The organism is Streptomyces sp. NBC_00122 (genome assembly GCF_045160845.1).
In the GTDB taxonomy this organism is placed as follows: domain Bacteria; phylum Actinomycetota; class Actinomycetes; order Streptomycetales; family Streptomycetaceae; genus Streptomyces.
In genome coordinates, this window is the sequence record NZ_CP108191.1 from 3959087 (window position 1) to 4014971 (window position 55885).

Here is a 55885-nt window from a genome sequence, read left to right on the forward strand (position 1 = left end):
CGTCGAGGGCATCGTCAACGGCATCTTCTTCAACCAGGGCCAGGTCTGCTGCGCGGGCTCCCGCCTGCTGGTCCAGGAGTCGATCCACGACGAGCTGCTCGACTCGCTCAAGCGCCGCCTGTCCACGCTGCGCCTCGGCGACCCGCTCGACAAGAACACCGACATCGGCGCGATCAACTCCGCCGAGCAGCTCGCCCGGATCACCGCGCTCGCGGACACCGGCGAGGCCGAGGGCGCCGAGCGCTGGTCCCCGGCCTGCGAGCTGCCGTCCGCCGGCTACTGGTTCGCCCCGACGCTCTTCACGAACGTCACCCAGGCGCACACCGTCGCCCGCGACGAGATCTTCGGCCCGGTGCTGTCCGTGCTGACCTTCCGCACGCCCGACGAGGCCGTCGCGAAGGCCAACAACAGCCAGTACGGCCTGTCCGCCGGCATCTGGACGGAGAAGGGCAGCCGCATCCTCGCGGTCGCGAACAAGCTCCGCGCGGGCGTCGTCTGGGCCAATACGTTCAACAAGTTCGACCCGACCTCGCCGTTCGGCGGTTACAAGGAGTCGGGCTTCGGCCGCGAGGGCGGTCGCCACGGCCTGGAGGGTTACCTCGATGTCTGAGTCGTCGACGGCGCGTCTGAGCGTCTTCAAGACCTACAAGCTGTACGTCGGGGGCAAGTTCCCCCGCTCCGAGAGCGGCCGGGTGTACGAGGTGACGGCGAAAACATCGTCGGGTGGCAAGGGCAAGTGGCTGGCCAACGCCCCCCTGTCCTCCCGCAAGGACGCGCGTGACGCGGTCGTCGCCGCCCGCAAGGCCTTCGGCGGCTGGTCGGGCGCGACCGCGTACAACCGGGGCCAGATCCTCTACCGCATCGCCGAGATGCTGGAGGGCCGCCGGGACCAGTTCGTCCGCGAGGTCGGCGAGGCCGAGGGCCTGTCCAAGTCGAAGGCGGCGGCCGTCGTGGACGCGGCCATCGACCGCTGGGTCTGGTACGCGGGCTGGACCGACAAGATCGGCCAGATCGTCGGCGGGGCCAACCCGGTCGCGGGCCCGTTCTTCAACCTCTCCACCCCCGAGCCGACCGGTGTCGTCACGGTCGTCGCCCCGCAGGACTCGTCCTTCCTGGGCCTGGTCTCGGTGCTCGCCCCGGTGATCGCCGGCGGCAACACGGCCGTCGTGATCGCCTCCGAGAAGGCGCCGCTCCCGGCGCTCTCCCTCGGCGAGGTGCTCGCCACCTCCGACCTGCCCGGCGGAGTGGTCAACATCCTGTCCGGCAAGGCCGCCGAGATGGGCCCGCACCTGGCGTCCCACCAGGACGTCAACGCGATCGACCTGGCGGGTGCGGATGTCGCGCTGGCCAAGGAGCTGGAGATCGCGGCGGCCGACAACCTCAAGCGCGTCCTGCGTCCACAGCCTGTGGACGACTGGAGCGCGGACCCGGGTACGCGGCGCATGACCGCGTTCCTGGAGACCAAGACCGTCTGGCACCCCACCGGGTCGCTGGGCGCGGGCGGCTCCTCGTACTAGAGCCCGCCCGGGACAGTCCGGCCCCGGCAGCGTCCGTCCACGCTGCCGGGGCCTTCCCGTGCCCGCCTACGCCTTGGGGAGCACCGGCCCCAGCAGCGAGGTGACGGCGGCCATGGGCAGCTCGCCGACGGAGGGCCCCTGCGTCAGGACGCCGGTGACCATGCCCGTACCGACCGCCGGGAAGTCCGCGACCTTCGTGGCGACGCCGTTGTCCAGCGGGTCCACGCCCGTGTGGGCGAGCGGATTCACCTTGAGGTTCGAGATCGGGTCGGTGACCCCGGCGAGGGCCGCCGGGACATCGAGTTCACCGGCCTGCGCGCCGCCGGCGGCCATCGCGAGGGCCGCGCCGGCCATCGAGACCGCCAGCCCGGCGCTGCGGAGCCGGTGCGGTGCGGAGGGGGCTGCGTGACGTGCCATGGGATTCCCGCCTGTGGTCGTAGTCGCGTGCGCACGCAGCGTAGTTGAGGTGTGATCCTGGATACCAACCGGCCACCGGGAGGATCCCCTACCCGGGGGAATGGTTCAGACTGGTGTCCCGTGAGCTGTTCTTCTCCTTCACCGACCCGCGTCGTCCTTCTGACCGGTCCGTCGGGCTCCGGAAAATCCGTACTGGCCGCCCGGTCCGGGCTGCCCGTGCTGCGCCTCGACGACTTCTACAAGGAGGGCGCCGACCCCACCCTCCCGCTGGTCGAAGGCAGCTCCGACATCGACTGGGACTCCCCGGGATCCTGGGACGCGCAGGCGGCCGTCGCCGCGATCGCGGAACTGTGCGCGGCCGGGCGGACGGAGGTGCCGGTGTACGACATCGCCACGTCCTCGCGGACCGGGACCGAGACCCTGGACATCTCGCGGTCGCCGCGGACCCCGCTGTTCATCGCGGAGGGGATCTTCGCCGCCGACATCGCGGCGCGCTGCCAGGAGCTGGGGCTGCTGGCCGACGCGATCTGCCTGCGGGGGCGGCCCTCGACCACCTTCCGGCGGCGCCTGGCCCGTGACCTGCGGGAGGGGCGCAAGTCCGTCCCCTTCCTGCTGCGCAGGGGTTTTCGCCTGATGCGGGCCGAGCGGGGCATCGTGGCCCGGCACGTCGGGCTCGGCGCGCACGCCTGTGGCCGTGACGAGGCCCTCGGCCGCCTGGCCGCCGCCGCGGCGGGCCGCCACCGCGCCGCCGCTCCGGCGTAGCCGGGGATTTCGCCGCGGCGACATCCCCGGGCACGCCGCGCACGCGAAAAGGCGGGATCACGCGGACCCCCGGCCGCCTGATCCCGCCTTTTCCCCCCGCGGCCCCCGCCCCACCCCCGTAGGACGGGCCCCCTGGCCCGATGGCTCTTTGTCGGTGCCGCGTTACGCGACGAGTTCCTCGAAGGACTCCGCCTCGTCGCGGCCGAAGCTCAGCGCCTCGTCGTCCCGCATGCGCCGCAGCGACCGCCAGATGCTCGACTTCACCGTGCCGACGCTGATCCCGAGGATCTCCGCGATCTCCGGGTCCGTCCGGCCCTCGTAGTACCGCAGCACCAGCATCGTGCGCTGCGGCTCCGGGATCCGGGCCAGCGCCTGCCACAGCACCGCGCGCAGCTCCGTGCCGCCCATCGCGTCCGTGTCCGAGGCCGTCTCCGGCAGCTCTTCCGTCGGGTACTCGTTCAGCTTCCGCCGACGCCACGCGCTGATGTGCAGGTTCGTCATCGTGCGGCGCAGGTACCCGCCCACGGCCGCCTTGTCGCTGATCCGGTCCCAGGCTCGGTACGTGGAGAACAGCGCGCTCTGCAGCAGGTCCTCGGCCTCGTGGCGGTCGCCGGTGAGGTGGAAGGCCGTCGCGTACAGCGCTGCCCGCCGCTCCTGGACGTACGCCGTGAACTCGGCCTCGGACGTGGAGGACGGCGTGCCCTGTGCGGGAACCGCCCGGTACTGGTTTGCGTCAATGGCTACGACGTGTGCCGGCCGGGGACGGGTGACCGCAACCTTACGGACACCCGCCCGGCGGTTCACATCGTGCAGCCGCGTGACAACCGCGCTGGTGGTGGTGCTGTGCAGCGTGTTCATCTCGCGCCCCCCGTCGTGGAGTCTGCTTCGGTCCGTCGTGTTCGGTTGCTGATAGAAGACTGCCCGGCCGACTTAACCGGGGTGTCCGTCGACTGTCACAGGCCTGTCACAGCGATCTCGGCGTCACTCCTGCGAGGGCGAGGCGAGGACGCGACGAGATCCCGTACCCCGGACGGTCGAACTCCCGTCGGTCGATGGGACAGAATGAGCCCGTGCCTTTCCTGTTGCTGATCGAGGACGACGACGCCATCCGCACGGCCCTCGAACTCTCCCTGTCTCGCCAGGGCCACCGTGTGGCCACCGCGGCGACGGGCGAGGACGGCCTGAAGCTGCTGCGCGAGCAGCGGCCGGACCTGATCGTGCTGGACGTGATGCTGCCCGGGATCGACGGTTTCGAGGTGTGCCGGCGCATCCGGCGCACCGACCAGCTGCCGATCATCCTGCTCACCGCGCGCAGTGACGACATCGACGTGGTCGTGGGCCTGGAGTCCGGGGCCGACGACTACGTGGTCAAGCCCGTGCAGGGGCGGGTCCTCGACGCCCGCATCCGCGCCGTGCTGCGCCGCGGTGAGCGCGAGTCCAGCGACTCCGCGAGCTTCGGCTCCCTCGTCATCGACCGCGCCGCGATGACGGTGACGAAGAACGGCGAGGACCTCCAGCTCACCCCGACCGAGCTGCGGCTGCTGCTGGAGCTGAGCCGCCGTCCCGGACAGGCGCTCTCCCGCCAGCAGTTGCTCCGGCTCGTCTGGGAGCACGACTACCTGGGCGACTCGCGGCTCGTCGACGCCTGCGTGCAGCGGCTGCGTGCCAAGGTCGAGGAAGTGCCTTCCTCCCCGACCTTGATCCGTACCGTCCGGGGTGTCGGCTACCGGCTGGACTCCCCGCAGTGATCAGACCTCTGTTCGCGGGCCGGCGCTGGACCAGCCTGCGGCTGCGGCTCCTCGTGGTGTTCGCGCTCGTCGCGCTCACGGCCGCGGTCTCCGCGTCCGGGATCGCGTACTGGCTCAACCGGGAGGCCGTCCTCACCCGTGTCCAGGAGGCCGCACTCGGCGACTTCCGGCAGGAGATGCAGAACCGGGCCGCGGCACTGCCCGCCGACCCGACCCCCGCGGAGATGCAGCGCACCGCCGAGCTGATGGCGGGCAGCAGCCCCGGGTACAGCGTGCTGCTGGTGCAGGAGCTGGGCGACCACCGCCAGGTGGCCGGGGCCGCGGGTCCCGACACCTTCGGGCTGGGCGACGTACCGAAGTCCCTGCAGAACGCTGTCAACGACCGGCAGAAGACGACGGCGGCGAACGACGCCGAGTACCACGTGTACTGGCAGCGGACGAAGCCGCACGGCAATCCGTACCTGGTCGGCGGCACCCGGATCGTGGGCGGCGGGCCGACCGGCTACATGTACAAGTCGCTCGCGCAGGAGCGGGACGACCTGAACGCGCTCGGCTGGTCGCTGACCATCGCCACCGGTCTCGCGCTGCTCGGCTCCGCTCTGCTGGCGCAGGCCGCGGCCCGTACCGTGCTCAAGCCCGTGCAACGGCTCGGGGACGCGGCGCGGCGGCTCGGCGAGGGCGAGCTGGACCACCGCCTCGACGTGTCGGGTACGGACGAACTCGCCGACCTGTCGCACACCTTCAACAAGACGGCCGAGGCGCTGGAGAAGAAGGTCGCCGACATGAGCGCGCGGGAGGAGTCGAGCCGGCGCTTCGTCGCGGACATGTCGCACGAACTGCGCACGCCGCTGACGGCGTTGACGGCGGTCGCCGAGGTGCTGGAGGAAGAGGTCGACGACCTCGATCCGATGATCGCACCGGCGGTGGCGCTGGTCGTCAGCGAGACGCGCCGCCTGAACGACCTCGTGGAGAACCTGATGGAGGTCACCCGCTTCGACGCGGGTACGGCCAGGCTGGTGCTGGACGACGTGAACGTCGCCGACCAGGTCACCGCCTGCATCGACGCCCGGGCCTGGCTCGACGCGGTCGAACTCGACGCCGAGCGGGGCATCGTGGCCCGCCTCGACCCGCGCCGCCTCGACGTGATCCTCGCCAACCTGATCGGCAACGCGCTCAAGCACGGCGGCTCGCCGGTGCGGGTGTCGGTGACGGTGGAGGGGGAGTGGCTGGTGATCGCGGTGCAGGACAACGGACCGGGCATTCCCGAGGACGTCCTGCCGCACGTCTTCGACCGGTTCTACAAGGCGAGCGCGTCGCGGCCGAAGTCGGACGGCAGCGGGCTGGGCCTGTCGATCGCGATGGAGAACGCGCACATCCACGGCGGTGACATCACCGCCGCCAACGTGGCCGGGGCCGGGGCGCTGTTCACCCTGCGGCTGCCGATGGATGTGGGGAAGGTGATCGCGGGTGACCAGGATGCGTAGGGCGCTGCCGGTGGCGATGGTGCTGCTCGCCGTCTCGGGGTGCGGGATCAGGGCGACCACCGTGCCCGTGGACGTGGGCCCGGCGCCCTCGCGGGTGTCGTGCGACACCCCGGCGCAGCCGAGCGGGCAGAGCGGGGTGCAGGGCTTCCGGGCCACGGTGGAACTGGTCTGCGGATCGCAGCTGGTGGGCGTGGAGCGGATCGTCCCGATACCGGAGAAGAGGGTGCTGAAGGACCCGGTGGCGCTCGTCGCGCAGGCGCTGCTGGAGGCGCTGGAGCGGACGCCGAGCGCGGAGGAGCGGGACGCAGGCTTCACGACCGGGGTCCCCTCGGGGCTGACGGCGGTCGCGCCGAGGACCGGTGACCCGGCCGGCACGGTCCGGCTGAGCCGCAAGCCGGAGGACCTGCCGCCGGTGGCCCTGTCGCAGATCGTGTGCACGCTGGCGGGCAGCGAAGCCGTGTCGGCGGGCCCGGGACCGGTGGTCCTGGGCGGCCCGGACGCCGATCCACCGCGGAAGTGGGAGTGCACGGACGCGGTCCGCTCGCGCCCGGAGTCGATCCCGACCCTGGGCGACGTCGTCCGCCCCACCCCTTCCTGACGCACCGTTCGCACGGCGCGGCCCCGGCGGGTCCCGGAGACGGCGACGGCCCCCCGAGCCGGAGCTCGGGGGGCCGTCACCGTACCGGGCGGGCTAGATGCCCGCGGCCGCGGCCAGGTCCTTCTTGATCGCGTCCAGGATTTCCTGGCCGCGGGCGCGGGCCGCAGACAGGTCGGAGGCCTCGGGCACCGGGACCACGACCTCCAGGTAGCACTTCAGCTTCGGCTCCGTGCCCGACGGGCGGACGATCACCCGGGCCTTGTAGGCGCCGTCCAGGTAGTAGCGCAGTCCGTCCGTCGGCGGGAGGGACTCCGTGCCCTGGTTCAGGTCCTCAGCCGAGACCACGCGCAGGCCCGCGAGGGAGGTCGGGGGCTCGGCGCGGAGCGCGGCCATCGCCGAGGCGATGACCGACAGGTCCGAGACGCGGACCGACAGCTGGTCGGTGGCGTGCAGGCCGTGGGCCATTGCCAGGTCGTCCAGCAGGTCGGTCAGGGTACGGCCCTGCTCCTTGAGCTCCGAGGCCAGCTCCGCCACCAGCAGGGCGGCGGTGACGCCGTCCTTGTCACGGACGCCCTCGGGGTCCACGCAGTAGCCGAGCGCCTCCTCGTAGCCGTAGCGCAGGCCCTCCACGCGGGCGATCCACTTGAAGCCCGTGAGGGTCTCCTCGTGGCCGACGCCCGCCGCCTCCGCGATCCGCCCCAGCAGGGAGGAGGAGACGATGGACTCCGCGAAGACGCCGCGAGCGCCCTTGTGCACCAGGTGGGCCGCCAGCAGGGCGCCGACCTCGTCACCGCGCAGCATCCGCCAGCCGGAGGCGGCGGAATCGTCCGGGACGGCCACCGCGCAGCGGTCCGCGTCCGGGTCGTTGGCGATCACGATGTCCGGTCCGGCCTCCGCCGCCTTCGCGAAGGCCAGGTCCATCGCGCCCGGCTCCTCCGGGTTGGGGAAGGCCACCGTCGGGAAGGCCGGGTCCGGCTCGGCCTGCTCGGCCACCAGGACCGGCTCCGGGAAGCCGTGCCGGGCGAAGGCCGCCATGACGACCTCCTTGCCGACGCCGTGCATGGCCGTGTAGACGGTCCGCACGCCCCGGGGGGATCCCGGGGTCAGGACGGAGTCCGTGCGGGTGAGGTAGGCCTCCAGGACCTCCTCGTCGAGCTGCAGCCAGCCGTCCGTCGGGCGGGGTACGTCCGAAAGCGCCCCGATCGCCGCGATCTGCGCCGCGATCTCGGTGTCCGCCGGGGAGACGATCTGCGAGCCGTCGCCGAGATAGACCTTGTAGCCGTTGTCCCGGGGCGGGTTGTGGCTCGCGGTGACCTCGACGCCGGCGACGGCACCCAGGTGCCTTATGGCGTACGCGAGGACCGGCGTCGGCAGCGGACGGGGCAGGACGGCCGCACGCAGCCCGGCGCCGGTCATCACGGCCGCGGTGTCGCGGGCGAAGTCGGCGGACTTGTAGCGCGCGTCGTAGCCGACGACGACCAGGCCGCCGGTGTGACCCTGGGCCTTCAGGTAGGCCGCAAGGCCCGCCGCGGCCCGGATGACCACGGCACGGTTCATCCGCATCGGGCCCGCGCCCAGCTCGCCGCGCAGTCCGGCGGTGCCGAACTGGAGCGTGCCGGAGAAGCGGTCCGCGAGGTCCGCCGTGTCGCCGGCCTCGATGAGCCGGGCGAGCTCGTCCGCCGTCTCCGGGTCGGGGTCCTCCGCCAGCCAGGCCTGGGCCCGGGTGATCAGGTCGTCCTGTTCCTGCACTGCTTCCGCCTTACCTCTCGTACCTCTGGGGCCTCTCGTACGGTCACTCAGATGCGGGCGAGGACCTGGGTCAGCAGCTTGCCCATGCGCGCGGCCGAGTCACGGCCGGCCTGGAGCACCTCTTCGTGGTTCAGCGGCTCGCCGGAGATGCCCGCCGCCAGGTTGGTGACCAGGGAGATGCCCAGCACCTCGGCGCCGGCCTCGCGAGCGGCGATGGCCTCCAGCACGGTGGACATGCCGACCAGGTCGGCGCCCATGACGCGGATCATGTTGATCTCGGCCGGGGTCTCGTAGTGCGGGCCGGGGAACTGCACGTAGACGCCCTCTTCGAGGGTCTCGTCGATCTCCTTGCACAGCGCGCGCAGGCGCGGCGAGTAGAGGTCGGTGAGGTCCACGAAGTTCGCGCCGACGATCGGCGAGGTGGCCGTCAGGTTGAGGTGGTCGCTGATCAGGACGGGCTGGCCGGGCTTCATGCCCTCGCGCAGGCCGCCGCATCCGTTGGTGAGGACCACGGTCTTGCAGCCGGCGGCGACGGCGGTGCGCACGCCGTGGGCGACGGCGGCGACGCCGCGGCCCTCGTAGTAGTGGGTCCGGCCGAGGAAGAGCAGCGCGCGCTTGTCGCCGATCTTGTACGAGCGGATCTTGCCGCCGTGGCCCTCGACCGCGGGCGGCGGGAAGCCGGGCAGCTCGGTGACCGGGAACTCGGCCTCGGGGGCGCCGAGCGCCTCTGCGGCGGGGGCCCAGCCGGAGCCCATGACGAGGGCGACATCGTGGGATTCGGCGCCGGTCAGCTCACGCAGACGGGCGGCTGCGGCGGTGGCGTCGGCGAAGGGGTCGGTAACAGATGCGTTCACGCGGAAGAGCGTAGCCGCTCATTGCCTACGCGCGTAGATGGCACAGGTCACGGTGTTCGGATCGTTGCCTTGTCGTTTCCGCCGAATCGTCCCCGCGGGACCTGGCGTGGGCCCGGGCAGGACCGGGCAAGGGCCCGGGCGAGGCCCGGGCAGGGCTCAGCAGGGCCGCTTGCGGAGTTCCATCACATAGTCGTGCGGGGCGCCCGCGGACTCGGCCGCGTCGGCGATCTCGCCCAGGTAGCGCGCCGAGGGCAGCCCGCCCTCGTAGCCGTTGAGGACGTACACCCAGGCCGCCTCCTCGCCGTCCAGTGTGTGCACGCGCACACGCATCCGGCGGTAGATGTCGAGCCCGACGCCCTCCCAGCGGTCCATCGAGTCCTCGTCCAGCGGCGCGATGTCGTACAGGGCGACGAAGACCTGGTGGCGCGGGGCTTCGACGATCGTGGCGAGTGCGCCCTCCCAGCCCATCTGCTCGCCGCCGAAGGTCAGCCGCCAGTCGTTGATCCAGCCCGTTCCGCGCAGCGGCGAATGGGGAGCACGGCGCGTCATCAGCCGCGGGTCGAGGTTGCCGGCGTACGCGGCGTAGAGCGACATGAGTCCGAGAGTACGGGAGGGTCGGCGATCACGGCGTGCCCGGCCGGTGCCCGGATGGAGGGACCGGGCGCGAAGCACCTTGAAGCGTGCGGGACAATGGGGCACGGAATGCATCCCCCGGGGAGACCCCCCGGAAGCCCCGGCCGGGGCGGCAGCCGGCCGGGTAGACGTGAGGCGGAGTTTTCGTGACCCGGATCGTGATCATCGGCGGCGGACCCGGCGGGTATGAGGCGGCCCTCGTGGGGGCCCAGCTCGGCGCGGAGGTGACCGTCGTCGACTGCGACGGTCTGGGTGGCGCGTCGGTGCTGACCGACTGCGTGCCCTCCAAGACTCTCATCGCGACCGCCGAGGTCATGACGACCTTCGACTCCTCGTACGAGGAGCTCGGCATCGTCGTCGCGGACGACACCCCGCCGCTGGAGCAGGCCGCGCGTGTCGTCGGCGTGGACCTCGGCAAGGTGAACCGGCGCGTCAAGCGCCTGGCGCTCGCCCAGTCGCACGACATCACCGCCTCCGTCACCCGGGCCGGCGCCCGCGTCGTACGGGGCCGCGGCAAGCTCGGCGGCCCCCAGGGCATCGACGGCACCCGGGACGTCATCGTCACGGCCGCCGACGGCTCCGAGACGATCCTGACCGCGGACGCCGTGCTGATCGCGACCGGCGGGCACCCCCGCGAGATCCCGGACGCCATGCCCGACGGCGAGCGGATCCTGAACTGGACCCAGGTCTACGACCTGGACGAGCTCCCCGAGGAGCTCATCGTGGTCGGCTCCGGCGTGACCGGCGCCGAGTTCGCCGGCGCGTACCAGGCCCTCGGCTCCCGGGTGACGCTGGTCTCCTCCCGCGACCGCGTGCTGCCGGGTGAGGACCCCGACGCGGCCGCCGTCCTGGAGGACGTGTTCCGGCGCCGCGGCATGAACGTCATCGGCCGCTCCCGCGCCGAGTCCGCCAAGCGCGTCGGCGACCGGGTCGAGGTCACCCTCGCCGACGGCCGGGTGCTGAGCGGCACGCACTGCCTGATGGCGGTCGGCGCGGTGCCGAACACCTCCGGGATGAACCTGGAGGAGTCCGGGGTGCGGCTCAAGGAGTCCGGGCACATCTGGACCGACAAGGTGTCGCGCACCTCCTCGCCCGGCGTCTACGCGGCCGGCGACGTCACCGGCGTCTTCGCCCTCGCGTCCGTCGCGGCGATGCAGGGCCGCATCGCGATGTACCACTTCCTCGGCGACGCGGTGGCCCCGCTGAACCTGAAGACGGTTTCCTCGAACGTCTTCACCGACCCGGAGATCGCCACCGTCGGCTACACCCAGGCCGACGTGGACTCCGGCAAGATCGACGCCCGCGTGGTGAAGCTCCCGCTGCTGCGCAACCCGCGCGCCAAGATGCAGGGCATCCGGGACGGCTTCGTGAAGCTGTTCTGCCGCCCGGGCACCGGCATCGTCGTCGGCGGTGTGGTCGTCTCCCCGCGCGCGAGCGAGCTGATCCACCCCATCTCGATCGCGGTCGACAACAATCTGACGGTCGAGCAGATCGCAAACGCGTTCACCGTGTACCCCTCGTTGTCGGGTTCGATCGCCGAGGTGGCGCGGCAGCTGCACACGCGGAAGGCCGCCGGAGAGGCGTAACGGCCGCATGCCGTAAGGAGTTTGGGGCGGGGCGCCGTCCCGTGGCCGGTCGTTCACGCAACCAACCGACCGCGTATACCACTAGTCGCCCCGCCGTACGGACAACTTCGGTATTCCGGTGCAAGGAGCTGAAAGCAGACGGTCGTTGGGGTTACTGTCAGTTTCGTGTTCGCTGCAGAACGTCGTCAATTGATCCTCGAAATGGTGCGGGCCAACGGAGCGGTTTCGCTCCGGGAGCTCGCCCGCGTAGTCCAGACCTCCGAAGTGACCGTACGGCGGGACGTGCGGGCGCTGGAGGCAGAAGGACTCCTCGACCGCCGGCACGGCGGTGCGGTCTTGCCGGGCGGTTTCACGCGGGAGTCCGGCTTTCCGCAAAAATCCCATCTCGCGACGGCGGAGAAGACCGCCATCGCCGATGTCGCGGCCTCCCTCGTCGAAGAGGGTGAGGCCGTCGTTGTCGGCGCGGGCACCACGACCCAGGAGCTGGCGCGCCGGCTCGCCCGGGTGCCCGGCCTGACCGTCGTCACCAACTCGCTGCTGGTCGCCCAGGCGCTGGCGCACGCGAACCGGGTGGAGGTGGTGATGACCGGCGGCACCCTGCGCGGGTCCAACTACGCCCTCGTCGGCAGCGGTGCCGAGCAGTCCCTCCAGGGGCTGCGGGTCTCCCGCGCCTTCCTGTCGGGCAGCGGCCTGACCGCCGAGCGCGGGCTGTCCACGTCCAACATGCTCAGCGCGAGCGTGGACCGGGCGCTGGTCCAGGCGGCCGCGGAGGTCGTCGTCCTGGCCGACCACACGAAGCTCGGCACGGACACCATGTTCCAGACGGTGCCGACCGATGTGATGACCCGCCTGGTGACGGACGAGCCCCCGCCGCACGACGACCGGGCGGCCACGGAGCTCCAGGCCCTGGCGGACCAGGGCGTCCAGATCACCGTGGCCGGTGGTGGTGGTGGTGTCTCCGTCGGCGGTGACGGCATGGCGGGCCGCCGCCCGCGCCGGGACTCCCCCCTGCCGGTCCAGCGCCGGGGCGGCCCGCCGGCCCAGCTCCGCAGCGCCTCGCCGCTGTCGGACCCGGGGGAGCGGGAGCGGGCGAGGGTGGCGGACATGCGGCGGCGGCAGCAGGGGTGATCACCCCTTCCTCGTGAAGGCGGACGGCACGTTCAACGCCTCCTTCGGCAGCTGGAAGTCCGGCAACGGCAACTGGTGCTGGAACGAGTCCAAGCACGTCACCGGTGACTTCAACGGGGACGGCCGGGACGACATGCTCGCCCTGTACGGCCACGGCAACGGATCCGTCGAGATGTACACGCTGCTCGGCAAGGCCGACGGCGGCTTCGCGGCGCCGGTGCGTTCCTGGAACCGGGCCGCGGGCATCTGGGACTACAACAGGAGCAAGCTCACCTCGGGCGACTACAACGGCGACGGCCGAGCCGACGCCGCCATCGTCTACAGGTTCGACAACGGCCGCTCGGCCGTGTACACCCTGACCGGAAAGCCCGACGGCGGGGTCAACGAGGAAGTCCAGAGCTGGAGCAGCCCGGAGCAGTCCTGGTACCTGGAGAACACCGGGATGCCGGTGTCCGGCGACATCAACAAGGACGGTCGCGACGACATCGCGATCATGTACAACTACTACGCCGGAGGCAGCGCGGCCTTCACCTTCAAGGGCCGCACCGACCGCACCGACGGTGGGTTCGAACCCCCGCTGAAGAGCTGGGAGGCACCGCCCGGCACCTGGTAGCCGCCGGGCGCCGCACATGACGTCGGCCCCCAGGACCCGAACGGGTCCTGGGGGCCGATTGCGTCGTGCGGGCCGCGGACGTCAGTCCTTGATCTCGCAGATCGTCGCGCCAGAGGTGAGCGAGGCGCCGACCTCGGCCGTGAGGCCGACGATGGTGCCGGAGCGGTGCGCGTTGAGCGGCTGCTCCATCTTCATGGCTTCGAGTACGACGACCAGTTCGCCCTCGGTGACCTGCTGGCCCTCCTCGACCGCGACCTTGACGATCGTGCCCTGCATCGGGGAGGCGAGGGTGTCGCCGGAGGCGGCCGGGCCGGACTTCTTGGCCGCGCGCCGCTTGGGCTTGGCACCGCCTGCCGCCGCCGTACGGGCCAGGGTCATGCCCAGGGACGACGGGAGCGAGACCTCCAGGCGCTTGCCGCCGACCTCGACGACCACCGTCTCGCGGCCCGGCTCGTCCTCGGTGTCCTCCGCGGCCGGAGCCGCGAACGCCGGGATCTCGTTGACGAACTCGGTCTCGATCCAGCGGGTGTAGACCGTGAACGGGCTGCCGTCCGTCGGGGCGAAGGCGGGGTCCGTGACGACCGCGCGGTGGAACGGGATGGCCGTGGCCATGCCCTCCACCTCGAACTCGGCCAGCGCACGCGCGGCGCGCTGCAGGGCCTGCTCGCGGGTGGCACCCGTGACGATCAGCTTGGCGAGCAGCGAGTCCCAGGCCGGGCCGATGACCGAGCCGGACTCGACGCCCGTGTCGAGGCGGACGCCCGGACCCGTCGGGGCGGCGAACTTCGTCACCGTGCCGGGGGCCGGGAGGAAGCCGCGGCCCGGGTCCTCGCCGTTGATGCGGAACTCGAACGAGTGACCGCGCAGGACCGGGTCCCCGTAGCCGAGCTCCTCGCCGTCGGCGATGCGGAACATCTCGCGCACCAGGTCGATGCCGGCGACCTCTTCGGTGACCGGGTGCTCGACCTGGAGGCGGGTGTTGACCTCCAGGAAGGAGATCAGGCCGTCCGCGGAGACCAGGAACTCGACCGTGCCGGCGCCGACGTAGCCGGCTTCCTTCAGGATCGCCTTCGAGGCGGCGTACAGCTCGGCGTTCTGCGCCTCGGACAGGAACGGCGCGGGAGCCTCCTCCACCAGCTTCTGGTGGCGGCGCTGCAGCGAGCAGTCACGGGTGGAGACGACGACGACGTTGCCGTGGCTGTCGGCGAGGCACTGGGTCTCGACGTGGCGGGGCTTGTCGAGGTAGCGCTCGACGAAGCACTCGCCGCGGCCGAAGGCGGCGACGGCCTCACGGACGGCGGAGTCGTAGAGCTCCGGCACCTCTTCGAGGCTGCGGGCGACCTTGAGGCCGCGGCCGCCACCGCCGAAGGCCGCCTTGATGGCGATCGGCAGGCCGTGCTCCTTGGCGAACGCGATGACCTCGTCGGCCCCGGAGACCGGGTCCGGCGTACCGGCGACCAGCGGCGCACCGGCGCGCTGGGCGATGTGACGGGCGGCGACCTTGTCACCCAGATCGCGGATGGCCTGCGGCGGCGGGCCGATCCAGGTCAGGCCCGCGTCGATGACGGCCTGCGCGAAGTCGGCGTTCTCGGACAGGAACCCGTATCCGGGATGGATGGCGTCCGCGCCGGAATCGGCTGCGGCCTGGAGGACCTTGGAGATGTCCAGGTAGCTGGCGGCCGGGGTGTCACCGCCCAACGCGAAAGCTTCGTCGGCCGCGCGGACGTGCAGAGCGTCCCGGTCCGGATCGGCGTAGACGGCTACGCTCGCGATCCCGGCGTCCCGGCAGGCCCGAGCAACGCGGACAGCGATTTCGCCACGGTTGGCGATGAGCACCTTGCGCACGATGGCTCCCTCCTTGAAACAAGCTGAGTTTAGGGACAGTCCACACGGCCTTTCGACCCTTCCCCGGTGGTGACCTTGCCCACACAGAGTGTGATTCGAGGCTCTCTCCACCAGGGAACCCTTATGGCGCCCCAAGTCAGGGGGATCCCCGACTGCACAGTAACCCCGTCATGTAGCCAAGGTCTCTGTCTTGCCGGTCAGCCGCCCCGGGTGATTCTTTGTCGAGTCCCTACGAACGGCCCACGTTTTCTTTGCTTGATCGCCGCGCCGGGGCCCTCCCGTAACGAAGCGGCCCGGACCCCTTGTCCGCACGTTTACCCGTTAGTAGCCTCCAGGCGTCGAACAGGCTTGGGACGCGTGAGGGGTGGGGACGTCGTGCTGCGCAGACTCGTGGCCGGACTGGCCGCGATCGCACTTGCCGCGGAAGCGGCCGTGCTCGTGCTCGTCCACATCGTGCTGGGGACGACCACCGCGAACCAGTCGATGTCGATCGCGGGCAGCGATCCGGATGTCATGTCCAAGGCAACCTACGCCCTCGGGGCGGGTATGGGCGCCTTCCTCCTGCTGTGCGCCGTGCTCGCCGCCGTCGCGGCCGTCCGCGACAGGGCGCCCGGCGCCTTCGCCCACGTCGTGCTCGTCACCGCGGCCGTCACCCACGGGGTGCTCGGCATCCTCGCCGTCGTCCTGGTCGGCTGGGGCGCCTTCGCGGTGACGACGCTGATCCTGTGTCTCCTCGTACTGACCCTGATGCTCTACGCCGCCCCGCCCGAGTCCGCCTCCGCCGGATCCGCCGCCTCCGCGGCCGGATCCGGGCCGGGGGACGGCGTTCAGGACACCCCGCCGCCGGTCGGGGGACTCAAGCCCACAAATCCGTGATGGATACACCCAGTTCGCCCAGCAGGGAGCGCAGCAGCGGCAGCGACAGCCCGATCACGTTGCCGGGATCCCCGTCGATGCCCTCGATGAACGGCGCCGACAGCCCGTCCAGGGTGAACGCCCCCGCCACGTGCAGCGGCTCGCCGCTCGCCACGTACGCCGCGACCTCGGCGTCCGTCGGCTCGCCGAACCGGACCGTCGTGGAGGCCGTCGCCGACACCTGACGGCCGGTCGTCGTGTCGATCACGCAGTGGCCCGTACGCAGGATTCCGGACCGCCCGCGCATCGCCTTCCAGCGCGCGATGGCCTCCTCGGCGTCCGCCGGCTTGCCCAGCGCCTCGCCGTCCAGCTCCAGCACGGAGTCGCAGCCGATCACCAGCGCGCCCGAGGCCTCGCCCAGGGCCGCCACGACCGCCGCCTTCGCCTCGGCCAGCGCCAGCGCCAGCTCGGCCGGCTCGTCGTGGTCCAGCGCGTCCTCGTCGAAGCCGCTGACGATCACGTGCGGGGCGAGCCCTGCCTGCCGCAGCAGGTTCAGCCGGGCGGGGGAGGCGGAGGCGAGGACGAGCGAGCGCGGTTCGACAGTCATGGTGGCCATCGTAGGGGCGCTGCGGGGTACCCCTAGAAGTGGTCGGCCGACTAGAAGTGGTCGGCTAAGTGGTCCACGCCGAGTACGTAGACCACGACGAGCATGGCCAGCGCCAGCACCACCGTCAGCCGCCGGACCATCGCCTGCGCGTCGCGCATGTCCTTCGGCGGCTCGTTCTTGGGATCGGACCAGAGCATGCTCCGATCCTGTCCCCGGGACGGCAGCGGCGCCTGAGTACCCGTACTCAGGCGCCACCGCCCGTTCACACCATCTTCGCCACGGCCGTGGTCCGGCCGGGCCGGCCGGACTAACCGGGCCAGTACGTACGGCCCCACGCCCGCGGCCCCGGCTGCGGCAGCCGGTGCCGTGCCACCCGGGCGGGCGCCGCCCACTCGTCCGCCGCCCGCGGCGCGCCCGACGGCGCCGATGCCAGCGCCGCCGCGCGCGCTTGGACCACCGCCAGTGCGGCGGCCAGCTCCTCCGGGGTCGGGTTTCCCTTGACGACCTTGATCACCACAGGACTGACCTCCTAGAGGGGGATGTTGCCGTGCTTCTTCGGCGGCAGGGACTCCCGCTTGGTGCGGAGCTGGCGCAGCCCCTTCACCACGTGCGCCCGCGTCTCCGACGGCATGGTCACCGCGTCGATGTAACCGCGCTCGGCGGCCGTGTACGGGTTGAGCAGCGTGTCCTCGTACTCGGCGATGAGCCGCGCACGGGTCTCCTCGGCGTTGCCCGCCTCCTCGGCCTCGGCGATCGCGCGGCGGTGCAGGATGTTGACCGCGCCCTGCGCGCCCATGACGGCGATCTGCGCCGTCGGCCAGGCCAGGTTGAGGTCCGCGCCCAGGTGCTTGGAGCCCATGACGTCGTACGCGCCGCCGAAGGCCTTGCGGGTGATGACGGTGATCAGGGGGACGGTGGCCTCGGCGTACGCGTAGATCAGCTTCGCGCCGCGCCGGATGATTCCGTTGTACTCCTGGTCGGTGCCCGGCAGGAAGCCCGGCACGTCCACGAACGTCAGCACCGGGATGTTGAAGGCGTCGCACGTCCGGACGAACCGCGCCGCCTTCTCGGAGGCGTCGATGTCCAGGCAGCCGGCGAACTGCATCGGCTGGTTGGCGACGACACCCACCGGGTGGCCCTCGACCCGGCCGAAGCCGGTCAGGATGTTCGGCGCGAAGAGCGACTGCGTCTCCAGGAACTCCGCGTCGTCGAGCACGTGCTCGATCACGGTGTGCATGTCGTACGGCTGGTTCGCGCTGTCCGGGATCAGTACGTCGAGCTCGCGGTCGGCGTCGGAGGCCTCGGTGTCCGCCTCCTCCGGGAACGCGGGCGGCTCGGAGAGGTTGTTCGACGGCAGGTACGAGAGCAGCGACTTCACGTACTCGATGGCGTCCTTCTCGTCGCCCGCCATGTGGTGCGCGACGCCGGACGTGCTGTTGTGCGTCCGGGCCCCGCCCAGCTCCTCGAAGCCCACGTCCTCGCCGGTGACCGTCTTGATGACGTCCGGGCCGGTGATGAACATGTGCGAGGTCTGGTCGACCATGACCGTGAAGTCGGTGATGGCGGGGGAGTAGACGGCGCCGCCCGCGCAGGGCCCCACGACGAGGCTGATCTGCGGGATGACTCCGGAGGCGTGGACGTTGCGGCGGAAGATCTCCCCGTACATGCCCAGCGCGCTGACACCCTCCTGGATGCGGGCGCCGCCGGAGTCGTTGATGCCGATGACCGGGCAGCCGGTCTTCAGCGCGAAGTCCATGACCTTGATGATCTTCTGGCCGTAGACCTCGCCGAGGGCTCCGCCGAAGACGGTGAAGTCCTGCGAGAACACCGCCACCGGGCGGCCGTCCACCGTGCCGTAGCCGGTGACGACGCCGTCGCCGTAGGGGCGGGTCTTCTCCAGCCCGAAGTTGGTGGAACGGTGCCGGGCGAACTCGTCCAGCTCGACGAAGGAACCTTCGTCGAGCAGCAGGGCCACCCGCTCACGCGCCGTCAGCTTGCCCTTGGCGTGCTGCTTCTCCACGGCACGCGAGGACCCGGCGTGGGTGGCTTCGTCGATGCGGCGCTGCAGATCCGCGATCTTGCCCGCGGTGGTGTGCATGTCGATCGGCTCTGACGGTTGTGACATCGGGGTCGCGGCTCCCTGCGTGGTGTCAACGGCCTGGTCAATTGGATGACTACTGCTGGCTACTGGTGCGTAGCGTATCGGCGGGCATGGCGCTCGGCAGTGCGGCGTTTGACACACCTACATTGGCTTGCATGACGCCATCAGATGCATCAGCTGGAGCTTCCGCCGGTCGCTGGTCGAACCTGGACCGGCCGCCCCTGAACGCCGCGGCCCTGCAGCGGGCCCTCGTCACCGGGGAAGGGCTGTGGACCTCCCTGGAGGTCGTCGCCGCCACCGGGTCGACCAATTCCGATCTCGCGGCCCGGGCGGCGCAGCTGCCCGAGGGGGCCGTGCTCGTCGCCGAGGAGCAGACCGCCGGGCGCGGGCGCCTCGACCGCAGCTGGGTCGCGCCGGCCCGGTCCGGGCTGTTCTTCTCCGTCCTGCTCAAGCCGGGCGGCGCCGTGCCGCAGGAGCGGTGGGGGTGGCTGACCCTGCTGGCCGGGGTGGCCACCGCGACCGGGCTCTCGCGGGCGGCGGGCGTGGACACCGCCCTCAAGTGGCCCAACGACCTGCTGGTCACCGTGGACGGGGAGGAGCGCAAGACCGGCGGGATCCTCGCCGAGCGGGTCGACGACGGCGTGGTCATCGGGATCGGGCTCAACGTCAGCCTCACCGAGGACGAGCTGCCGGTGCCGACCGCCGGGTCCCTCGCGCTGGCCAAGGCGTCCGTGACCGACCGGGACCCGCTGCTGAGGGCCGTGCTCCGCTCCCTGGAGCAGTGGTACGGGAACTGGCGCGCGGCCGGCGGCGACCCCGCCTCCAGCGGCCTCCAGGAGACCTACGCGGCGGGCTGCGCGACCCTGGGCCGTCACGTCCGCGCGGAGCTGCCCGGGGGCCGCACGCTCACCGGAACGGCCGAAGCGGTCGATACCGACGGCCGCCTGGTGGTCCGTACGGCCGAGGGAGCGCACGAAGCGGTGGGAGCCGGGGACGTCGTCCACCTGCGGTCGGTGCACTGAGGGCCGGCCGGACCCGGACGGAGCGAGCCGCAAAACGGGGAGGGGGAGTGAGCTACGGCACACCTGCCGTATGGTTTAGGCGATCCCGGTACTCGTGGTGATCACCCGGTTCGGCAGGGCAGTGCGCACGGAAATGGACAGGAGGCGGCCCTTGACCGTCGACGACTCTACGTCCAGCGCGTCGGCCCCAGGGCCCACGGGTCCTGGTACGCCGATCGGGCGTGACCAGCACACCCCGCTGCACGAGGTGGACCACACGGCCCATCCGACGGCGGACCCCCTCGCGATCAGGCTCGAACAGCTGATCCTGGGCGCCGAGCGCCGGTACACCCCCTTCCAGGCCGCCCGCAGTGCCGGCGTCTCGATGGAGCTCGCCTCCCGCTTCTGGCGGGCCATGGGCTTCGCGGACATCGGCCAGGCCAAGGCCCTGACGGAAGCGGACGTACTGGCGCTGCGCCGGCTCGCGGGCCTGGTCGAGGCCGGGCTGCTGTCCGAGCCGATGGCGGTGCAGGTGGCGCGGTCCACCGGGCAGACCACGGCACGCCTCGCGGAGTGGCAGATCGACTCGTTCCTGGAGGGGCTGACGGAGCCGCCGGAGCCGGGGATGACCCGTACGGAGGTCACGTACCCCCTCGTCGAGCTGCTCCTGCCCGAGCTGGAGGAGTTCCTCGTCTACGTGTGGCGCCGCCAGCTGGCGGCCGCCACCGGGCGTGTCGTGCAGGTGGCGGACGACGAGGAGATGGTCGACCGGCGGCTCGCGGTGGGCTTCGCCGACCTGGTGGGATTCACCCGTCTGACGCGGCGGCTGGAGGAGGAGGAGCTCGGCGAGCTGGTCGAGTCCTTCGAGACGACGTCGGCGGACCTGGTGGCGGCGCACGGCGGCCGGCTGATCAAGACGCTCGGCGACGAGGTGCTGTACTGCGCCGACGACGCGGCGACGGCGGCGGAGATCGCGCTGCGGCTCATCGAGACGATGGAGGCCGATCCGCAGATGCCCGAGCTGCGGGTCGGGATCGCCTTCGGCACGGTGACGACCCGGATGGGCGACGTCTTCGGGACCACGGTGAACCTGGCGAGCCGGCTGACGTCTATAGCCCCCAAGGACGCGGTGCTGGTGGACGGGGCGATGGCCGAGGAGCTGGGCCGGACCGGGGCGGCACCCGTCTCCGAGAAGGAGGCCGAGTCGGAGGAGGGCGGCGGCGGGTACCGCTTCGCGCTCCAGCCGATGTGGCAGCGTCCGGTGCGCGGGCTGGGCGTCGTGGAGCCCTGGTCGCTGACCAGGCGGAAGCCTAAGATCCCCGGGTAACGTTCGTTAACCGGGAGGGTCCTGTGGCTGTGGAGTCTGAGTTCGTGGCGGTACGTCGGCACGATGGCGGGGTCGCGGAGCTGGTCCTGGACCGGCCCAAGGCGATGAACGCGGTGTCCACGCAGATGGCCCGCGCCATCGGGGCGGCCTGCGCCGAGCTCGCCGCGGACGCGTCCGTACGGGTGGTCGTGCTCACCTCGACCGCGGAGCGGGCGTTCTGCGTGGGGGCGGACCTCAAGGAGCGCAACTCCCTGTCGGACGCCGAGCTGGTGCGGCAGCGGCCGACCACGCGCGGGGCGTACGGGGGCGTACTGGAGCTGCCGATGCCGACGATCGCCGCCGTGCACGGCTTCGCGCTGGGTGGCGGCTTCGAGCTGGCCCTGGCCTGCGACGTGATCGTCGCCGACGAGACCGCGGTGGTCGGCCTGCCCGAGGTGTCGGTGGGCGTGATCCCCGGCGGCGGGGGTACGCAGCTGCTGCCGCGCCGGGTCGGTGCGGCGCGGGCCGCCGAGCTGATCTTCACGGCGCGCCGGGTGGAGGCGGCCGAGGCGCTGTCCCTGGGCCTGGTGGACTCGGTGGTCCCGGCGGGCACGGACACGGCCGAGGCCCTCGACCTGGCCGGCCGGATGGCGGCGAACTCCCCCGTCGGGCTGCGGGCCGCCAAGCGGGCGCTGCGGCTGGGGCACGGGATGGACCTGGCGGCCGGTCTGGAGATCGAGGACGCGGCCTGGCGGACGGTGGCCTTCTCGGGCGACCGGGCCGAGGGCGTGGCGGCGTTCAACGAGAAGCGCAAGCCGAACTGGCCCGGGCAGTAGCCCTTCGGGGACGCCGCGCGGTCGTCGCGTCGCCATCGCACCGCCTTCGCGTCGCCGCCACCGTCACCGCTAGTGATCCTGTCGCCACCGAAAGTCGCGCCACCTATCACTAAATCGGGCAAAACTCCCTAACCTGGTGTGATGGGAGTCGACGGGCGGCTGCGAGCCGTGGTGAGCCTCGCGCAGGCGATGGCCGCCGCGTGCGCGCCGCGGGACAGTGTGCGGGCGGCTGCGCGGGGCGCGCGGGTGGCCCTGGACGGCTCCTTCGCCGCGATCTCCGCGTGGGAGCGCGAGCGGGGGCGCCTGCGCGTGCTCGTGAACGAGGGGGAGCGGCGGACCGGCGAGGAGGAGTTCCCCGAGGACGAGTCCTATCCCGTCCACGACTTCCCCGAGGTCACCGAGTTCCTGCACGAGCGCTGGGTGGGCGGCGGCGGCCCGCACGCCTGGGTCGAGAGCGCCGTCGGCGACCGGTCGGGCCACCGCGGCGAGGCCCTGCGCCGGCGCGGGCGCGGGACCTGCGTGGTCGCGCCCATCGTGCTCAGCGGGCGGGCCTGGGGTGAGCTGTACGTGGCCCGGGACGAGGGGCTGCCCGACTTCGACGAGGACGACGCCGAGTTCGCGACCGTGCTCGCCGCCGTGGTCGCCGCCGGGCTCGCGCAGAACGAGCGGCTGGCCGAGGCCCGGCGCCTGGCCTTCACCGATCCGCTCACCGGCCTCGCCAACCGGCGGGCGGTCGACATGCGGCTCGACGAGGCCCTGGAGGAGCACCGGCGGACGGGGGTCGTGGTCAGCCTCGTGGTCTGCGACCTGAACGGGCTGAAGAAGGTCAACGACACCCAGGGCCACGCCATGGGCGACCGGCTGCTGGAGCGGTTCGGGTCGGTGCTGAGCCTGTGCGGGGCGATGCTGCCCGGCGCGCTGGTAGCGCGCCTCGGCGGCGACGAGTTCTGCCTGGTCGGGGTGGGTCCCACGGCGGACGAGGTGGTGCGGGTCACCGAGGAGCTGTGCACCCGGGCCGCCGAGCTGGAACTGGGCGAGGGCGTGGCCTGCGGGGTGGCCTCCACCGGGGACCCGATCGGGCTGGTCAAGTCCTCCCGGCGGCTGTTCCGCCTCGCCGACGCGGCCCAGTACAAGGCGAAGGCCGCCCGTTCGGCCAAGCCGGTGGTAGCGGGGCGGGACACCGCGGTGGTCCGCCTCGCCGACGCGGCCGCCCAGGAGGCTCCGGGGGAGCGGCGCCGCTTCCGAGGGCGTCCATGACCGCCCCCCGGCGCGTGGCCGGCCGGGGCCGACGGTAAGGGGTCCTCGTACTGCGCGATCGTGACAGTTCTAGCTAGTGACATGTAGCGATTCAATCCGTAGGGTGCTGAATATGGATATGCACACTGTCGTGGTGGGGACGTCCGGGACCACCGCTGAGGACGTCATCGCCGTCGCCCGCGGCAACGCCCGGGTCGAACTGTCCGGCGAGGCCCTCGACGCGCTCGCCCGCGCCCGGGAGATCGTCGACGCGCTCGCCGCCAAGCCCGAGCCCGTCTACGGGGTGTCCACCGGATTCGGCGCCCTCGCCTCCCGGCACATCAGCCCCGAGCTGCGCGCCCAGCTCCAGCGCAACATCGTCCGCTCGCACGCCGCGGGCATGGGTCCGCGCGTGGAACGCGAGGTCGTCCGCGCGCTGATGTTCCTCCGGCTCAAGACCGTCGCCTCCGGGCACACCGGCGTACGGCCCTCCGTCGCCCAGACCATGGTCGACGTGCTCAACGCCGGGATCACCCCCGTCGTCCACGAGTACGGCTCCCTCGGCTGCTCCGGCGACCTCGCACCGCTGTCCCACTGCGCGCTCGCGCTCATGGGCGAGGGCGACGCCGAGGGCCCGGACGGAACCGTCCGCCCCGCCGGGGAGCTGCTCGCCGAGGCCGGCATCGAGCCCGTCGAGCTCCGCGAGAAGGAGGGCCTGGCCCTCCTCAACGGCACCGACGGCATGCTCGGCATGCTGGTCATGGCCCTCGCCGACCTCGGCAAGCTCTACACCGCCGCCGACATCACCGCCGCGCTGACGCTGGAGGCGCTGCTCGGTACGGAGAAGGTGCTCCAGCCCGAGCTGCACGCCATCCGCCCGCACCCGGGGCAGGGCGCCTCCGCCGCGAACATGGCCGCCGTCCTGAAGGACTCCGGGCTCGTCCGCCACTACCAGGAGGAGACCGCCCCGCGCGTGCAGGACGCCTACTCCGTGCGCTGCGCCCCGCAGGTCGCCGGCGCGGGCCGCGACACCATGGCGCACGCCGCCCTGGTGGCCTCCCGCGAGCTCGCCGCCGCCGTGGACAACCCGGTGGTCCTGCCCGACGGGCGCGTCGAGTCCAACGGCAACTTCCACGGGGCCCCGGTCGCGTACGTCCTGGACTTCCTGGCCATCGCGGCCGCCGACCTCGGCTCCATCGCCGAGCGGCGCACCGACCGGCTGCTCGACAAGAACCGCTCGCACGGCCTGCCGCCGTTCCTCGCGGACGACGCCGGCGTCGACTCCGGGCTGATGATCGCCCAGTACACGCAGGCCGCGCTGGTCAGCGAGATGAAGCGGCTCGCGGTGCCGGCCTCCGCCGACTCGATCCCCTCCTCCGCGATGCAGGAGGACCACGTCTCCATGGGGTGGTCGGCCGCGCGCAAGCTCCGTACCGCCGTCGACAACCTGACCCGGATCATCGCCATCGAGATGTACGCGGCGACCCGCGCCATCGAGCTGCGCCACGGTCTCACCCCCGCCCCGGCCAGCCGGGCCGCGATCGCGGCCGCCCGGGCGGCGGGCGTGCAGGGTCCCGGGCCGGACCGTTTCCTCGCCCCTGACCTGGCCGCCGCCGACGAGTTCATCCGTACGGGAGGCCTCGTCGACGCGGTGGAAGGCGTGACGGGACCGCTCGCCTGACACCGTCCGCACGCGCAGCGAAGGGCCGCCCCCGGTGGGGGCGGCCCTTCGCCGTTCACGCGGTGCGGGAGCGGCGTACGGAGAAGGCCACGAAGCCGGCGCCGACGCCGAGGAAGAGCGTGCCGCCCAGGAGGTACGGGGTGGTGTCGGCGGAGCCGGTGTCGGCGAGCACGACGGCCGCGGGACGGGCGTCCGGCGGCGCGTCCGGCCCCGCCGCCGTCAGGTCGGCCGTCAGGGTCGTCGTCCGGTCCGTGTTCGCGGACGAGGGCGCGCCGGAGCGGCCTGGTGCCTGCTCCGGTGCGGTGGCGTTGGCCGATGGTACGAACCAGAGGGCGGCGAGGAGGGTTGTCGCTCCGAGAGCGGTGAGCAGCGGTCGACGTGCGGACACGGTGCGATCCCCCTTGTGGCAGCAGCGAATTGGCCGTGTGCGGTGATGCTACGGAAAGGGGCGGGTCGTGGGAAAGTCAGGGCTTCCGCGGGCTTACTCTCCGTCGTATGAACTCTTCAGAGACATCACGATACGTACGCCTTCGGGTGGATTTGGTACTTGAGGTGCCGGACCCGCAGGCACTGACCGGAGCCGCGCTCGCGCACATCGAGGCCGACGAGTTCATGCCGGACGAGGAGCGCGGCCACGCCGAGTCCGCCGTCAGGGAGGACGAATCGGAGGCCCTGGCCTACCTGGTCGACCCCACCGACCTGGTCCTGGAGATCCCCGGCGTGGAGCTCGCCCAGGCCTCCTGGAGCAGCGAGCCCGTCGAATACGACCCCGAGTCCATGGAGTGGGACATGGGCGAGGAAGATGGGGACTTCGACGAAGAGACCGACAACGCCTGACCGTGTGGTGGCCCACATCCCAACGGAATGTGGAACCGAACCGCTCCGTTATCGCGTTGTCATGGCGAGGCAGGGGGTGTTTCCCCCTGCCCGGCCAACCCCGGGACGGCAGCTCCGGGGGTTCCGGCAACGATGGGGTGGCGTGTGAGGACGGACAGCAAGCGGCGGAGAAGGTCCCTGGTGGCCGTATCCGCCGTGCTCGGCGGTGTACTGATGCTCTCGGCCTGCAATGACGGGGGCGGCGAACCGAAGGGCAGCGGCGACAGCAGCAAGTCCCAGGCGGATGTCGACGCGGCGGCGGCCAAGGACGCCTCCAAGGCCCGAATAACCATCACGCCGAAGGACGGCGCCACCAATGTCGGCCTCAACGACGCGACGAACGTCGCCGTCGCCGACGGCACCCTGACGCAGGTGGAGCTGAAGACCAGCGAGGGCGCGGCCGTGACGGGCAAGATCGCCGCGGACGGCAAGAGCTGGAAGCCGGACGCCGCGCTGAAGCGCTCCACGAAGTACGCCCTGTCGGCGACCGCGAAGGACGCCGACGGCAAGGAGGCGCACGAGAACGCCTCCTTCACCACCGTCTCCCCGGAGAACAGCTTCGTCGGCTCGTTCATCCCGGACGACGGCCAGACGGTCGGCGTGGGCATGCCGGTCTCGATCACCTTCAACAAGCCGATCAAGGACCAGAAGGCGGTCCAGGCGGCGATCACGGTCACCTCCAGCAGCGGCCAGGAAGTCGTCGGCCACTGGTTCGGCGCGCAGCGCCTGGACTTCCGGCCGGAGCAGTACTGGCAGGCGAACTCCACCGTCACGATGAAGCTGGCGCTGGAGGGCGTCCAGGGCGCCCCCGGCGTCCAGGGCGTCCAGAACAAGACCGTCACCTTCAAGATCGGCCGCAGCCAGGTCTCCACGGTCGACACGAAGACCAAGAAGATGACGGTCACCCGGGACGGCGCGGTCCTCAAGACCATCCCGATCTCGGCGGGCTCGCCGGAGAACCCGACCTACAACGGCCAGATGGTGATCTCCGAGAAGTTCAAGGAGACCCGGATGGACGGCTCGACCGTCGGTTTCAAGAACGACGAGGGGAAGGGCGAGTACGACATCAAGGATGTCCCGCACGCCATGCGCCTGTCCCAGTCCGGCACCTTCATCCACGGCAACTACTGGGGTGCGGACTCGGTCTTCGGCAGCGCGAACACCAGCCACGGCTGTGTCGGCCTGAACGACGCCAAGGGCGCGGGTGACCCGAACCAGCCGGCCGCCTGGTTCTTCGACAACTCGCTCATCGGCGACGTGGTCACCGTGGTGAACTCCCCGGACAAGACCATCAAGCCGGACAACGGCCTCAACGGCTGGAACATGAGCTGGGCGGAGTGGAAGGCCGGCGCGGCCTCCTGACGGAGCCCCTGACGGCACGGCGCATCCGGGCGGACGGCGGGAACCCCACGGGGTTCCCGCCGTCCGCCTTTTCGGACCGGGTCCGTGCGCGACGAGGCCACCTCACGAAAACCCCTGAGCGCGGCCGAACCGCCGGCCTAGGGTCGGGGGCATGACGATCCGATCCCTCACCCTGCCCCCGGCCGCCGCCGAAGTCGACGGCTGGCTGGGGGTACTGGCCGCCGCCGGGGCCGCCGACCTGCCGCACCTGGCGCCGCCCTCCCGGGTGGAGGTCGCCGGGCGGCTGTGCGTGGCGCCGCAACGCGGACGCGCCGCGCTGTGGGCGGCGGACGGGGGCGAGGGAGTGGCGGCCCTGCTCCTGTTCACGGACGAGGCCAACCGGCACACCGCGTACCTCGACGTGCTCGCGGTACGTCCCGAGGCGCGGCGGCGGGGGATCGGCACCGCCCTGTGGCAGCGGGTCAGGGAGGAACTGCTGGCGCAGGGGCGGACCTCCGTCGCGACGATGGTCGACCTGGGAGGCCCGGGCCAGGCGTTCGCCGAGTCGCTCGGGTTCGCATGCGTGCTGCCCATGGCCTGGTACGTGCAGGAAGTGCCGCGGCGGCAGCCGCGGCAGGCCGGGGAACCGGCCGTACCGGGATACGAACTGCGGGCCTGGCACGGACTGGTGGCCGACGAGTGGGCAGCGCCGGTGGCCACGGCCCACGGGGCGATGGAGGACGCGCCCACGGGGGACATGGACGAGAACATCGAGCCCTGGACGGCGCAGCGGCTCCACGCGGCGCAGCGGCTGATCCTTGACCGGGGCGGCGAGCTGACCACGGTCGCGGCGGTCACCGAGGCCGGCGAGGTGGCGGCGTACACGGAGCTCGTCCTGCCGGACCCGGGCGGCCCGCGGGCCCTCCAGTACGACACGGTCGTCGTCCCCGCCCACCGCGGCCACGGCCTCGGCCGCGCGGTGAAGCGGCGGATGCTGGAGCTCGCCGGGCAGCGGTATCCCGCTCTGCGGCAGATCGCCACGACGGTGGCCGACGAGAACGCACCCATGCGCGCGGTGAACGAGGCACTGGGCTACCGCCAAGAACGCGGCGCGGCGTACTTCCAGCTCAAGCTGTAGCCGCCGGATCGCGCCCCTCGGCCCCGTCCGAGGGGACGGACGGCACGGACGGGGCCGACGGGGCCGACCACGACGTCAGCAGGCGCAGCGCGTCCGCGGACGGGGAGCCCGGCGCCGCGTGGAAGGTGACCAGGGACTGCGCCGGATCGTCCGGGAGCCTCAGCGTCTCGAAGGCCAGGTGCATCTCACCCACCAGCGGATGCCGCAGCCGCTTCACCCCGTGCGTCTTGTCCGCCACCGTGTGCGCCGCCCAGAGCCGCCGGAACTCCTCGTCCTTCACCGACAACTCCCCGACCAGCGCCGACAGCTGCTCGTCGTCCGGGTTCTGGCCGGCATACATCCGCAGGTTGCTCACCACCTCGCACGCCCGGCACTCCCAGTCCGCGTACAGCTCCGCCGTCGCCGGGTCCAGGAACACCAGCCGCACCAGGTTCCGCTCCGCCGCCGGCAGCCTCCCGAAGTCCCCGAAGACCGCCGCCGCCAGCCGGTTCCAGCCGATGACGTCCTGCCGGTGCCCCACGAGGTACGCCGGTACGCCCTCCATCGCGTCCATCAGCGTCCGCAGCTCGGGCCGGACCTGCTGCGGGCGATGACTCTGGCGGCGCCTGCGCGCCTTCGGGCGGGCCAGGTGCATCAGGTGCGCCTGCTCCGAACCGTCCAGGCGCAGCGCCCGCGCGATCGCGTCGAGGACCTCCGCCGACACGTTGGTCCCGCCGCCCTGCTCCAGGCGCGTGTAGTACGCGACCGACACCCCCGCCAGTTGCGCCAGTTCCTCGCGGCGCAGCCCGGGCACACGCCGGCGGCGCCCGTAGTCGGGCAGGCCCACGTCCTCGGGGCGCAGCCGGGCACGGCGGGAGCGAAGGAACTCGCCGAGCTCGGTGCGCTGGTCAAGCTGGTCCATACGGCCAGTATCCCCGCCCGGCCGGCCGCGGCGCGGTCCTGAGCCTGACCCCGCCAAGGGTAGGTTTGCCGGTCCTAGGCTGGACAGGGGGCTGGGTGGGTTCGCGGCGGCAGCGCAGGCTGGAGTCCGCCGCCGCAGCGCACAGGGCTGCGGCGGCACACCGCCAGCGTCACCCGCCGAGGAGCACCCATGTCCGTCACCCAGGTCGCCGCCTACGCCGCCCCCGCCCCCAAGGCCCCGCTGGAGCGCATCACCGTCCCCCGCCGCGCCGTCGGCGAGCACGACGTCCTCATCGACATCAAGTACGCCGGCATCTGCCACTCCGACATCCACCAGGCCCGCGACGGCTGGGGCGAGGGCATCTACCCGATGGTCCCCGGGCACGAGATAGCCGGGGTCGTCACCCAGGTCGGCCCGGGCGTCACCAGGTTCGCGGCCGGGGACCGGGTGGGCGTCGGCTGCTTCGTCGACTCCTGCCGTGAGTGCGAGTACTGCCTGCGCGGGCAGGAGCAGTTCTGCGCCAACGGCACGACCGGCACGTACAACGCGCTCGACAAGAACGGCGAGCCCACGTACGGCGGTTACTCCACCCACCTCGTCGTCGACGAGAACTACGCCGTCCGCATCCCCGACGGCCTCGCCCTCGACGTCGCCGCCCCGCTGCTCTGCGCCGGCATCACCCTCTACTCGCCGCTGATGCACTGGCAGGCGGGCCCCGGCAAGAAGGTCGCGATCGTCGGCCTCGGCGGACTCGGTCACATGGGCGTGAAGATCGCGGCGGCCCTGGGCGCGGAAGTGACCGTCCTGTCCCAGTCCCTGCGCAAGAAGGAGGACGGTCTGAAGCTGGGCGCCTCCCACTACTACGCCACCGACGACGAGACCACCTTCGAGGAGCTGGCCGGCAGCTTCGACCTGATCCTGTCCACCGTGTCGGCGCCGCTCGGCCTGGACCGGTACCTCGCGCTGCTGAAGGTCGACGGCGCGCTGGTGAACGTCGGCGCCCCGGAGGAGCCGGTCGAGCTGAACCTCTTCTCCGTCATCGGCGGCCGCAAGACCCTCGCCGGATCGATGATCGGCGGGATCGCCGAGACCCAGGAGATGCTGGACTTCTGCGCCGAGCACGGGCTGGGCTCGGAGATCGAGCTGATCCGCGCCGAGCAGATCAACGAGGCGTACGAGCGGGTCCTGGGCAGCGACGTCCGCTACCGCTTCGTGATCGACGCCTCGACGATCTGACCGGACCGGCCCAGCGCCGTACGGAGCCGGTCGCGGGCCTCGGTCTGTGCGGCGATCCGGGCCTCCAGGACGGCGAGCCGCTCCCGGGCCACCGCCAGCCCCTTCGGGGACGGCGGCCCGGCGGCCACGTCGCCGTCCAGGCACGGCAGGAACACGTGCACGTCGGCCAGCGTGAGACCCGCCTCCAGCAGCGCCCGGATGTTGCGGACCCGTACGGCGGCCTGCTCGCCGTAGACCCGGTAGCCGTTCGGCGCCCGCTCGGAGGAGATCAGCCCGGCCTGCTCGTAGTGGCGCAGGGCGCGCGGGGTGGTCCCGGTGGCTTCGGCGAGTTCCCCGATCAGCATGGGGGCCATGGTGCCAAGGCGGGCGCTACGCCACCAACGCGCCCCCGTCGACGGGGAGTACGGCCCCGGTCACGAACGACGCCGCCGGGTCCGCGAGCCGGCACACCGCCCAGGCGACCTCCTCCGGCCGGCCCACCCGCCCCAGCGGAGTACGGGCCACCTGCCACGCCCGCACCTGCCCGGCCCGCTCGGAGCTCAGCCCCTGGTGCTCGGCGATCGGTGTGTCCACCGCGCCCGGTGCGACCGCCACGACCCGGATGCCGCGCGGCGCGAGCTCCACGGCCCAGCTGCGGGTGAGGGTGTCGAGGGCGGCCTTGCCGGCGGCGTAGAGGGAGTTGCCGGGCCAGCCGCGCTGCCCGATGGCGGTGGTGACGTTGACGACGACCCCGGCCGGGGCGGCCTCCAGGGCGGGGAGGGCGGCCTGGGTGAGGAGTACCGGCGCGACCAGATTGGTGGCCAGCTGGTCTGCGATGTCCTGGGCGGCCAGGCCGCCGAGCGGGCCGCTGCGCACGATCCCGGCGTTGTTCACGATCACGTCGAGCCTGCCGTGGGCGTCCAGGACGGCCCGGACGATCCGCTCCGGGCCGCCGGGGGCGGTCACGTCGCCGGTCAGGGGATGGATGCCGGGATGGCCTTCGGCCGCCCCGGCGAGCGGCTCGGGCCGCCGGCCCACGGCGACCACGAGGTCGCCGCCGGAGGCGAAGGCCCGGGCGGTGGCGCGGCCGATGCCGGTGCCGGCGCCGGTGACGAGGATGACGCGTGGGGTGGTGACGCTGGTGTCCGTGGTGTCCATGGAGAGAGTGGACAACCCTGCCGCCAGTGGCAAGGTCAAGCGGGGCGGGCGGGCAGTGCCCGCCGCACCCGCTGTACGAATGGGGCCAGGGAGGGCTAAGGGACGTACCACTGCTGGGTCTTGATCCCCGGAGTGCACGTGGGTGACGGCCAGCTCCTTGCCCGGGCCGTTGTCGGTCAGGCAGTTCTGGCCCGCGTAGTCCTTGATGTAATACGCGGTCCCGAGCATCGCGTGCGAGGCGGTGAGCCTGGGCCCGGCCGCGGAGCGGGCGATGCCGAAGTCGGTCACCGTGACCCGGCCGTCGGGACGGACCAGTCCCGCCAGTCGCTCGACCTCGGCCACGACATGGACGGGAATACCGCCGGCAACGTGAGCGTGATCGGGGTCGTACTCCCAGCGCCAGTCGTGGCTCACGGCCGGTGGGCGGCGAGAGCGGCGTGGGCCGTGTCGAGGATTCTGCCGATCTCGGCGGCGGCCCGCCGGGCCTGCGAGGCGTCGCCCGTAGCAGCAGTGTCCTCCCAGCGCCGCAGCTCCTCGGCGAGCCGCGGTTGGCGCTGGACGTAGACGTATGCCGCCCACTGGGCGATGAACCGCTGCAACGGGGCCAGGTCGGAGCTGTGCCGGGACTGGTCCGCCGCCAGGTCCAGCTCGCGGGTGAAAGCGGGCAGCGCCGCCGGGGAGACCTGGGCGACGGCCTGCCGCAGCGCTGTCACGGTGGACGGCGGCTGCGGGATGAGCGGCTGCCCGGCGGCGGACGTGGTCACGGTTGCTCCCATGGGCCAGATCCTGGGCCCCGCCGCCAGCGTACCCAGCTCAATGCGCGGCCCCCCACCCGAAAGGGTGAGTCAAACGGTTCGTTACTCCGCCGGTGCCACACCGATCGGGCAGGAGACGCCCGTGCCGCCGATGCCGCAGTACCCGCCGGGGTTCTTGTCCAGGTACTGCTGGTGATGGGTTTCCGCAGGCCAGAAGGGGCGGTCCGATGCCGGGAGGACGGCCGTGGTGATCTCGCCGTGGCCCGAGGCGGTGAGGACGCGCTGGTAGGCCGTGCGGGAGGCCTCGGCCGTCGCCTGCTGGGCGGGGGAGTGGGTGTAGACCGACGAGCGGTACTGGGTGCCGACGTCGTTGCCCTGGCGGAAGCCCTGCGTGGGGTCGTGCGACTCCCAGAACAGCTTCAGCAGGGTCTCGTACGACACCAGGGACGGGTCGAAGACCACGCGGACGACCTCGGTGTGGCCGGTCAGGCCCGAGCAGACCTCCTCGTAGGTCGGGTTCTCCGTGTAGCCGCCCTGGTAACCGGCCAGGGTGGTCCACACTCCGGGGGTCTGCCAGAACTTGCGCTCCGCGCCCCAGAAACAGCCCAGGCCGAAGTCGGCCACTTCGAGGTGCGCGGGATACGGGCCGGCCAGCGGGTTGCCCAGCACGGTGTGCTTCTCGGGCAGGCCGAAGAGAGGCTCCGCGCGGCCGGTCAGGGCCTCCTCGCGGGTGGGGAGCTCGGGCGTACGGCGGTACGAGAACATGGGGTTCCCTCCTTGTCACCGATGACAACGGGCGGGGGCGGGCCGGGATTCCCCGGCCCGCCCCCGCCCCGCTCCGCGTCACACTTCCGTAAGGTCCCCGTGCGGGCGGCTCACGCGTTCCGCGTCACCTGGCGCACGCAGTAGTCCCGCGCCTGCAGGTAGCGGGCCTTGCTGTCCGCCGATCACGGGGCGAGCACCAGCTTTCGCAGGGATTCGGTGTCGGGCTGGTCGGCGACGGCCGCGTCCAGGGCCAGGCCGAGCTGGTCCTCGAAGCCGTCGGACGGGTAGCGCAGGGTGGCCGACTCGGACCACGACAGCTGCCAGCGGGCGGCGCCGCGCGCCGTCAGCTCGGCGGTGACCAGCTGGCCGAGGGCGCGCCGGACGACCGGGCGGGCGAACTCGCGCGCCGCGCGGCCCGTGGCGGCGGCCGCCTGCTCGGACTTCGGCAGGCGGTCGGCGATCCGCCAGCGCACCGCCGGGTCGGCGTCGATCGCGTCCAGCAGGGCGGCCAGTTCCGGGCCCGCGCCCTCGGCGGTGAGGGCCTCGCGGACCTCCTCCGCGCCCCGGGCGACGTACTGGGTCATCGACTCGTGGACCAGGTCCTCCCAGTCCACCCGCTTGAGGGCGAGCGCCTGCGGGCTGAGGACGGCCTGCTCCAGCGCGGCCAGCGCCGCGTCCGCGTCGGCCAGCAGCTCCAGTGCGGGGCGGGCGGTCTGACCGCCGCGGCCGTCGTCGGGCAGGGCCTCGATGCGGGCCACGCGCTCGGCGAGCGCGGGGTGGGAGTCGTACGGGGAGGCGGGCTCGGTCGACAGTTCCCGGCGCAGCTTCTCCAGCTCGTCCGAGCGGGCGTCCAGGAGCTGGCGCAGACCGCCGAAGACCTGGCCGGGGCGGGGCAGCAGTCCGGCGCCGACGCCGAGGGTGGCGTACGAGCTCATGTAGAAGTCGTGCGCCGAGTCGAGGGCGTTCAGCTCGCGCAGCGCGGACGCGGTGGCGTCGCGGCCGGCGACCTGGACCGAGGCCAGGTCGGCGGCGAGCTCCTGGCGGCGGGAGGTGGTGAGGGTGGCACGCAGGTAGAAGTTGCCGTACGCCGTGTAGATCTTGGCCATGCCGCGGTACGTCGCACCCAGGCCCGGGGTGTCGACCATCGTGGCCCTCTTGCCCTTGGCCCTCCGCTTGGCGGCGTGCCTCTCCTGCCTCTCGCGCTCCTTGGCTTGCTTGTTGTCGGAGCGCTCGTGGAAGTGGGCGATGGTGCGGATCAGTTGGGCGCGGCCGCGGGCGATCAGCGGGGTGAGGCGGGTGTCGAAGTTGGCGTAGTGGCCCATCTCGTGGGCGAGTACGGCGCGCAGCTGCATCTCGTCCAGGCCCGTCATCAGCGGCAGGCCGAGGTAGAGGCGGCGGGTACCGGGACGCAGGCCCAGCAGGGAGGAGTCCTCGCTGACGGCCGCGTTCACCGCCTCGATCAGCACGATCTCGTCGGGCGCGCGGGTGCCGACCTGCCGGGCGATGTCGCGCACGGCCTCCCACAGCGCGGGCTCCTGGGCCTCGGTGACGGTGAGGGGGACGCCGGCCGGCGGCTCCTCCTTGGGAGTGCGCAGCATGAACAGGCCGCGCACGATCGGGATCGCGAGGACGACCGAGAAGATGATGATCTTGGCGTCGAGTCCGCCGCCGTGGCCCCAGGACAAGGCGGCGTAGTCGACGCCCGCGAGCGCGGCGAGCAGGAAGACGCCGAGCAGATAGAAGCCGGCGAGCAGGACGAGCGCGCGCACGGCGCGCAGTGAAGCGCCCATATGGACAGATCCCCCCACGGGATGAAAGCGGTGCGGTGCACGAGGCCGGGGACGGCCGCCACCGCCGCATCATGCGGCCCGGTGGTCACTTACGGCAACTTTATTGGCCGGTGGTTCCCGCCGGTGGTTTCCGCTGGTGAAGGGTGCCTGTGTGCTGGGGGAGGGGGGCTCGGGGCGGGGGCCCGGGGCGGGGGTCGAAACCCCCGCCCGCGCCCCGTCAGTTCGGCAGCGTCGCCGGGGAGCCGCCGTTCGCCTCGTACCCCGCCACCGCCAGCGCCCGGTACACCGCGTACTGCGCCGCCGGGTCCTGCGACGCCGACCACGGCAGGGCGCCCACGTAGCCGTCCACGTGCCGCACCTGCTCCATCGCCTCCGCCCAGCGCTCCATGTTGACCAGGAACAGCAGCAGCAGGTGCCGTACGTGCGCCAGCATCGGGTCGTCCTGCCGCGCCGTGTGCACCGCGTACAGCGCGCCCTCCACCGCCCGCGTCACGGCGGCGCTCTGGTAGAAGCTCCCCACCAGCACCACGTCCGGCAGGTTCTCGTACAGCGAGAACATCGGCAGCGCCGCCAGCAGCGAGCCCTGCGGGGCACGCGCCGCGGCCGCGTGCGCGAACGCATCGGCCTTCTCCCGCGAGCCGTGCCACTTCCCGCACAGGTAGTGCAGGGCCGCAAGATGCGCGCCCATGTGCGCCGGCGCCCGGTCGATCACGTTCGCCCACAGCGCGTCGAACTCCGCCTCCGGGTAGGCGAGGCCCCGTGCGATCGCCAGCTCCGTGATGTACGGCACCGGGTCGCCGGGCGCCAGCAGCGCCGCCCTGCGGCACCCCTCCCGCGCCTCCTCCAGGATGATGCGGTGGTCCTCGGAACCGACCCCGCCCGAGTGCCGCCACGCCTGCTGCACCAGCAGCTCCGCGTGCACCTGCGCGCCGCCCGCGTCCTCGTCCGCCTCCAGCCGCCACGCCTTCAGCCATTGCGCGCCCACACCCGGCTGCTGCACCAGCTCCAGCGCCGCCGCCCCGCCGAAGGCCTGCACGCGCTGCCAGCGCAGCTCGCCCTCCTGCGGGGTCCCGGCGAGCAGCTGCGATGCCGCCTGCCACCGGCCGGTGCGGCGCACGTTGTCGAGGGCGTCCATCAGATCCCGGTCGGGTCCGGGAACCCGGATGTCCAGGTCCTCCTGCCGGTCGAATCCGTAGTTCGCGGGGTCGGCGGCGTCGGGGCTGCCCGGCGCGACCAGGCGGACCCCGCCGCGCCTGCGCCGTATGTACGGGCCGAGCACGAACACGATCATGAGCATCGCGAACACGAACCACAGAATCTCCATGCCTCCAAGCGAACCAGACCAGGTGGGCAGCAGGCCAATAGGGATGCGGACCCCGGGCGGGGCTTAGGCTCTGCCCATGAGCGATGACAGCCATGAGCACCAGAGCTTCGAGACCCGCGCGATCCACGCGGGCAACACGGCGGACCCGCTGACCGGCGCGGTCGTACCCCCGATCTACCAGGTGTCCACGTACAAGCAGGACGGCGTCGGCGGACTGCGCGGCGGCTACGAGTACAGCCGCAGCGCGAACCCGACCCGCACCGCGCTGGAGGAGAACCTCGCGGCGCTGGAGGGCGGCCGGCGCGGGCTCGCCTTCGCGTCCGGGCTCGCCGCCGAGGACTGCCTGCTGCGTACGCTGCTCGCCCCGGGCGACCACGTGGTCATCCCGAACGACGCGTACGGCGGCACCTTCCGCCTCTTCGCGAAGGTCGTCTCCCGCTGGGGCGTGGAGTGGTCGGTCGCCGACACCTCCGACCCGGACTCCGTCCGCGCCGCCCTCACCCCGAAGACCAAGGTCATCTGGGTCGAGACCCCTTCCAACCCGCTGCTCGGCATCACCGACATCGCGGTCGTCGCCGACATCGCGCGGTCGGTCGGCGCCAAGCTGGTCGTGGACAACACCTTTGCCTCGCCCTACCTCCAGCAGCCCCTCGCGCTCGGCGCGGACGTGGTCGTGCACTCGCTGACCAAGTACATGGGCGGCCACTCCGACGTGGTCGGCGGCGCGCTGATCACCGCTGACGCGGCGCTGGGCGATGAGCTGGCCTACCACCAGAACGCCATGGGCGCGGTGGCCGGGCCCTTCGACTCGTGGATCGTGCTGCGCGGCATCAAGACGCTGGCCGTCCGCATGGACCGGCACGCGGAGAACGCGGCGAAGGTCGCCGACATGCTGACCCGCCACCCCAAGGTGCACAAGGTCCTCTACCCGGGCCTGCCCGAGCACCCGGGCCACGAGATCGCCGCCAAGCAGATGCGCAACTTCGGCGGAATGATCTCCTTCCAGGTCACCGGCGGCGAGGAGGAGGCCGTCGCGGTCTGCGCCCGCACCAAGATCTTCACCCTGGCCGAGTCCCTCGGCGGCGTCGAATCCCTGATCGAACACCCGGGCCGCATGACGCACGCGTCGGTGGCGGGCTCGGCCCTGGAGGTCCCGGCGGACCTGGTCCGCCTGTCGGTGGGCATCGAGAATGCCGACGACCTCCTGGCGGACCTGACCCAGGCCCTGGGCTAGACCCCGCATCCCCTGCCGGGCCCCGCCCGGGCCCGGCAGGGGGTCTCGCCGCCGCAGCGGGCTACCAGCCCTCCAGCGGAGGCGAGACGCCCGCCGGGGGTGTGGCCCAGGGACGGGTCACGGAGGCCCAGACCGTGAAGGCCACCGCCGCCGCGAAGAGCACCGCCCAGCAGAACCGGCGAAGCGCCCGGCGACGGCGCAGCAGGCGGTCGCCGCGGGCCGCCGCGCCAGCCGCCAGCCCGGCCGGCACCACCGGATACGGGCCCTCCATGAGCCGCCTGACCTGGTCCTGTCTGCGGTCGGCGGTGCCGCTCACGCCGCCTCCCGGGACCGCAGCGCCACGACGGCCCGGCTGCACAGCACCCGTACCCGGTCGGTCGACAGCCCCAGCTGCGCGGCCGTGACCTCCTCCGCGACCCCCTCGTAGATCCGCAGGACGAGGACGAGCCGCTCCAGCGGGCTCAGCCGGGCCAGTACGCCCGCGCCGCCGTGGTGCCGCCAGCCGGTGCGGGCGAAGGCGGCGCACAGCTCCTGGCGGGTGAAGTCGTACGGATCGTCCCCGCGCAGGCGCCGCCAGTTCGCGTACGTGCGGGCCAGCGCACCCGCCAGCAGTCGGCGGGCGGCCTCCGGCTCGCCGGTCAGCAGCAGCGCGACATGGAGCAGCCGCCCCGCCGCGCCCGCGACGAATGCCTCGAACTCCGCGTAGGGGTCCTTCCGTTGGTCAACCGCCCGCATAGCCCACATAGTGCGGGCAGCGGGACCACCCTGGTCAAGAGGTCGGACGCAGGCACCTCACGGCCGCCCCGCAGCCCCTGCTCAGGACGCCGGACCGGCCTCGGCGACGGCCGCCATCAGATCCGACAGCGACAGGTTGAAACGCGTCAGCAACTGCGTGAAGGACTCGCGCTCGTGTTCGTTCCAGCCCTCCGTCACGCGCGCCATCAGCTCGCGCCGCGAGGAGCGGACCTCTTCCAGCCGCGCCAGCCCCCGCGGGGACAGCGCGAGCACCACGGCGCGCCCGTCCTCGGGGTGCGAAGTCCGCTTGACCAGACCGCTGTCGACGAGCGGCGCGACCTGCCGGGTGACCGTGGACGAGTCGATGCCCATGCCGCAGGCGAGCGCCTTGACGCCCATCGGCCCCTCCAGGTCGAGCCGGTTCAGCAGCAGGTAGGCGGCGCGGTCCATCGAGTTGCGGGCCTGGCCGACACCACCCAGGCGGGTCTGCTCGGCACGGCGGGCGAAGACCGCCACCTGGTGCTGGAGCGCGTCGAGGAGACCGGCTCCGGCGGGCGCTTCGGCCGCCGCGGGCAGATCGGAATTGGCCGGGGAGGAAGGCATGGCCGTGGGCTCTCTTCGCGTGGGTCCGACAAGGATGGGGGACAGAGTACGCGGCCGTGCGGCGGCTCGTACGCCTCGTACGAGAACTCGTGCGGCCCGTCCGCGGGGCTGTAATACTGCTGTCCCGGATGGCGAGATTTCGCCCCTGCTCCCGCCCCTGTCCGCGTGCTGCGCCGCGCCGCGCGCGGGCTGCGAGACTGGCGGCATGAACTACCGCGTGCCCCAGCCCGTTCCGCAGGTCATCCTCGACGACGTCCGGGGGGCTCAGAAGATGCTCTCCGGCGTCTCACGGGTCACCGCGATGGAGGGCAGCCGGCACCTTTCCGCGCTCACCGGCTCCCCGGTGCACCTCAAGTGCGAGAACCTCCAGCGCACCGGATCCTTCAAACTGCGCGGCGCGTACGTGCGCATCGCCGGCCTGCGCCCCGAGCAGCGGGCCGCCGGCGTCGTCGCGGCCAGCGCGGGCAACCACGCGCAGGGCGTGGCGCTGGCCTCCTCCCTCCTCGGGGTCCGCTCCACGGTGTTCATGCCCTACGGGGCGCCGCTGCCCAAGGTGGCCGCCACCCAGGAGTACGGCGCCGACGTGCGCATGCACGGACAGGTCGTCGACGAGACCCTCGCCGCCGCCCAGGACTACGCGGACCGCACGGGGGCGGTGTTCATCCACCCCTTCGACCACCACGACGTCATCGCGGGCCAGGGCACGGTGGGCCTGGAGATCCTGGAGCAGTGCCCCGAGGTGCGCACGATCCTCGTCGGCATCGGCGGCGGCGGGCTCGCGGCCGGCATCGCGGTCGCCGTGAAGGCGCTGCGCCCGGACGTCCGGGTCGTCGGCGTCCAGGCCGCCGGCGCGGCCGCGTACCCGCCCTCGCTCAAGGTCGGGCACCCGGTGTCGATCGACAACCCGAACACCATGGCGGACGGCATCAAGGTCGGCCGCCCCGGCGACATCCCCTTCAAGATCATCGGCGAGCTCCTCGACGACGTGCGCACGGTCTCCGAGGACGCCCTCTCCAGCGCCCTGCTGCTGTGCCTGGAACGGGCCAAGCTGGTCGTCGAGCCGGCCGGGTGCAGCCCGGTCGCCGCCCTGCTCAGCGAGCCCGAACGGTACGGCGAGGGCCCGGTGGTGGCCGTCCTGTCCGGCGGGAACATCGACCCGCTGCTGCTCCAGCGGATCCTGCGCCACGGCATGGCGGCGGCCGGCCGCTACCTGTCGCTGCGGCTGCGGGTGGCCGACCGGCCGGGAGCCCTGGCCGGGCTCCTGGGCGTGCTGTCCGTGGTGGACGCGAACGTGCTGGACGTGAGCCACGTACGGACCGACCCGCGGCTCGGGCTCACCGAGGTGGAGGTGGAGCTGCACCTGGAGACGAAGGGCCCCGAGCACTGCACGGAGGTCGCCAGGTCGCTGCACAGCGCTGGTTACAAAGTGATGAGCTAACGAATTCACCCCTAGGCCCCGCCGCCCTCATACCTGATACTCGTGGGCAGAACGAGGCAGATTCGAGGCGGGTGTGTGAAAGTTCCCGCCTCGTTCACATGGGGTGGGAGTCTCAACGGTGCACAAAAGCGTCAGACCGCAGACAGCGGCCGTCATCGCCCTGGCCGCGTCGGCGGCCCTCGCCCTGGCCGGGTGCTCGGCCGCCTCCGAGACCAAGAGTCCCTCCGCCGCACCGGCGGCCGCCTCCACGGCCGCGGCGTCGCCGACCGCGAAGCCCACGCCCAAGAGCACGGGCGCGCCGCTCACCCGCGACGCCGTGGACGGAGAGGTCCGGGCGGCGCTGCGTACGGCGGGACTCGACCCCGCGAAGGGCAAGGCCACCTCGGAGGCGACCGGCAGGAAGAATCCGAGCCAGGTCGACTGGACCGCCGTCGTCACCACCCAGCAGGCGGAGTTCGCCCTGCCCAGGATCGGGGAGCAGCTGCAGCACCTCGGCTGGCAGCCGCACCCGGTCGGCACCGCGACCCTCAGCTACGAGAAGACCGACTGGGTCCTGCTGGTGGGCAGTGTGAAGCAGGCGGACGGGGTCACCCTCCGCCAGAACGAGAGCCTGCTCACCGTGAACGTCACGTACCTCGGCACGGGCTGACCGGGACGGCCGGGACGGCCGGGCGATCGCGCCGACCGGGCCGGGCCGAACCCCGGGCGAAATCCCGTGCGGTACGCGATATGACGCGATAGCGTGGTCTCACCCGTTCGGCTGAGGGGCGAGGCCTGCCCGGCGACCATAGGCTCGCCCAGGGAAGCTGACGGAACGATCCTGCTGGCCCGATCCAGACTGGGAGAATCCATATGCCAGGCGCCATCTATGCCGAAGGCCTGGTCAAGACCTTCGGCGATGTACGGGCTCTGGACGGCGTGGACCTCGATGTCCCCGAAGGCACCGTCCTGGGTCTGCTCGGCCCCAACGGCGCGGGCAAGACCACGACCGTACGCGTCCTGACCACCCTCCTGCGGCCCGACAGCGGCAAGGCCGTCGTCGCCGGCATCGACGTGCTGCGGCACCCCAACGAAGTCCGCCGCGCCATCGGCCTCTCCGGCCAGTTCGCCGCCGTCGACGAATACCTCACCGGGCGCGAGAACCTCCAGATGGTCGGCCAGCTCTACCAGATGAGGGCCAAGGCGGCGAAGGCCCGGGCCGACGAACTCCTGGAGCGCTTCAACCTCGCCGACGCCGCCGACCGCACGGCCAAGACGTACTCCGGCGGCATGCGCAGGCGCCTGGACCTCGCGGCCGCCCTCGTCGTCAGCCCGCCCGTGATGTTCATGGACGAGCCGACCACCGGCCTCGACCCCCGCAACCGCCAGCAGCTGTGGGGGATCATCCAGGAACTGGTCGCGGGCGGCACCACCCTGCTGCTCACCACCCAGTACCTGGAGGAGGCCGACCACCTCGCCCACGACATCTGCGTGGTGGACCACGGCAAGGTCATCGCCCGCGGCACTTCCGACCAGCTCAAGGCCCGCACCGGCGGCGAGCGCGTGGAGGTCGTCGTCCACGCGCGCGAGCACATCGCCACCGCGCGCGAGGTGCTCGCCGGCTTCGGCAAGGGCCAGACCACGGTCGAGGAACACACCCGCAAGCTCACCGTGCCGGTGGCGGGCGGCGCCAAGCTGCTCGCCGAGGTCATCCGCGAACTGGACGGCCGGGGCATCGAGATCGACGACATCGGGCTGCGCCGTCCCACCCTCGACGACGTGTTCATCTCCCTGACCGGCCACGTGGCCGAGCTGACGGCCGACGAGAACGGCGACGGCCCGGCCGCCGCCCCCACCGAAGCCAAGGGCCGCAAGGCGGCGCGCAAGGAGGCGGCGAAGTGAGCACCACCTCCGGGACCCGGATCCCGGACCTCGCGGCACCCCGCCCGCGCGGCGGCCTCGTCCAGGGCGTCAACGACTCCCTGGTGATCGCCAAGCGGAACCTGATCCGCATGTCCCGCATCCCGGAGATGATCATCTTCGGTGTGATCCAGCCGGTCATGTTCGTCGTGCTCTTCAGCTACGTCTTCGGCGGCTCCATCAGCGTCGGCGGCAGCACCTCGCCCGCCGCCTACCGCGAGTTCCTGATGGCCGGCATCTTCGCCCAGACCGTGACCTTCGCCACCGCCGGAGCGGGCGCGGGCATCGCCGACGACATGCACAAGGGCCTGATCGACCGCTTCCGCTCACTGCCCATGGCCCGCGGCGCGGTCCTCACCGGCCGCACCCTCGCCGACCTCGTCCAGACCTCGCTCACCCTCGTCGTCCTCGCGATCGTGGCCCTGCTCGTCGGCTGGCGCACCCACACCAACATCGGCGAGGTGCTCGTGGGCTTCGGCCTGCTGCTCCTGCTCGGCTACGCCTTCTCCTGGATCGGCGCCCTGATCGGCCTGTCGGTGCGCACCCCGGAGGCGGCCACCTCGGGCGGACTGATCTGGCTCTTCCCGCTGACGTTCATCTCGAACGCCTTCGTCCCCTCCGAGAACATGCCGCCCTTCCTGCAGACCATCGCGGAGTGGAACCCCTTCAGCGCCACCGTCCAGGCGTGCCGCGTACTCTTCGGCAACCTCCCGGAGGGCTACCCGGTCCCGGACGCCTGGCCGATGCAGAACCCGGTGCTGGCCTCCGTGCTCTGGTCGCTGCTGATCATCGCGGTCTTCCGGACCCTGGCGGTCCGCAAGTACCGCTCGGCGACCGCGTAGGCCCGTACGCACCCCTGTACGCACCGATGCCCGGCCGGGAGGACCCGGCCGGGCATCGGCGTGAGACGAAGGGTGATCAGCCGGTGAAGGGCTTGACGTCGAGGATCTTGACGGAGGCCTTCTTGCCGTTCGGCAGCTCGTACTCCGCGTCCTCGCCGATCGCCTTGCCCAGCACACCGCTGCCCAGCGGGGACTGGGGCGAGTACGTCTCGAAGTCCGAGGACGCGTACTCGCGGGAGGCCAGCAGGAACTCCATGGTGTCGTCCTCGTCGCCGTCAAAGGCGATCTTGACGAGCGTGCCGGGCGCCACCACGCCGTCGGACGCGGGCGCGGTCCCGACCTTGGCGTTCTCCAGGAGCTGCGTCAGCTGGCGCACACGGAGCTCCTGCTTGCCCTGCTCCTCCTTGGCCGCGTGGTAACCGCCGTTCTCGCGCAGGTCGCCCTCCTCGCGGGCGGCTGCGATCTTCGTGGCGATCTCCGTGCGGGCGGGACCAGAGAGGTAGTCCAGCTCCGCCTTCAGCTGGTCGTACGCCGCCTGGGTCAGCCAGGTGACGCTTTCGCTCGTCTGGGTCACGGGTGCTCCTCGTCGGTACAGGGGACTACATAGCCGCCAGCGGCGGACGAAACCACGAGCCTAACAATTCGGGAAGAAAAGGGGGAGGACCCACGTGCCGGATTGCCCGCCGTCCGTGTCACGACCAGGCACTCAGCGGGTCGCGGACCCCGCCTGCTGGCAGCCGACCAGTTCGATCATCGTGGCGCGGCCGGTGGTCTTCAGGGAGACGAGCTCGTCCACGCGCGCCTTGGGCTGCGCGAAGGTGAAGTCCGCGCGGCCCACCTCGTTGTGCTGCTCGTCCTGCGAGCTGAGCGTGCAGACCCCGGTGACCGAAGCGTCCTTGCGGATCTCCAGGTGGGCCTTCACCTCGGTGTCCGAGACCACCTGGAACTTGATCACCTCGGCGCTGACGCTCTGCCCCGCGATGTAGTCCCAGCCGATCCAGCCGATCACACCCAGCAGCACGGCACCGAGCGCAGCCCCGACGATCTTGAGCTTCCGGTCCGCACGCTCGTCCGCCGACCGGCCGTAACGGCCCTCGGGCAGCCCTCCGCGCACCGTGCTCATCGATCGTTCCTTCCGCCAGGGCGGGGCCGGGCCCTCACAGGCCCACCCCCGGAATTTTCCGTCCCCCGATTCGGTCAATATAGAGGTCGACCGTCGCGCCGAATCGCAGAGGATCCCGTCTTGACCGAGCAGCTTCGACTGATGGCCGTCCACGCCCACCCCGACGACGAGTCGAGCAAGGGCGCGGCCACCATGGCCAAGTACGTGTCCGAGGGGGTCCCCGTGCTGGTGGTCACCTGCACCGGCGGCGAGCGCGGCTCGATCCTGAACCCGAAGCTCCAGGGCGACAAGTACATCGAGGACAACATCCACGAGGTGCGCCGCAAGGAGATGGACGAGGCCCGCGAAATCCTGGGCGTCGAGCAGGAGTGGCTCGGCTACATCGACTCGGGCCTGCCGGAGGGCGACCCGCTGCCCCCGCTGCCCGAGGGCTGCTTCGCGCTGGAGGACGTGGACGAGGCGGCCGGCCGCCTCGTGAAGAAGATCCGCTCCTTCAAGCCGCACGTCGTCACCACGTACGACGAGAACGGCGGCTACCCGCACCCCGACCACATCATGACCCACAAGATCTCGATGGTCGCCTTCGACGGCGCGGCCGACACCGAGAAGTACCCGGAGGCCGAGTTCGGCCCGGCGCACCAGCCGCAGAAGCTCTACTACAACCAGGGCTTCAACAAGCCGCGCACCATCGCCCTGCACGAGGCGCTGCTCTCGCGCGGCCTGGAGTCCCCGTACGGGGAGTGGCTGGAGCGGTGGAAGGAGTTCGAGCGCACCGAGCGGACCCTGACCACCCACGTGCCCTGCGCGGACTTCTTCGAGATCCGTGACAAGGCGCTCGTCGCGCACGCCACGCAGATCGACCCGGACGGCGGCTGGTTCCGCGTCCCGATGGAGATCCAGAAGGAGGTCTGGCCCACGGAGGAGTACGAGCTCGCGAAGTCGCTCGTCGACACTTCCCTCCCCGAGTCCGACCTCTTCGAGGGCATCCGGAAGAATGCGTAGCTATGAGCGCTACGCAGGCAGCACTGACCCAGCTCCTCCCGCTGGCGGGTGACACCTTCGACAAGAACAAGGTGACGCCCGGCATCCTGGGCTTCATCGTGTTCGCGGCCCTCGCCCTCGGCGTGTGGGGCCTGATGAAGTCGATGAGCCGCCACATGGGCCGGGTGGACTTCGAGGAAGCCCCCGAGCCCGGCGCCGCGGCCCCCGCCCCGGACCGGACGACCGGCTGACCGGATCCGCCGAGCGCCGCTGTCCGGACCGGATGTCCGGACCGGATGTCCGGACTGGTTGCCCGGACTCTGACCGGACCGGTTGAGCGGCGCCGTGATCCGCCGCGTGACCGCCCCCGCCCGACCGGCCGGGGGCGGTATCCGCGCGTCACACGGCCGTCGCCGGGTCCTGGGGCGGCAGCGGAACGCCCATGATCTCCCGCGAGTGCAGGTTCGGGACCAGGCCCAGCCGCCACGCCTGCCAGCCCTCCGCCGGGTCCACCCCGCGGCCCAGGATCACCCCGTACGACTCCAGGCAGTCCTCCAGCCGCCCGTCCCGCGCCGGATGCGGCGCCGCCGTCAGCCGGGCTAGCTCCGCCCGGGCCTCCTCCGGCGTGCCGGGCACCGTCAGGTCCGCGAAGTCGGCGTACGGCAGCAGCGTGCACCGCAGGAAGCGCGCCCAGTCCTCCCCGCGCCGGTCCCCGTACGAGATGAACAGCCGCACCGCCTCCTCGCACAGGTCCAGCGCCTGCGCGATCTTGGCGTTGCCCGCGTCCACCACCGCCAGCTCCAGACAGGTCCACGCCTCGCCGTGCGCCAGCCCGATCCGCCGGAAATCCGCCCGCGCGTCCACCAGCAGCTGACGCGCGAAGCCGGAGTTCTTCAGGTTCCCCGTCTGAGCCGCCCGCTGGTCCCGCGTCACCCGGCCCGAGTGGTGCCGGGCGTGCGCCAGGCCGTACACGTCCCGCATCCGCGAGAACATCGTCCGGGCCCGCTCCAGCTCCCGTACCGCCTGATCGCGTTCGCCGCCCTCCTCCAGCGCCTGACCCAGGTAGTACAGCGTCCACGCCTCGCCCCGCGCGTCCTCCGCCTCCCGGTGCCGGGCCAGCGCCTCCCGCAGCCGCTCCAGCGCCGGCCCCGGATCCCCGTCCACCACCCGGGCCCGGCCCAGCTGGGTCAGCGCCCACGCCTCACCGCGGTCGTCGCGCGTGCGCCCGTACAGGTCCAGCGCCTCCCGCAGCTCGGCCTCCGCCCGCCCCACGTCGCCGACCCGCAGGTAGACCTGGCCCAGCTGGAAGTGCGCCCACGCCTCGCCGTGCATGCTCTCGCTCTCCCGGTGGAGGGCGAGGGACTGCTCCAGCAGCGTCATCGCCTCCGCCAGGTGCGCCAGGTCCCGCTCCACCGCGGCCAGCGCGTGCAGGCCCCACGCGCGGTCGCCCGCCAGCTCCGGCGGCTCCTGGAGCGACAGCGCCTCACGGATGCGGGCCGCGGCCTCCGGGAGGCTGCCCTGGTGGTGCAGGGTGATGCCGAGGGACACCAGGGCCATCGCCGCCCCTGCCTCCTGATGGGCCTCCATGTACTGGTCCACCACCGAGGTCAGCGTGGTGCGGGCCTTGTCCAGCTCGCCCAGCTGGCGCGCCGCGATACCGGTACGCCACTGCACCGACCGCACCAGCCGCCCCTGCTGCCCGCCAAGGCCGCCCGACTGCCCCGCCGCCGAAGCCACCGCCTGCGTCAGCTCGTCGATCTCACCGAGCCGGTACAGGTCCCCGCGCAGCAGGCAGAAGTCGCACAGCGCCCCCAGCAGGTCCAGCACCGCCTGCTGGTCCACCCCCTCCGAATGCCGCAGCGCCGCCGTGATGAAGCTCGACTCGTCGTCCAGCCAGCGCAGCGCCGCGTCCAGCGAGGTGAAGCCGTGATTGCCGAAGTGGTTCGCCCGCGTCGACATCTTCCCGTCGACCATCCGGATCACCGAGTCCGCGAGCTGCGCGTAATTGCGGACCAGCCGCTCGTGCGCCGCCGAGGACCGGTCCCGGTCCTCCTCCGCGGCCAGCCGGGCCGCCGCGTACGCGCGCACCGCGTCGTGCATCCGGAACCGCTGCCCGCGCACCCGCTCGATCAGCCCGGCCTCCCACAGCTCCTCCAGCGTGCGCAGCGCCGCCTGTTCCGGTACGTCGGCCAGCGCGGCCGCGGCCGCGCCGCCCAGGGAGGCCCGCCCGGCCAGGGGCAGCCGCCGCAGCAGCAGCCGGGCGGGCTCGGCGAGGCGGGCGTCGGCGGCCCGCAGGGCGCGCTCGACCGGGTGGCCGTCGACGGGATCCGGGGCGAGGCCGGGGTCCGAGAAGCCGGGGTCCGAGAGCCCCGCACGGGCCAGCGGGGCCAGCATCCGCAGCGCCAGCGGCAGTCCGCCGCTCAGCTCCACCACGGCGGCCAGGTCCTTGTCCGCCTGGGCCTGGGCATCGGAGTCCGTCTCCGCCGCGGCCGCAGCCGCGGCCGTACCCGGCGCTACCGCCCGGACCAGCTCCACCGCCTCCGCCTCCGCCAGCCGCTCCACCGGCAGCTGGTGCACCCACGCCGCCAGATCCGCGGGCAGCTCCAGCGGCTCCCGCGCCGTCACCAGCACCAGGCTCTCGGACCGCTCGGGCACCAGCAGCCGGACCTGCGCCGCGTCCACCGCGTCATCGAGGACCACCGTCACCGGCAGCCCCTGCAAGTGCTGGTGGTACAGCTCGCCCAGCCGCCGCACCTGCTGATCCGCCGAAGCCCCCTCACGGAACAACAGCTGCTCGCGCGGCGCGCCCAGCCGGTTCAGCAGGTGCAGCAGCGCCTCCCGCGTCGACAGCGGGGCGCCCAGGTCGCCGCCCCGCAGATCCACCACGCACGCGCCCCGGAACTGGTCCCGCAGCCCGTGCGCCGCCCGCAGGGCCAGCGCCGTCCGGCCCACGCCCGGCTCGCCGTGCAGCACCACGACCACCGGGCGGGTCTCCGTGCTGGCCCGGGCCGCCTGCACCCACTGCGCGATCCGCGTCATCTCCGCCCGCCGGCCCGCGAACGGCCCGGCCGGATCGGGGAGCTGCCCGAAGGACTGCTCCAGCACACTGCGCCGCCGCGCCTCCGCACTGCGGTCCGTCCCGCGCAGCTGCGGCGCGGCGGTCCGGGCGGCCGGCCGGGGCGCCCGCGCCGCCGCGGCCACCGCTCGCTGCTGCTCCAGGAACGGCCGTATGCCGCGCACCTCCAGCGCCGACAGCCACTGCAGCCTCAGCTGTTCCGGCCCGCCCGGCCGGCCCCGCTCGCCGGCCCGCCGGTTCGCCGCCGGCAGGTGCAGCGCCGTCACCTTCGCCACCGTCGCGATCGCCCCCGCGGCGCCCGCGACGGCCCCAGCGGTCAGGGCCGTACCGGCCGCGACACCGAGGGACAGGTCCGCCCCGACGGCCGCGGCCGCCGCAACCGCCGTGGCAAGTAAGGCCGTTGACGTGTTGCCGCGCCGGAAGGCATCGCCGAGCGACTGCTCCCCGGCCGCCGCCTCGTCCAGGGCCCGTACGTACGCCTCGTACTCCGCAGCCGCGCTCGCCGCGAGCGAGTCCAGTGCCTCCCGGGCGCGGGCCAGCAGCGCCGCCTTGTCGACCGGTGTGCCCGCCGCGGTCCGCCGGGCCTCCTCGTCCACGGCCCGCTCCAACAGCCGCTCGGCCTCACCGCGATGGCTGTCCCGCATCGGCATCCCCCTCAGAGAGCTCCGGCAACGTGCCACAAGTGTCCGTCGGGACGCTCGCGAGCGCGAGAGAATCTGAGCTAGTTCAGAGGGAGTTGGTGACCGCGGCCGTCCTATAGTCATCCCCGGTGATCCAACTCGGGTGAACGGGAGACCTGGTGACGGTACGGGAGATCCGGGCGGCCGCACGGCTCATAGGCCGACGCAACGCGCTGCGCTACCTGGCCATCGGCGTGGGGGCCTCGGTGCTCGCCGCCTGCGCCGGCGAGGGCAAGGACAAGGCCGCTACGCCCGCCCCCGGCGCACCCGGCACCGACGCCCCCGCCTCCGGCGCATCGGGCACCACCGCGCCCGGCACCGCCGACCCCGCCGCGCCCACCCCCGCCGCCTCTCAGGCCCCCACTCCCGCCCCCACGGTGGCCGGCCGCGCCTTCGACGCCTTCATCAAGGGCTCCTGGACCATCGAATCGACCACCCCCGGGGGTCACGCGGGGCGCGGCAAGGCCACGGTCAACGCGGACGGCGGCGGCAACGGCGGCTGGTCCATCGAATGGGAAGGCGCCGCGGGCACCTGGCGCGGCGGTTTCCTGCTGCGCGGCGGCCACCTCGTGCTGGACGTCTACGAGGCCCCCAAGGGCGTGCAGCGCCTGACCGGCGGCGAGGCGCTCACCGTCCCCGCGACGGTCGGGGAGACCGCGTCCCTCACCTTTCCGTGGAAGCCCCCGGGCCACCGCAACACGAACGACGGTCAGAAGCTGTCCGTCGAATACGCGAAGAACACCCTCACCATCCGCCACATCGAGACCAGCGGCAGCACCACCACCCACGTCTGCACCCGGGCATGACCGCCGTACGGCGCCTGGCCGCGGCCCTGTGCTGCGCGGCCGCGCTGATACCGGGCCTGGCCGGGTGCGAACAGGCCGGGCCCGCACGGGGATTCGTCACGCGCTACGAGAAGCCGGCGGAGGGCGACCTCGACGCCGCCCGGTTCCTGAAGCAGCGGAAGCTCGCCGAGACGGTGGCCGCGGACCTCAACGCGTACCTCGCCGTCCCGTACCGGGTCACCGTCGCCGCCCGCTCCTGCGCGGGCGAGGGCACGGGCTACGACCCGGAGGAGCTCCGCATCGAGCTCTGCTACGACGACCTGATGGAGGACCGCAAGCTGTTCGAGGACGCGGACCACGGGCCGGCGGACGAGCCGCTCGCCGAGGTCGTCCGCGAGACGCTCTACCACGAGGCCGGCCACGCCCTCGTGGACGCGCTCGGCCTGCCCGTCCGCGGGGACGACCGCGCCGAGGAGGACGCCGCCGACCGCTTCGCCCAGCTGATGCTCCTGCGCGGCCACCCGGAGGGCGAGCAGACCCTCCTGACCGCCGCCCGCGGCTACGACCTCGCGGCGGCGGCCGGCCCCGCACCCGACCCCACCGACGAGCACGCCCCGGACGCCGCCCGCGCGGAATCCCACCGCTGCGCGGTCTACGGCGCCGCCCCCGCCCGCCACCAGGACCTCGCCACCCCGGCCCGCGCGACCTGCCCCACCACATGGACCCACACGCGCGACGCCTGGACCCACGACCTGACCCCGTTCCTTCGCCACTGACGTGATCCCGTGCGGCAGGATGGGCCCCATGCCGAACCGCCTCGCGAACGAGACCTCGCCGTACCTGCTCCAGCACGCCGACAATCCCGTCGACTGGTGGCCCTGGTCGCCCGAGGCCTTCGCGGAGGCGCGGGAGCGGGGGGTGCCGGTGATGCTCAGCGTCGGGTATTCCAGCTGCCACTGGTGTCATGTCATGGCCCACGAATCGTTCGAGGACGAGCTCGCCGCCGCCTACATGAACGAGCACTTCGTCAACATCAAGGTGGACCGCGAGGAGCGGCCCGACGTCGACGCCGTCTACATGGAGGCCGTGCAGGCCGCCACCGGGCAGGGCGGGTGGCCCATGACCGTGTTCCTCACCCCGGATGCCGAGCCGTTCTACTTCGGGACCTACTTCCCGCCCGAGCCGCGGCACGGCATGCCCTCCTTCACGCAGGTCCTCGAAGGCGTGCGGACCGCCTGGGTGGGGCGGCCCGAGGAGGTCACCGAGGTCGCGCAGCGGATCGTACGGGACCTGGCCGGGCGGCAGTTGGACTACGGGAAGGCCGGCACCCCCGGGCCCGAGGAGCTGGCGGGGGCGCTGCTCGGGCTGACGCGGGACTACGACGCCACGCGCGGCGGGTTCGGCGGGGCGCCGAAGTTCCCGCCGTCCATGGTGCTGGAGTTCCTGCTGCGCCACCACGCGCGCACCGGGTCCGAGGGGGCGCTGCAGATGGCCGCCGACACCTGTGAGGCCATGGCCCGCGGCGGGATCTACGACCAGCTCGGCGGCGGGTTCGCACGGTATTCCGTGGACCGGGAGTGGGTCGTGCCGCACTTCGAGAAGATGCTGTACGACAACGCCCTGCTCTGCCGGGTCTACGCGCACCTGTGGCGGGCAACCGGCTCGGATCTCGCGCGCCGGGTCGCCCTGGAGACCGCCGACTTCATGGTCCGGGAACTGCGGACCGACCAGGGCGGCTTCGCCTCCGCCCTCGACGCGGACAGCACGGACCCGCTCAGCGGTGAGCACGTGGAGGGGGCGTACTACGCCTGGACTCCCGCGCAGCTGAGGGAGGTCCTGGGGGAGGACGACGGGGATCTGGCCGCCGCGTACTTCGGGGTGACGGAGGAGGGGACCTTCGAGCACGGCAAGTCCGTGCTCCAGCTGCCCCAGGACGGGCCGGCGGCGGACGCCGAGCGGATCGCCTCGATCCGGGCGCGGCTGTTCGCCGAGCGGGAGACGCGGCCCGCGCCCGGGCGTGATGACAAGGTCGTGGCCGCGTGGAACGGGCTCGCCATCGCCGCGCTCGCCGAGTGCGGGGCGTACTTCGAGCGTCCCGACCTGACCGAGCGGGCCACCGAGGCCGCCGATCTGCTGGTGCGCGTGCACATGGACGGACGGGCCCGGCTCGCCAGGACGAGCAAGGACGGCCAGGTGGGGGCCAACGCGGGGGTGCTGGAGGACTACGGCGACGTGGCGGAGGGGTTCCTGACGCTGGCGGCCGTCACCGGTGAGGGGGTCTGGCTGGAGTTCGCCGGGTTCCTCGTCGACCTGGTCCTGGACCAGTTCACCGCGCAGGACGGTTCGCTCTACGACACCGCGCACGACGCCGAAGCGCTGATCAGGCGGCCCCAGGACCCCACCGACACGGCCGCGCCGTCCGGGTGGACCGCCGCGGCCGGGGCGTTGCTGTCGTATGCCGCGCACACCGGTTCGCAGGCCCACCGCACGGCGGCCGAGAAGGCGCTCGGGGTGGTGCACGCCCTCGGGCCGCGTGCCCCGCGCTTCATCGGGCACGGGCTGGCGGTCTCCGAGGCGCTGCTGGACGGTCCGCGCGAGGTGGCGGTCGTGGGTCACCCGGAGGATCCGGCTCGGGCGGCGCTGCACCGGACGGCGTTGCTGGGGACGGCTCCTGGGGCTGTGGTGGCGACCGGGATGCCGCGTTCGGCGGACGGCGCCGGGGGTGAGTTCCCCTTGTTGGCCGAGCGCACACTGGTTCACGACCTTCCCACGGCGTATGTGTGTCGACATTTCGTCTGCGCGCGGCCTACGACGGATCCGGTCGAGCTGGCGGAGCAGTTGGGCACGGTTCGCCCCTGAAGTAACCGGAGTACCGTCAATTCCGGTTGCTCTCATATGAGTTCAGAAACGTTGTTTTTATCTGAAGTGTTCGTGGGTGTCATGTTCACTGTCTAATCTCGTGCTGTCATTCGGGAGTCACCGGGGCGGCGCACTGGGGGGTGCGCACGGGGGGGAATTGGGAGCGGCGGCGGGCCGGGGGGCCTGCCGTGAGCCTCCGGGGTTTGGTCATCGCCGCCTGGGGTTGCGGCATGTCTGGGGGGACATTTTGTACACCTCTGTGTTCATTTCCGTGATCTCGCTTGCGCTCTTCGGGATCGCCGCCTTCACGCTCTGGTGGCAGATGCACGCCTGGCGGACGCCCGAGGTGCTCGCCTCCACCCGCTTCGACCGCCCCGACGGCGGCGACCGGCTGGCCTTCTCCCTGCTGCTGCCGGCCCGGCACGAGCAGGCGGTGCTGGAGCACACCATCGACCGGCTCCTGGAGTCGACCCACGCCGACTACGAGATCATCGTGATCGTCGGCCACGACGACCCCGAGACCGCCGCCGTCGCGGAGCGGGCCGCCGCCCGGGAGCCGGCCAGGGTCCGGGTGGTCGTCGACCACCACGAGACCAAGAACAAGCCGAAGGCCCTCAACACCGCCCTCCCGTCCTGCCGGGGCGACATCGTCGGGGTCTTCGACGCCGAGGACCAGGTCCACCCCGAGCTGCTCTCCCACGTCGACCACGCCTTCCGCTCCACCGGCGCCGACGTGGTCCAGGGCGGGGTCCAGCTCATCAACTTCCACTCCAGCTGGTACAGCCTGCGCAACTGCCTGGAGTACTTCTTCTGGTTCCGCTCCCGGCTGCACCTGCACGCCGAGAAGGGCTTCATCCCGCTCGGCGGCAACACCGTCTTCGTGCGCACCGACGTGCTGCGCGAGGCCGGCGGCTGGGACCCGAACTGCCTCGCCGAGGACTGCGACCTGGGCGTGCGGCTCTCGTCGGTCGGCAAGAAGGTGGTCGTCGCGTACGACTCCGACATGGTCACCCGCGAGGAGACGCCGGGCTCGCTGCTGAGCCTGCTCAAGCAGCGCACACGCTGGAACCAGGGATTCCTCCAGGTGTACCGGAAGAAGGACTGGCAGCAGCTGCCTTCCCGCGGCCAGCGCTGGCTGGCCCGCTACACGCTGATGACGCCCTTCATGCAGGCCGCGTCCGGCGTGATCATCCCGCTCAACTTCGCCGTCGCGGTCTTCCTCGACGTACCGGTCGGCATCGCGATCATCACCTTCCTCCCCATGATCACGGCGATGGTGACGTTCGTCTTCGAGATCGTCGGCCTGCACGACTTCGGCAGGCAGTACGGGCTGCCTGTCCGCTTCTCGCACTACGTCAAACTCGTCGTCGGCGGCCCGTTTTACCAGGTGATGCTCGCCGGGGCCGCGATCCGCGCGGTCTGGCGCGAGCAGCGCGGCCAGAGCGAGTGGGAACTGACCAGCCACACCGGCGCCCACCTCGGCGAGGCGACGGCGACGGTGACGGCCACCGCCACCGCCACGGCGTCCGCCCCGGCCCTGGCCTCCGCCTCCGCCGTGCCCACGTACAGCGCGTCCACCTCGCCCGCCGCGCACTCCGCGCACTCCGCGATCCGAGAGGACAGCCACCGGTGACCGCCACCCTGCCCACGGCCACTGATCCCCGGCCCGCCGCGACCGCCAGCGCCACCGGCACCGCGACAGAGCCCCGCGTCCCCGGCCGGCCCGGCGGCAGCGGCGGGCTCGGAGTCAAGCCGCCCGCGCCCGCCCGTCCGCTCGTGCGCTTCCGCTCCTCCCGCCCCGACCTGCTGCTCTGCGGGGTCCTGCTGCTCGTGATCGTCCTCGTCCAGGGCTGGAACATCACCGACTTCCCGACCCTCAGCGACGACGAGGGCACCTACCTCGCCCAGGCGTGGGCCGTCCAGCAGGGCGGCGGCCTCGCCCACTACACGTACTGGTACGACCACCCGCCGCTCGGCTGGATCCAGGTCGCGGGCCTGACGTACCTCCCCTCCCTCTTCGTGCCCGACTCGATGACCGTCGCGACGATGCGGTTCGCGATGCTCGTCGTCTCCGCCGCCAGCTCGGTGCTGATCTACGTCCTCGCCCGTCGGCTGTGGCTGCCGCGCTGGGCCGCCGGGCTCGCGATGGGCCTCTTCGGGCTCTCCCCGCTCTCCGTCGTGCTCCAGCGCGAGATCTTCCTCGACAACCTCGCGGTGATGTGGATCCTGCTCGCCTTCTGCCTCGCGGCGTCGCCCAGCCGCCACCTGTGGCACCACTTCGGGTCCGGTCTGGCGGCCGCCACCGCCGTCCTGACCAAAGAGACGATGCTGGTGGTGCTCCCGGCGTTGCTGGTGACGATGTGGCGCCACAGCCACCGCGACACCCGCAAGTTCGCCGTCACCGGAGCCATCACCGCCTGCGTGCTCATAGGGCTGACCTACCCGCTGTACGCCCTGCTCAACGGCGAGTTGCTGCCCGGCTCCGGCCACGTCTCGCTCATCGACGGCATCACCTACCAGATGGGCCGCGAGGGCTCCGGCTTCATCCTCGACGCCGGCTCCGGCTCGAACGGCGTCTTCCGCTCCTGGCTCTACTACGACACCGTCCTGCCGCTCGGCGGCCTGGCCGGCGCCGTCCTGCTGCTGGCCACCCTGCTCCCCCAAGCTCTCGGCTTCGCTCGAGCAGGGGGGACCCCCACGTCGGTCACCGCCCGCGCGCTCGCCGGTCCCGCACTCGCCGCCGTCATCCTCGCCGTCGTCGCGCTGCGGCCCTCCGGCTACCTCCCGGCGATGTACGTGATCCAGGCGCTGCCGTTCCTGGCCCTCGTCCTCGCGGGCGGCGCGGCCAGCGTCACGCACGCAGTGCTGCGCCGCCGCCGGGCCCCGGGGGAGCGCAAGCGGCTGGTGTACGCGCGCTGGGCGCTGCTCGGCGTACTCGCCGCGAGCGCCGCGGTGTACGTCCTGCCGCGCTGGTACGACGGCAACCGCACCGCGCTCACGGTCGACGCGAACGCCCCGTACCGGCAGGCCGCGGCCTGGCTCGGCAGCCAGGTGGACGATCCGGCCCGCACCCGGGTGCTGCTGGACGACGCGCTGTGGCTGGACGCCGTGCACCGCGGCTACGAGCCGGGGCTCGGCGCGATCTGGTTCTACAAGGCCGACCTCGACCCCGCCGTCACCAAGACCCTGCCGCACGGCTGGCGGGACATCGACTACGTCGTGTCCTCGCCGACGGTGCGCCGCGACGCGGTGAACCTGCCGAACGTGAAGGCAGCGCTGGAGCATTCGACGGCGGTCGCCGTCTTCGGCTCGGGCGAGGACCGCATCGAGATCCGCCGGACCGACCGCGCCGACGCCGGCAGCCGCACCGGTAGCGCCGGCCCGCAGAGTGGGAGCTGAGCCGCCATGAGCGAGGACCTGTGGTCCCTCCATGCCCCGATCGATGCGGAGCTCGCCGCTGCGCAGACGGTCACCAGCAGCGTCACCCTCATCATTCCGACCTTCAACGAGTCAGGAAACATCGACGAGTTGCTACGCCGGCTCGGTGACGCGCTGCCCGAGCACCTGCCGTGCCAGGTGCTGTTCGTGGACGACTCCACGGACGACACCCCGGCCGTCATCGAGAAGGCGGCCGTGGAGTACCCCTTCCCGGTGGCCGTCCTGCACCGTGAGAGCGCCGTCGGCGGCCTCGGCGGCGCGGTCCTCGAAGGGGTGCGGCGGGCGGACACCGACTGGATCGTCGTCATGGACGCCGACCTCCAGCACCCGCCCCACCTGGTGCCCGAACTCGTCGGCGAGGGGATGCGCACC

At 72.3% G+C, this 55885-nt stretch carries 56 protein-coding genes (2 of these 56 cut by a window edge); 32 read left to right on the forward strand and 24 right to left on the reverse strand.

The annotated features are described in order from the left end of the window. Window positions 1-610 carry the end of an aldehyde dehydrogenase family protein gene (locus tag OG737_RS18905; RefSeq protein ID WP_328927299.1) on the forward strand. The gene continues 827 nt to the left of window position 1, outside the view, so the window shows 610 of its 1437 coding nt (coding positions 828-1437); its start codon lies off the left edge, out of view; the stop codon is at window positions 608-610. Then, window positions 603-1517 (forward strand): aldehyde dehydrogenase family protein, encoded by a 915-nt coding sequence (locus tag OG737_RS18910; protein ID WP_328927300.1) that lies wholly within the window; start codon window positions 603-605, stop codon window positions 1515-1517. Before OG737_RS18905 ends, OG737_RS18910 begins: the two co-directional genes overlap by 8 nt. A 66-nt stretch (window positions 1518-1583) precedes the next feature. Here the strand turns inward: OG737_RS18910 and OG737_RS18915 are convergent, their stop codons facing one another. After that, window positions 1584-1934: a hypothetical protein gene (locus OG737_RS18915; RefSeq protein ID WP_405678841.1), complete on the reverse strand. Its 351-nt coding sequence runs from the start codon at window positions 1932-1934 to the stop codon at window positions 1584-1586. 54 nt (window positions 1935-1988) lie between these two features. Here OG737_RS18915 and OG737_RS18920 point away from each other — a divergent pair, with 54 nt between their 5' ends. After that, complete coding sequence (locus OG737_RS18920; RefSeq protein ID WP_328930393.1) at window positions 1989-2696, forward strand: uridine kinase; 708 nt, start codon at window positions 1989-1991, stop codon at window positions 2694-2696. Between the two features lie 162 nt (window positions 2697-2858). On the opposite strand, the gene OG737_RS18925 is transcribed toward OG737_RS18920, so the two are convergent. Continuing rightward, window positions 2859-3554 carry a SigE family RNA polymerase sigma factor gene (locus OG737_RS18925; protein ID WP_328927302.1) on the reverse strand — a complete coding sequence of 232 codons (696 nt, stop codon included), beginning with the start codon at window positions 3552-3554 and terminating at the stop codon, window positions 2859-2861. Between the two features lie 212 nt (window positions 3555-3766). On the opposite strand from OG737_RS18925, the gene afsQ1 reads away from it, so the two are divergent. Genes afsQ1 through OG737_RS18940 form a run of 3 tightly spaced genes read left to right on the forward strand, consistent with a single transcriptional unit; the run spans window position 3767 to window position 6526 of the window. Then, entirely contained in the window at window positions 3767-4444 is a 678-nt protein-coding gene (gene afsQ1, locus OG737_RS18930) for a two-component system response regulator AfsQ1 (protein ID WP_063783935.1), read from the forward strand. After that, on the forward strand, window positions 4441-5928 hold the full coding sequence (locus OG737_RS18935; protein WP_328927303.1) for a HAMP domain-containing sensor histidine kinase: 1488 nt from the start codon (window positions 4441-4443) through the stop codon (window positions 5926-5928). The genes afsQ1 and OG737_RS18935 overlap by 4 nt, the downstream gene beginning before the upstream one ends. Next, window positions 5921-6526: a hypothetical protein gene (locus OG737_RS18940; RefSeq protein ID WP_328930394.1), complete on the forward strand. Its 606-nt coding sequence runs from the start codon at window positions 5921-5923 to the stop codon at window positions 6524-6526. The genes OG737_RS18935 and OG737_RS18940 overlap by 8 nt, the downstream gene beginning before the upstream one ends. Window positions 6527-6619: 93 nt before the next feature. Here the strand turns inward: OG737_RS18940 and OG737_RS18945 are convergent, their stop codons facing one another. The 3 genes from OG737_RS18945 to OG737_RS18955 all read right to left on the reverse strand — a co-directional run bounded on the left by OG737_RS18945 (window position 6620) and on the right by OG737_RS18955 (window position 9723). Further along, window positions 6620-8275, reverse strand: coding sequence for a phospho-sugar mutase (locus tag OG737_RS18945; RefSeq protein WP_328927304.1), 1656 nt, complete (start codon window positions 8273-8275; stop codon window positions 6620-6622). 47 nt (window positions 8276-8322) lie between these two features. Beyond that, on the reverse strand, window positions 8323-9129 hold the full coding sequence (locus tag OG737_RS18950; RefSeq protein ID WP_328927305.1) for a purine-nucleoside phosphorylase: 807 nt from the start codon (window positions 9127-9129) through the stop codon (window positions 8323-8325). Window positions 9130-9285: 156 nt separating this feature from the next. Then, the gene (locus tag OG737_RS18955; RefSeq protein WP_069921661.1) at window positions 9286-9723 is read right to left on the reverse strand and encodes a gamma-glutamylcyclotransferase; all 438 of its coding nucleotides are present in this window, start codon (window positions 9721-9723) and stop codon (window positions 9286-9288) included. A 185-nt stretch (window positions 9724-9908) separates the two neighbouring features. Between OG737_RS18955 and OG737_RS18960 the strand changes: the two genes are divergently transcribed. From OG737_RS18960 to OG737_RS18970, 3 genes are all read left to right on the forward strand, one after another. Then, the gene (locus tag OG737_RS18960) at window positions 9909-11348 is read left to right on the forward strand and encodes an NAD(P)H-quinone dehydrogenase (protein ID WP_328927306.1); all 1440 of its coding nucleotides are present in this window, start codon (window positions 9909-9911) and stop codon (window positions 11346-11348) included. Window positions 11349-11513: 165 nt separating this feature from the next. Beyond that, window positions 11514-12476: a DeoR/GlpR family DNA-binding transcription regulator gene (locus OG737_RS18965; RefSeq protein ID WP_405921778.1), complete on the forward strand. Its 963-nt coding sequence runs from the start codon at window positions 11514-11516 to the stop codon at window positions 12474-12476. Between the two features lie 13 nt (window positions 12477-12489). Further along, window positions 12490-13089, forward strand: a complete 600-nt coding sequence (locus tag OG737_RS18970; RefSeq protein WP_405921779.1) for an FG-GAP repeat domain-containing protein — start codon at window positions 12490-12492, stop codon at window positions 13087-13089. A gap of 81 nt (window positions 13090-13170) precedes the next feature. On the opposite strand, the gene OG737_RS18975 is transcribed toward OG737_RS18970, so the two are convergent. After that, window positions 13171-14934 carry a biotin carboxylase N-terminal domain-containing protein gene (locus tag OG737_RS18975; RefSeq protein WP_328927310.1) on the reverse strand — a complete coding sequence of 588 codons (1764 nt, stop codon included), beginning with the start codon at window positions 14932-14934 and terminating at the stop codon, window positions 13171-13173. 375 nt (window positions 14935-15309) lie between these two features. On the opposite strand from OG737_RS18975, the gene OG737_RS18980 reads away from it, so the two are divergent. Then, on the forward strand, window positions 15310-15810 hold the full coding sequence (locus tag OG737_RS18980) for a hypothetical protein (protein WP_328927311.1): 501 nt from the start codon (window positions 15310-15312) through the stop codon (window positions 15808-15810). Here OG737_RS18980 and OG737_RS18985 read toward each other — a convergent pair. From OG737_RS18985 to OG737_RS19000, 4 genes are all read right to left on the reverse strand, one after another. Beyond that, the gene (locus tag OG737_RS18985) at window positions 15791-16405 is read right to left on the reverse strand and encodes a nucleoside triphosphate pyrophosphatase (protein WP_328927312.1); all 615 of its coding nucleotides are present in this window, start codon (window positions 16403-16405) and stop codon (window positions 15791-15793) included. The genes OG737_RS18980 and OG737_RS18985 overlap by 20 nt on opposite strands. 41 nt (window positions 16406-16446) lie before the next feature. Then, entirely contained in the window at window positions 16447-16593 is a 147-nt protein-coding gene (mmpB, locus tag OG737_RS18990; protein WP_328927313.1) for a morphogenic membrane protein MmpB, read from the reverse strand. A gap of 110 nt (window positions 16594-16703) precedes the next feature. After that, complete coding sequence (locus OG737_RS18995; protein ID WP_328927314.1) at window positions 16704-16913, reverse strand: acyl-CoA carboxylase epsilon subunit; 210 nt, start codon at window positions 16911-16913, stop codon at window positions 16704-16706. A 12-nt stretch (window positions 16914-16925) separates the two neighbouring features. Then, on the reverse strand, window positions 16926-18521 hold the full coding sequence (locus tag OG737_RS19000; RefSeq protein WP_328927315.1) for an acyl-CoA carboxylase subunit beta: 1596 nt from the start codon (window positions 18519-18521) through the stop codon (window positions 16926-16928). Window positions 18522-18652: 131 nt separating this feature from the next. Between OG737_RS19000 and OG737_RS19005 the strand changes: the two genes are divergently transcribed. The 5 genes from OG737_RS19005 (at window position 18653) to hutH (ending at window position 24557) form a co-directional block, all read left to right on the forward strand. Continuing rightward, window positions 18653-19519, forward strand: coding sequence for a biotin--[acetyl-CoA-carboxylase] ligase (locus tag OG737_RS19005; RefSeq protein WP_328927316.1), 867 nt, complete (start codon window positions 18653-18655; stop codon window positions 19517-19519). Window positions 19520-19670: 151 nt separating this feature from the next. After that, complete coding sequence (locus OG737_RS19010) at window positions 19671-20825, forward strand: adenylate/guanylate cyclase domain-containing protein (protein ID WP_405678826.1); 1155 nt, start codon at window positions 19671-19673, stop codon at window positions 20823-20825. 23 nt (window positions 20826-20848) lie between these two features. After that, window positions 20849-21640: an enoyl-CoA hydratase-related protein gene (locus OG737_RS19015; RefSeq protein ID WP_328927317.1), complete on the forward strand. Its 792-nt coding sequence runs from the start codon at window positions 20849-20851 to the stop codon at window positions 21638-21640. A gap of 141 nt (window positions 21641-21781) precedes the next feature. Continuing rightward, complete coding sequence (locus OG737_RS19020; protein ID WP_328927318.1) at window positions 21782-22897, forward strand: GGDEF domain-containing protein; 1116 nt, start codon at window positions 21782-21784, stop codon at window positions 22895-22897. A gap of 118 nt (window positions 22898-23015) precedes the next feature. Beyond that, on the forward strand, window positions 23016-24557 hold the full coding sequence (hutH, locus tag OG737_RS19025; RefSeq protein ID WP_405922433.1) for a histidine ammonia-lyase: 1542 nt from the start codon (window positions 23016-23018) through the stop codon (window positions 24555-24557). A 55-nt stretch (window positions 24558-24612) separates the two neighbouring features. On the opposite strand, the gene OG737_RS19030 is transcribed toward hutH, so the two are convergent. Beyond that, window positions 24613-24945, reverse strand: a complete 333-nt coding sequence (locus OG737_RS19030) for an LPXTG cell wall anchor domain-containing protein (protein ID WP_328927319.1) — start codon at window positions 24943-24945, stop codon at window positions 24613-24615. Between the two features lie 146 nt (window positions 24946-25091). On the opposite strand from OG737_RS19030, the gene OG737_RS19035 reads away from it, so the two are divergent. From OG737_RS19035 to OG737_RS19045, 3 genes are all read left to right on the forward strand, one after another. Beyond that, window positions 25092-25394: a hypothetical protein gene (locus OG737_RS19035; protein WP_328927320.1), complete on the forward strand. Its 303-nt coding sequence runs from the start codon at window positions 25092-25094 to the stop codon at window positions 25392-25394. A 132-nt stretch (window positions 25395-25526) separates the two neighbouring features. Further along, window positions 25527-26795 carry an Ig-like domain-containing protein gene (locus OG737_RS19040; protein WP_405921780.1) on the forward strand — a complete coding sequence of 423 codons (1269 nt, stop codon included), beginning with the start codon at window positions 25527-25529 and terminating at the stop codon, window positions 26793-26795. 151 nt (window positions 26796-26946) lie between these two features. Next, window positions 26947-27912, forward strand: coding sequence for a GNAT family N-acetyltransferase (locus OG737_RS19045; RefSeq protein WP_328927322.1), 966 nt, complete (start codon window positions 26947-26949; stop codon window positions 27910-27912). On the opposite strand, the gene OG737_RS19050 is transcribed toward OG737_RS19045, so the two are convergent. Next, window positions 27902-28813 (reverse strand): helix-turn-helix transcriptional regulator, encoded by a 912-nt coding sequence (locus OG737_RS19050; protein ID WP_328927323.1) that lies wholly within the window; start codon window positions 28811-28813, stop codon window positions 27902-27904. The two genes, OG737_RS19045 and OG737_RS19050, sit on opposite strands and share 11 nt — an antisense overlap. A 189-nt stretch (window positions 28814-29002) precedes the next feature. Between OG737_RS19050 and OG737_RS19055 the strand changes: the two genes are divergently transcribed. Then, a complete protein-coding gene (locus OG737_RS19055) occupies window positions 29003-30049 on the forward strand; it encodes an NAD(P)-dependent alcohol dehydrogenase (protein ID WP_328927324.1) in 1047 nt (348 codons plus the stop codon). On the opposite strand, the gene OG737_RS19060 is transcribed toward OG737_RS19055, so the two are convergent. From OG737_RS19060 to OG737_RS19085, 6 genes are all read right to left on the reverse strand, one after another. Further along, complete coding sequence (locus OG737_RS19060; protein WP_328927325.1) at window positions 30016-30393, reverse strand: MerR family transcriptional regulator; 378 nt, start codon at window positions 30391-30393, stop codon at window positions 30016-30018. The two genes, OG737_RS19055 and OG737_RS19060, sit on opposite strands and share 34 nt — an antisense overlap. A gap of 25 nt (window positions 30394-30418) precedes the next feature. Further along, window positions 30419-31186 (reverse strand): SDR family oxidoreductase, encoded by a 768-nt coding sequence (locus OG737_RS19065; RefSeq protein ID WP_328927326.1) that lies wholly within the window; start codon window positions 31184-31186, stop codon window positions 30419-30421. Window positions 31187-31596: 410 nt separating this feature from the next. After that, on the reverse strand, window positions 31597-31950 hold the full coding sequence (locus OG737_RS19070; RefSeq protein WP_405922434.1) for a DUF6247 family protein: 354 nt from the start codon (window positions 31948-31950) through the stop codon (window positions 31597-31599). A 93-nt stretch (window positions 31951-32043) separates the two neighbouring features. Continuing rightward, complete coding sequence (msrA, locus tag OG737_RS19075; RefSeq protein ID WP_405921781.1) at window positions 32044-32706, reverse strand: peptide-methionine (S)-S-oxide reductase MsrA; 663 nt, start codon at window positions 32704-32706, stop codon at window positions 32044-32046. 182 nt (window positions 32707-32888) lie between these two features. Beyond that, window positions 32889-34496 carry a M48 family metallopeptidase gene (locus OG737_RS19080; RefSeq protein ID WP_405921782.1) on the reverse strand — a complete coding sequence of 536 codons (1608 nt, stop codon included), beginning with the start codon at window positions 34494-34496 and terminating at the stop codon, window positions 32889-32891. Window positions 34497-34713: 217 nt separating this feature from the next. Further along, window positions 34714-35820 (reverse strand): hypothetical protein, encoded by a 1107-nt coding sequence (locus tag OG737_RS19085; protein ID WP_405921783.1) that lies wholly within the window; start codon window positions 35818-35820, stop codon window positions 34714-34716. Window positions 35821-35896: 76 nt separating this feature from the next. Here OG737_RS19085 and OG737_RS19090 point away from each other — a divergent pair, with 76 nt between their 5' ends. Beyond that, window positions 35897-37054, forward strand: a complete 1158-nt coding sequence (locus OG737_RS19090; protein ID WP_328927331.1) for a cystathionine gamma-synthase — start codon at window positions 35897-35899, stop codon at window positions 37052-37054. Window positions 37055-37115: 61 nt separating this feature from the next. Here the strand turns inward: OG737_RS19090 and OG737_RS19095 are convergent, their stop codons facing one another. From OG737_RS19095 to OG737_RS19105, 3 genes are all read right to left on the reverse strand, one after another. After that, on the reverse strand, window positions 37116-37370 hold the full coding sequence (locus OG737_RS19095) for a hypothetical protein (protein ID WP_405921784.1): 255 nt from the start codon (window positions 37368-37370) through the stop codon (window positions 37116-37118). Next, window positions 37367-37789: a sigma factor-like helix-turn-helix DNA-binding protein gene (locus tag OG737_RS19100; protein ID WP_405678816.1), complete on the reverse strand. Its 423-nt coding sequence runs from the start codon at window positions 37787-37789 to the stop codon at window positions 37367-37369. Before OG737_RS19100 ends, OG737_RS19095 begins: the two co-directional genes overlap by 4 nt. Before the next feature lie 81 nt (window positions 37790-37870). Beyond that, the gene (locus OG737_RS19105) at window positions 37871-38392 is read right to left on the reverse strand and encodes a MarR family transcriptional regulator (protein WP_328927334.1); all 522 of its coding nucleotides are present in this window, start codon (window positions 38390-38392) and stop codon (window positions 37871-37873) included. Between the two features lie 205 nt (window positions 38393-38597). On the opposite strand from OG737_RS19105, the gene ilvA reads away from it, so the two are divergent. The 4 genes from ilvA to OG737_RS19125 all read left to right on the forward strand — a co-directional run bounded on the left by ilvA (window position 38598) and on the right by OG737_RS19125 (window position 42571). Beyond that, complete coding sequence (gene ilvA, locus OG737_RS19110) at window positions 38598-39830, forward strand: threonine ammonia-lyase (RefSeq protein ID WP_328927335.1); 1233 nt, start codon at window positions 38598-38600, stop codon at window positions 39828-39830. 118 nt (window positions 39831-39948) lie between these two features. Then, a complete protein-coding gene (locus OG737_RS19115) occupies window positions 39949-40479 on the forward strand; it encodes a hypothetical protein (protein WP_405921785.1) in 531 nt (176 codons plus the stop codon). A 203-nt stretch (window positions 40480-40682) separates the two neighbouring features. Next, complete coding sequence (locus tag OG737_RS19120) at window positions 40683-41711, forward strand: ATP-binding cassette domain-containing protein (protein ID WP_328927337.1); 1029 nt, start codon at window positions 40683-40685, stop codon at window positions 41709-41711. Continuing rightward, window positions 41708-42571, forward strand: coding sequence for an ABC transporter permease (locus tag OG737_RS19125; protein WP_405921786.1), 864 nt, complete (start codon window positions 41708-41710; stop codon window positions 42569-42571). Before OG737_RS19120 ends, OG737_RS19125 begins: the two co-directional genes overlap by 4 nt. A gap of 76 nt (window positions 42572-42647) precedes the next feature. Here OG737_RS19125 and greA read toward each other — a convergent pair whose 3' ends face one another. Beyond that, entirely contained in the window at window positions 42648-43145 is a 498-nt protein-coding gene (gene greA, locus OG737_RS19130) for a transcription elongation factor GreA (RefSeq protein WP_030009952.1), read from the reverse strand. Window positions 43146-43277: 132 nt separating this feature from the next. After that, window positions 43278-43694, reverse strand: a complete 417-nt coding sequence (locus OG737_RS19135) for a DUF4307 domain-containing protein (protein ID WP_405678811.1) — start codon at window positions 43692-43694, stop codon at window positions 43278-43280. A 120-nt stretch (window positions 43695-43814) separates the two neighbouring features. Between OG737_RS19135 and mca the strand changes: the two genes are divergently transcribed. Both mca and OG737_RS19145 read left to right on the forward strand, forming a co-directional pair. Next, window positions 43815-44696 carry a mycothiol conjugate amidase Mca gene (gene mca / locus OG737_RS19140; protein ID WP_328927340.1) on the forward strand — a complete coding sequence of 294 codons (882 nt, stop codon included), beginning with the start codon at window positions 43815-43817 and terminating at the stop codon, window positions 44694-44696. 2 nt (window positions 44697-44698) lie between these two features. After that, a complete protein-coding gene (locus OG737_RS19145) occupies window positions 44699-44926 on the forward strand; it encodes a hypothetical protein (protein ID WP_328927341.1) in 228 nt (75 codons plus the stop codon). A 148-nt stretch (window positions 44927-45074) separates the two neighbouring features. Here OG737_RS19145 and OG737_RS19150 read toward each other — a convergent pair whose 3' ends face one another. Then, window positions 45075-48395, reverse strand: coding sequence for a tetratricopeptide repeat protein (locus OG737_RS19150; RefSeq protein ID WP_328927342.1), 3321 nt, complete (start codon window positions 48393-48395; stop codon window positions 45075-45077). 155 nt (window positions 48396-48550) lie between these two features. Here OG737_RS19150 and OG737_RS19155 point away from each other — a divergent pair, with 155 nt between their 5' ends. The 6 genes from OG737_RS19155 to OG737_RS19180 all read left to right on the forward strand — a co-directional run. Continuing rightward, complete coding sequence (locus OG737_RS19155; RefSeq protein ID WP_405678807.1) at window positions 48551-49237, forward strand: hypothetical protein; 687 nt, start codon at window positions 48551-48553, stop codon at window positions 49235-49237. Continuing rightward, window positions 49234-49992 carry a DUF4344 domain-containing metallopeptidase gene (locus tag OG737_RS19160; RefSeq protein WP_405678805.1) on the forward strand — a complete coding sequence of 253 codons (759 nt, stop codon included), beginning with the start codon at window positions 49234-49236 and terminating at the stop codon, window positions 49990-49992. Before OG737_RS19155 ends, OG737_RS19160 begins: the two co-directional genes overlap by 4 nt. A 28-nt stretch (window positions 49993-50020) precedes the next feature. Further along, a complete protein-coding gene (locus tag OG737_RS19165) occupies window positions 50021-52075 on the forward strand; it encodes a thioredoxin domain-containing protein (protein ID WP_405921787.1) in 2055 nt (684 codons plus the stop codon). Window positions 52076-52322: 247 nt separating this feature from the next. Further along, window positions 52323-53708 (forward strand): glycosyltransferase, encoded by a 1386-nt coding sequence (locus OG737_RS19170; RefSeq protein WP_405678801.1) that lies wholly within the window; start codon window positions 52323-52325, stop codon window positions 53706-53708. Then, window positions 53705-55474, forward strand: a complete 1770-nt coding sequence (locus OG737_RS19175) for an ArnT family glycosyltransferase (RefSeq protein ID WP_405678799.1) — start codon at window positions 53705-53707, stop codon at window positions 55472-55474. Before OG737_RS19170 ends, OG737_RS19175 begins: the two co-directional genes overlap by 4 nt. Window positions 55475-55480: 6 nt before the next feature. Next, window positions 55481-55885: the 5' portion of a glycosyltransferase gene (locus tag OG737_RS19180; RefSeq protein ID WP_405921788.1), read on the forward strand. The gene runs 777 nt beyond the window's last position; 405 of the gene's 1182 nt are visible here — the first part of the coding sequence; it begins with the start codon at window positions 55481-55483; its stop codon lies beyond the right edge, outside the window.

Bases quoted from the DNA above. Each gene is read 5' to 3' on its own strand.
- OG737_RS18910 (WP_328927300.1), top strand. From the start codon at position 603: ATGTCTGAGTCGTCGACGGCGCGTCTGAGCGTCTTCAAGACCTACAAG.
- OG737_RS18915 (WP_405678841.1), bottom strand. From the start codon at position 1,934: ATGGCACGTCACGCAGCCCCCTCCGCACCGCACCGGCTCCGCAGCGCC.
- OG737_RS18925 (WP_328927302.1), bottom strand. From the start codon at position 3,554: ATGAACACGCTGCACAGCACCACCACCAGCGCGGTTGTCACGCGGCTG.
- OG737_RS18940 (WP_328930394.1), top strand. From the start codon at position 5,921: ATGCGTAGGGCGCTGCCGGTGGCGATGGTGCTGCTCGCCGTCTCGGGG.
- OG737_RS18955 (WP_069921661.1), bottom strand. From the start codon at position 9,723: ATGTCGCTCTACGCCGCGTACGCCGGCAACCTCGACCCGCGGCTGATG.
- OG737_RS18985 (WP_328927312.1), bottom strand. From the start codon at position 16,405: ATGGCCACCATGACTGTCGAACCGCGCTCGCTCGTCCTCGCCTCCGCC.
- mmpB (WP_328927313.1), bottom strand. From the start codon at position 16,593: ATGCTCTGGTCCGATCCCAAGAACGAGCCGCCGAAGGACATGCGCGAC.
- OG737_RS19000 (WP_328927315.1), bottom strand. From the start codon at position 18,521: ATGTCACAACCGTCAGAGCCGATCGACATGCACACCACCGCGGGCAAG.
- OG737_RS19005 (WP_328927316.1), top strand. From the start codon at position 18,653: ATGACGCCATCAGATGCATCAGCTGGAGCTTCCGCCGGTCGCTGGTCG.
- OG737_RS19020 (WP_328927318.1), top strand. From the start codon at position 21,782: ATGGGAGTCGACGGGCGGCTGCGAGCCGTGGTGAGCCTCGCGCAGGCG.
- hutH (WP_405922433.1), top strand. From the start codon at position 23,016: ATGCACACTGTCGTGGTGGGGACGTCCGGGACCACCGCTGAGGACGTC.
- OG737_RS19040 (WP_405921780.1), top strand. From the start codon at position 25,527: ATGGGGTGGCGTGTGAGGACGGACAGCAAGCGGCGGAGAAGGTCCCTG.
- OG737_RS19045 (WP_328927322.1), top strand. From the start codon at position 26,947: ATGACGATCCGATCCCTCACCCTGCCCCCGGCCGCCGCCGAAGTCGAC.
- OG737_RS19050 (WP_328927323.1), bottom strand. From the start codon at position 28,813: ATGGACCAGCTTGACCAGCGCACCGAGCTCGGCGAGTTCCTTCGCTCC.
- OG737_RS19055 (WP_328927324.1), top strand. From the start codon at position 29,003: ATGTCCGTCACCCAGGTCGCCGCCTACGCCGCCCCCGCCCCCAAGGCC.
- OG737_RS19060 (WP_328927325.1), bottom strand. From the start codon at position 30,393: ATGCTGATCGGGGAACTCGCCGAAGCCACCGGGACCACCCCGCGCGCC.
- OG737_RS19065 (WP_328927326.1), bottom strand. From the start codon at position 31,186: ATGGACACCACGGACACCAGCGTCACCACCCCACGCGTCATCCTCGTC.
- msrA (WP_405921781.1), bottom strand. From the start codon at position 32,706: ATGTTCTCGTACCGCCGTACGCCCGAGCTCCCCACCCGCGAGGAGGCC.
- OG737_RS19080 (WP_405921782.1), bottom strand. From the start codon at position 34,496: ATGGGCGCTTCACTGCGCGCCGTGCGCGCGCTCGTCCTGCTCGCCGGC.
- OG737_RS19085 (WP_405921783.1), bottom strand. From the start codon at position 35,820: ATGGAGATTCTGTGGTTCGTGTTCGCGATGCTCATGATCGTGTTCGTG.
- OG737_RS19090 (WP_328927331.1), top strand. From the start codon at position 35,897: ATGAGCGATGACAGCCATGAGCACCAGAGCTTCGAGACCCGCGCGATC.
- OG737_RS19100 (WP_405678816.1), bottom strand. From the start codon at position 37,789: ATGCGGGCGGTTGACCAACGGAAGGACCCCTACGCGGAGTTCGAGGCA.
- OG737_RS19105 (WP_328927334.1), bottom strand. From the start codon at position 38,392: ATGCCTTCCTCCCCGGCCAATTCCGATCTGCCCGCGGCGGCCGAAGCG.
- ilvA (WP_328927335.1), top strand. From the start codon at position 38,598: ATGAACTACCGCGTGCCCCAGCCCGTTCCGCAGGTCATCCTCGACGAC.
- OG737_RS19120 (WP_328927337.1), top strand. From the start codon at position 40,683: ATGCCAGGCGCCATCTATGCCGAAGGCCTGGTCAAGACCTTCGGCGAT.
- OG737_RS19135 (WP_405678811.1), bottom strand. From the start codon at position 43,694: ATGAGCACGGTGCGCGGAGGGCTGCCCGAGGGCCGTTACGGCCGGTCG.
- OG737_RS19145 (WP_328927341.1), top strand. From the start codon at position 44,699: ATGAGCGCTACGCAGGCAGCACTGACCCAGCTCCTCCCGCTGGCGGGT.
- OG737_RS19150 (WP_328927342.1), bottom strand. From the start codon at position 48,395: ATGCGGGACAGCCATCGCGGTGAGGCCGAGCGGCTGTTGGAGCGGGCC.
- OG737_RS19160 (WP_405678805.1), top strand. From the start codon at position 49,234: ATGACCGCCGTACGGCGCCTGGCCGCGGCCCTGTGCTGCGCGGCCGCG.
- OG737_RS19165 (WP_405921787.1), top strand. From the start codon at position 50,021: ATGCCGAACCGCCTCGCGAACGAGACCTCGCCGTACCTGCTCCAGCAC.